The sequence below is a fragment of the Alkalispirochaeta alkalica DSM 8900 genome, from assembly GCF_000373545.1.
Taxonomy (GTDB): domain Bacteria; phylum Spirochaetota; class Spirochaetia; order DSM-27196; family Alkalispirochaetaceae; genus Alkalispirochaeta; species Alkalispirochaeta alkalica.
Genome location: NZ_KB891760.1, coordinates 76832 through 134502, shown reverse-complemented (window position 1 = coordinate 134502; position 57671 = coordinate 76832). Strand labels below are relative to the sequence as shown.

General features: G+C 60.9%; 44 protein-coding genes and 1 tRNA gene (1 of these 45 cut by a window edge). 28 read left to right on the top strand and 17 right to left on the bottom strand.

The annotated features are described in order from the left end of the window. The 7 genes from B071_RS0114230 to B071_RS0114200 form a co-directional block, all read right to left on the bottom strand. Window positions 1-1220, bottom strand: the 5' portion of a protein-coding gene (locus B071_RS0114230) for a glycosyltransferase (protein WP_018527741.1). 1156 nt of this gene lie to the left of the window's left edge; 1220 of the gene's 2376 nt are visible here — the first part of the coding sequence; it begins with the start codon at window positions 1218-1220; its stop codon lies beyond the left edge, outside the window. 136 nt (window positions 1221-1356) lie between these two features. Beyond that, window positions 1357-2385 carry a galactose/methyl galactoside ABC transporter permease MglC gene (gene mglC, locus B071_RS0114225; protein ID WP_051075320.1) on the bottom strand — a complete coding sequence of 343 codons (1029 nt, stop codon included), beginning with the start codon at window positions 2383-2385 and terminating at the stop codon, window positions 1357-1359. Continuing rightward, the gene (locus tag B071_RS0114220; RefSeq protein ID WP_438829747.1) at window positions 2382-3851 is read right to left on the bottom strand and encodes a sugar ABC transporter ATP-binding protein; all 1470 of its coding nucleotides are present in this window, start codon (window positions 3849-3851) and stop codon (window positions 2382-2384) included. The genes mglC and B071_RS0114220 overlap by 4 nt, the downstream gene beginning before the upstream one ends. A gap of 116 nt (window positions 3852-3967) precedes the next feature. After that, window positions 3968-4984 carry a substrate-binding domain-containing protein gene (locus B071_RS0114215; protein WP_018527738.1) on the bottom strand — a complete coding sequence of 339 codons (1017 nt, stop codon included), beginning with the start codon at window positions 4982-4984 and terminating at the stop codon, window positions 3968-3970. A gap of 181 nt (window positions 4985-5165) precedes the next feature. After that, a complete protein-coding gene (locus B071_RS17905; protein WP_018527737.1) occupies window positions 5166-6152 on the bottom strand; it encodes a galactose ABC transporter substrate-binding protein in 987 nt (328 codons plus the stop codon). Then, a complete protein-coding gene (locus B071_RS20680) occupies window positions 6152-7834 on the bottom strand; it encodes a cache domain-containing sensor histidine kinase (RefSeq protein WP_498365812.1) in 1683 nt (560 codons plus the stop codon). The genes B071_RS17905 and B071_RS20680 overlap by 1 nt, the downstream gene beginning before the upstream one ends. Window positions 7835-7913: 79 nt before the next feature. After that, on the bottom strand, window positions 7914-9548 hold the full coding sequence (locus B071_RS0114200) for a response regulator (RefSeq protein WP_438829745.1): 1635 nt from the start codon (window positions 9546-9548) through the stop codon (window positions 7914-7916). Between the two features lie 167 nt (window positions 9549-9715). On the opposite strand from B071_RS0114200, the gene B071_RS0114195 reads away from it, so the two are divergent. The 5 genes from B071_RS0114195 to B071_RS0114175 all read left to right on the top strand — a co-directional run bounded on the left by B071_RS0114195 (window position 9716) and on the right by B071_RS0114175 (window position 16397). Then, window positions 9716-10822: a lipid II:glycine glycyltransferase FemX gene (locus B071_RS0114195; RefSeq protein WP_018527734.1), complete on the top strand. Its 1107-nt coding sequence runs from the start codon at window positions 9716-9718 to the stop codon at window positions 10820-10822. A 106-nt stretch (window positions 10823-10928) separates the two neighbouring features. Next, window positions 10929-12254 (top strand): D-arabinono-1,4-lactone oxidase, encoded by a 1326-nt coding sequence (locus B071_RS0114190; RefSeq protein ID WP_018527733.1) that lies wholly within the window; start codon window positions 10929-10931, stop codon window positions 12252-12254. Window positions 12255-12415: 161 nt separating this feature from the next. After that, complete coding sequence (locus B071_RS0114185) at window positions 12416-14812, top strand: xanthine dehydrogenase family protein molybdopterin-binding subunit (RefSeq protein ID WP_018527732.1); 2397 nt, start codon at window positions 12416-12418, stop codon at window positions 14810-14812. After that, window positions 14796-15851 (top strand): FAD binding domain-containing protein, encoded by a 1056-nt coding sequence (locus B071_RS0114180; RefSeq protein WP_018527731.1) that lies wholly within the window; start codon window positions 14796-14798, stop codon window positions 15849-15851. Before B071_RS0114185 ends, B071_RS0114180 begins: the two co-directional genes overlap by 17 nt. Window positions 15852-15890: 39 nt before the next feature. After that, window positions 15891-16397, top strand: a complete 507-nt coding sequence (locus tag B071_RS0114175) for a (2Fe-2S)-binding protein (protein WP_018527730.1) — start codon at window positions 15891-15893, stop codon at window positions 16395-16397. Between the two features lie 41 nt (window positions 16398-16438). Here B071_RS0114175 and B071_RS18765 read toward each other — a convergent pair whose 3' ends face one another. The 3 genes from B071_RS18765 to B071_RS0114160 all read right to left on the bottom strand — a co-directional run bounded on the left by B071_RS18765 (window position 16439) and on the right by B071_RS0114160 (window position 20657). Then, window positions 16439-19603, bottom strand: a complete 3165-nt coding sequence (locus B071_RS18765; protein WP_157703270.1) for a cyclic nucleotide-binding domain-containing protein — start codon at window positions 19601-19603, stop codon at window positions 16439-16441. A gap of 118 nt (window positions 19604-19721) precedes the next feature. After that, window positions 19722-19805: transfer RNA gene (locus B071_RS0114165), tRNA-Leu, on the bottom strand. 39 nt (window positions 19806-19844) lie between these two features. Then, the gene (locus B071_RS0114160) at window positions 19845-20657 is read right to left on the bottom strand and encodes a Cof-type HAD-IIB family hydrolase (protein ID WP_018527728.1); all 813 of its coding nucleotides are present in this window, start codon (window positions 20655-20657) and stop codon (window positions 19845-19847) included. Between the two features lie 45 nt (window positions 20658-20702). Between B071_RS0114160 and B071_RS0114155 the strand changes: the two genes are divergently transcribed. Next, on the top strand, window positions 20703-21566 hold the full coding sequence (locus B071_RS0114155) for a DUF2797 domain-containing protein (RefSeq protein ID WP_018527727.1): 864 nt from the start codon (window positions 20703-20705) through the stop codon (window positions 21564-21566). On the opposite strand, the gene B071_RS20535 is transcribed toward B071_RS0114155, so the two are convergent. Beyond that, on the bottom strand, window positions 21563-21874 hold the full coding sequence (locus tag B071_RS20535) for an Hsp20 family protein (RefSeq protein ID WP_438829744.1): 312 nt from the start codon (window positions 21872-21874) through the stop codon (window positions 21563-21565). The two genes, B071_RS0114155 and B071_RS20535, sit on opposite strands and share 4 nt — an antisense overlap. Window positions 21875-22186: 312 nt before the next feature. On the opposite strand from B071_RS20535, the gene ilvD reads away from it, so the two are divergent. From ilvD to B071_RS18760, 6 genes are all read left to right on the top strand, one after another. Further along, window positions 22187-23962 (top strand): dihydroxy-acid dehydratase, encoded by a 1776-nt coding sequence (ilvD, locus tag B071_RS0114145; RefSeq protein WP_438829737.1) that lies wholly within the window; start codon window positions 22187-22189, stop codon window positions 23960-23962. A gap of 90 nt (window positions 23963-24052) precedes the next feature. Next, window positions 24053-24886, top strand: a complete 834-nt coding sequence (locus tag B071_RS0114140; RefSeq protein WP_157703268.1) for a tetratricopeptide repeat protein — start codon at window positions 24053-24055, stop codon at window positions 24884-24886. Next, complete coding sequence (locus B071_RS0114135; protein ID WP_018527723.1) at window positions 24883-25815, top strand: phytoene/squalene synthase family protein; 933 nt, start codon at window positions 24883-24885, stop codon at window positions 25813-25815. Before B071_RS0114140 ends, B071_RS0114135 begins: the two co-directional genes overlap by 4 nt. A 6-nt stretch (window positions 25816-25821) precedes the next feature. Beyond that, window positions 25822-26511, top strand: coding sequence for a lycopene cyclase domain-containing protein (locus B071_RS0114130; RefSeq protein WP_322785988.1), 690 nt, complete (start codon window positions 25822-25824; stop codon window positions 26509-26511). Beyond that, window positions 26499-27995, top strand: a complete 1497-nt coding sequence (locus B071_RS0114125; protein WP_018527721.1) for a phytoene desaturase family protein — start codon at window positions 26499-26501, stop codon at window positions 27993-27995. Before B071_RS0114130 ends, B071_RS0114125 begins: the two co-directional genes overlap by 13 nt. A gap of 67 nt (window positions 27996-28062) precedes the next feature. Continuing rightward, entirely contained in the window at window positions 28063-28737 is a 675-nt protein-coding gene (locus tag B071_RS18760; protein WP_018527720.1) for a carotenoid biosynthesis protein, read from the top strand. Here B071_RS18760 and B071_RS18755 read toward each other — a convergent pair. Next, window positions 28734-29789 (bottom strand): GGDEF domain-containing protein, encoded by a 1056-nt coding sequence (locus tag B071_RS18755; RefSeq protein ID WP_018527719.1) that lies wholly within the window; start codon window positions 29787-29789, stop codon window positions 28734-28736. The two genes, B071_RS18760 and B071_RS18755, sit on opposite strands and share 4 nt — an antisense overlap. Before the next feature lie 193 nt (window positions 29790-29982). Here B071_RS18755 and B071_RS0114110 point away from each other — a divergent pair, with 193 nt between their 5' ends. The 4 genes from B071_RS0114110 to B071_RS0114095 all read left to right on the top strand — a co-directional run bounded on the left by B071_RS0114110 (window position 29983) and on the right by B071_RS0114095 (window position 34854). Further along, on the top strand, window positions 29983-31443 hold the full coding sequence (locus tag B071_RS0114110) for an ABC transporter substrate-binding protein (RefSeq protein ID WP_083915012.1): 1461 nt from the start codon (window positions 29983-29985) through the stop codon (window positions 31441-31443). Window positions 31444-31561: 118 nt separating this feature from the next. Next, a complete protein-coding gene (locus tag B071_RS0114105) occupies window positions 31562-32452 on the top strand; it encodes a carbohydrate ABC transporter permease (RefSeq protein ID WP_018527717.1) in 891 nt (296 codons plus the stop codon). Window positions 32453-32455: 3 nt separating this feature from the next. Next, complete coding sequence (locus B071_RS0114100; RefSeq protein ID WP_103680044.1) at window positions 32456-33325, top strand: carbohydrate ABC transporter permease; 870 nt, start codon at window positions 32456-32458, stop codon at window positions 33323-33325. A gap of 8 nt (window positions 33326-33333) precedes the next feature. After that, the gene (locus B071_RS0114095; protein ID WP_018527715.1) at window positions 33334-34854 is read left to right on the top strand and encodes a xylulokinase; all 1521 of its coding nucleotides are present in this window, start codon (window positions 33334-33336) and stop codon (window positions 34852-34854) included. Between the two features lie 52 nt (window positions 34855-34906). Here B071_RS0114095 and B071_RS0114090 read toward each other — a convergent pair whose 3' ends face one another. Continuing rightward, on the bottom strand, window positions 34907-36022 hold the full coding sequence (locus B071_RS0114090; RefSeq protein WP_026245258.1) for a GntR family transcriptional regulator: 1116 nt from the start codon (window positions 36020-36022) through the stop codon (window positions 34907-34909). A 120-nt stretch (window positions 36023-36142) separates the two neighbouring features. On the opposite strand from B071_RS0114090, the gene B071_RS0114085 reads away from it, so the two are divergent. Next, window positions 36143-36988 (top strand): TIGR00282 family metallophosphoesterase, encoded by an 846-nt coding sequence (locus tag B071_RS0114085; RefSeq protein ID WP_018527713.1) that lies wholly within the window; start codon window positions 36143-36145, stop codon window positions 36986-36988. Between the two features lie 347 nt (window positions 36989-37335). Here B071_RS0114085 and lipB read toward each other — a convergent pair whose 3' ends face one another. From lipB to B071_RS0114070, 3 genes are all read right to left on the bottom strand, one after another. After that, window positions 37336-38028 (bottom strand): lipoyl(octanoyl) transferase LipB, encoded by a 693-nt coding sequence (gene lipB, locus B071_RS17890; protein WP_438829743.1) that lies wholly within the window; start codon window positions 38026-38028, stop codon window positions 37336-37338. Between the two features lie 38 nt (window positions 38029-38066). Further along, window positions 38067-39200: a protein-glutamate methylesterase/protein-glutamine glutaminase gene (locus B071_RS0114075; protein ID WP_438829742.1), complete on the bottom strand. Its 1134-nt coding sequence runs from the start codon at window positions 39198-39200 to the stop codon at window positions 38067-38069. A 57-nt stretch (window positions 39201-39257) separates the two neighbouring features. Further along, entirely contained in the window at window positions 39258-40073 is an 816-nt protein-coding gene (locus tag B071_RS0114070; RefSeq protein ID WP_018527710.1) for a CheR family methyltransferase, read from the bottom strand. A 350-nt stretch (window positions 40074-40423) separates the two neighbouring features. Here B071_RS0114070 and pyrG point away from each other — a divergent pair, with 350 nt between their 5' ends. The 10 genes from pyrG to holA all read left to right on the top strand — a co-directional run bounded on the left by pyrG (window position 40424) and on the right by holA (window position 52098). Further along, the gene (gene pyrG, locus B071_RS0114065) at window positions 40424-42088 is read left to right on the top strand and encodes a CTP synthase (RefSeq protein ID WP_018527709.1); all 1665 of its coding nucleotides are present in this window, start codon (window positions 40424-40426) and stop codon (window positions 42086-42088) included. Between the two features lie 1309 nt (window positions 42089-43397). Further along, window positions 43398-44129 carry an LPS export ABC transporter ATP-binding protein gene (gene lptB, locus B071_RS0114050; RefSeq protein WP_018527706.1) on the top strand — a complete coding sequence of 244 codons (732 nt, stop codon included), beginning with the start codon at window positions 43398-43400 and terminating at the stop codon, window positions 44127-44129. A gap of 124 nt (window positions 44130-44253) precedes the next feature. Further along, window positions 44254-45627 (top strand): RNA polymerase factor sigma-54, encoded by a 1374-nt coding sequence (gene rpoN / locus B071_RS0114045; RefSeq protein WP_322785987.1) that lies wholly within the window; start codon window positions 44254-44256, stop codon window positions 45625-45627. 22 nt (window positions 45628-45649) lie between these two features. Next, on the top strand, window positions 45650-45949 hold the full coding sequence (locus B071_RS0114040; RefSeq protein ID WP_018527704.1) for an HPF/RaiA family ribosome-associated protein: 300 nt from the start codon (window positions 45650-45652) through the stop codon (window positions 45947-45949). Between the two features lie 10 nt (window positions 45950-45959). Continuing rightward, complete coding sequence (hprK, locus tag B071_RS0114035) at window positions 45960-46940, top strand: HPr(Ser) kinase/phosphatase (protein WP_018527703.1); 981 nt, start codon at window positions 45960-45962, stop codon at window positions 46938-46940. 14 nt (window positions 46941-46954) lie between these two features. After that, on the top strand, window positions 46955-47218 hold the full coding sequence (locus B071_RS0114030; protein WP_018527702.1) for an HPr family phosphocarrier protein: 264 nt from the start codon (window positions 46955-46957) through the stop codon (window positions 47216-47218). Then, on the top strand, window positions 47160-49040 hold the full coding sequence (locus tag B071_RS18750; RefSeq protein WP_094354967.1) for a sensor histidine kinase: 1881 nt from the start codon (window positions 47160-47162) through the stop codon (window positions 49038-49040). The genes B071_RS0114030 and B071_RS18750 overlap by 59 nt, the downstream gene beginning before the upstream one ends. Then, window positions 49040-50431: a sigma-54-dependent transcriptional regulator gene (locus B071_RS0114020; protein WP_018527700.1), complete on the top strand. Its 1392-nt coding sequence runs from the start codon at window positions 49040-49042 to the stop codon at window positions 50429-50431. Before B071_RS18750 ends, B071_RS0114020 begins: the two co-directional genes overlap by 1 nt. Beyond that, window positions 50428-51036, top strand: coding sequence for a transcriptional repressor LexA (lexA, locus tag B071_RS0114015; RefSeq protein ID WP_018527699.1), 609 nt, complete (start codon window positions 50428-50430; stop codon window positions 51034-51036). Before B071_RS0114020 ends, lexA begins: the two co-directional genes overlap by 4 nt. A 6-nt stretch (window positions 51037-51042) precedes the next feature. Further along, entirely contained in the window at window positions 51043-52098 is a 1056-nt protein-coding gene (holA, locus tag B071_RS0114010) for a DNA polymerase III subunit delta (protein ID WP_018527698.1), read from the top strand. Window positions 52099-52127: 29 nt separating this feature from the next. Here holA and uvrC read toward each other — a convergent pair whose 3' ends face one another. After that, entirely contained in the window at window positions 52128-53924 is a 1797-nt protein-coding gene (uvrC, locus tag B071_RS0114005; protein ID WP_040588665.1) for an excinuclease ABC subunit UvrC, read from the bottom strand. A 1653-nt stretch (window positions 53925-55577) separates the two neighbouring features. On the opposite strand from uvrC, the gene B071_RS0113995 reads away from it, so the two are divergent. After that, window positions 55578-57671, top strand: a 2094-nt coding sequence (locus B071_RS0113995) for a tetratricopeptide repeat protein (protein ID WP_018527695.1), incomplete at its 3' end; no start/stop codon positions are given.

Genomic DNA, 57671 nt, shown 5'->3' with positions numbered 1-57671 from the left:
TCTTCGGGAGGAACTCCCCACCGTTCTTTGAGCTGTGGCAGAAGATCCCTTTTCTTGTACATATGCAGAAAGGTTGAAACAAAGGGGGCCGAGAGAAAGAATCCGGGCAGGGAAGCGGAGATACTCCGCACCAGACTCCAGAGATTTCCCGTTGCCAGGTGCGTCGTGACCGATCGGGAAAATTCCTTCAGAAACTCGTCGGATATGGCGGTGATTTTTTCGTAGATCGTATCAATCCGGCTCTCGATTCCACTGGACTCGTCCAGGGTTGCAATGGTATCGACCAGATCGGCCAGGCGGTTCATGACGGGCCCGGCTTTCCGGCTGCGCAGACGTCCCAGCTTGAGGGCGCTTGTCAGCGAGAGCTTCTGGTTGTTGAAGAGAAACCCCTGTATCTGCTCTGCAAAGGACAGGGACACCGTTACCGGCTTTGTGCGACTGAACTCCATGGCGATTTTGTAGAAGCCGAAGGACATGGTCCGGAAATCGTTATGCACCCCCCCGGCGCGGGTCTTTTTCTCCCTGATCGCCTCAAGAAAGTCCCGGGGAGTCCCTGCCGGAGCGTCCGTCTCTGTCCAGGTCCGGCCAATGAGAAGCCCGGCATGATCGTCGCTGCCACCGGTGATCCCCTTTATCCAGGGATCAGTGCCCGCAGGATCGATGCCGTGTTTTTTCGAGAGCTGTTCCAGTCGCTCCTCTTCCAGCGTGTCCAGGAAGTGTATCCATCCCTGATTGAAGGAACGGTTTCGTGCACCGTTTATTCCTTCAAAATGGTTGAAGAGCAGAAGAAATTTCTCCAGGTGATCCGGGGAGAGCGTGTCGTTCACCGCGTGGGTGGCGTGGGCCAGAGAATGGACCAGGTCTTGCTCCAGGAGATAATCCCTGAGCGCGTAGATGCTCTTTCTAAGGGACTGTATCTTTCGGAACTGCGAGGAGTCGAGTCCATAGATCAGGAGGTGGGCCTTGCAGCCATCCTCGGGGAAATAGGTAGTGCTCTCCACGCCGGGTATAACCCGATTTGGGTAGCGGTCCTGGAGTTCCTGGGCTCCCCTGATATCGTTGTGGTCGGTGATTGTGACAAAGTCCATTCCCTCCGCCAGGGCCCGACGGTATATCGCTTCCGGTTCCGTGTAGGATTCGGAGGCGCCCAGTCGCTGAAGAAACCACTCCGTGGGATGGTCGGAGTATCTGGAATGTACGTGCAGGTCTGCTTTTGCCATAGTCTTCTCCCGGGGTCACGGTATGGGTTCTACTATGGCGCTGGTTTGTTAGGGTTGTGTCAGCTCCTGCTTTCGGGATCTTTCATCCCGGCAGGGGCGGGCCGACTGACCCCGGTGCTCCCCTGCCGCAGAAGGATCATGTCTTTTTCAGATATTTCTTGTTGTCCAGGGCAACGGCAACCACGATGATTACACCCTTGATGATGTACTGGTAGTACTGGTCCAGCCCCATAAAGGTCATGCCGTAGCTGATGATGGTGAACATGAAGACACCGGCGATAGCCCCCGAGACCTTCCCGATACCGCCGGAGAAGGAGATGCCTCCCACCACACAGGCGGCGATCGCGTCCAGTTCGTAGCCGAAGCCGGTGCCGTTATTGGCAGACCCGATTCGGGCCGCCTCCAGAAAACCGCCGATCCCGTAGAGGATTCCGGCAAAGACATACACCATGATGACGGTTCGGGTCACGTTGACGCCCGATACCTCGGCCGCCTCGGGATTCCCCCCCACGGCGAAGAGGTTTTTCCCGAAGGTGGTCTTGTTCCAGAGAATCCAGACCACCACGCTGGTCATGGCAGCGTAGATTACCAGTTTGGGAATTCCCAGGAAGGTGCCCACCACGGCCTGGGTGTAGCGGGTGTCAAATCCTCCGATCGGTTGTGGTCCCGGAGCTCCCGAGGCGAAGTAGATGGAGAGTATCCCGTAGGCCGTTATCATCATTCCCAGGGTCGCCAGAAAGGGATGAATTTTGAATTTTGCCACAACCCAGCCGTTGATGCCGCTCAGGAACCCGATAACGATACAGGCGATGATCAGCGGGACGATCAGGGGGAGGGCCGGCAGGTCCGGGTAGAAGCGGCTCGCGTAGTCTGCTCGCTGAAGCATGGAGCCCGATATGACAGCGGCGAACCCCACAAGCCGCCCCAGGGAGAGGTCGGTCCCCTGAAGGATGATGATGCCGGCAACCCCGAAGGCCAGGATAAGCCGCACCGAGCTCTGGGTGAGGATATTTCGAAAGACCGGGATCGAGATGAACCGGGGCTCGTGAATAACGATGATCCCGATGATAAGGGCAATCACGATGTAGATCCCGTTATTGATCAAAAAGTCCTTCCAGTTTTGCGATCGCACTGTCAGGAGCTTCGAGAGCACTGGAGTTTTCATACTTCTGCCTCTTTGGTGTTGTTGATATGCTTTGTCGCCAGGTGAAAGATCTCTTCCTGGCTGGTTTTGTCGGTGTCGACGATTCCCGCGACCCGGCCGTTGCTCATCACCATGATGCGGTCGGTAATCCCCAGAAGTTCGGGCATCTCCGAGGAGATCATGATCACCGATTTGTCTTTCATGGCGAGTTTTATGATGAGCTGGTAGATCTCGTACTTTGCGCCCACGTCTATGCCACGGGTTGGTTCATCCATGATAAGGATGTCCGGGTCGGTCAGGAGCCAGCGTCCGATAATGACCTTTTGCTGGTTTCCCCCGCTCAGGGTCCGGATGAGGTCTCTCCTGGAGTTTGTCTTGATCCGCATGGCCCGGATTTTCTCATCGGTGTCGCGCTTCATGGCGGTTTCGTCCAGGAGACCGATTCCGGTACGGTAGGAGGTAATATTTGCGATGGTCGAGTTGAAGGTAATGTCACCCACGGGGTAGATGCCGGTCTGGCGGCGCTCCTCCGTGAGGAAGGCAAAGCGGTTTCTCTTGGCCTGGCCGGGGGAATCGAGACTGACCGGTTTCCCGTCGATAAAGAAACTGCCGCTCTCGCGGGTTCTGATGCCAAAGATCGCTTCGGCCATCTCCGTTCGGCCTGCTCCAACGAGTCCTGCCACGCCCAGAATCTCCCCCCGCCGCACCGAGAAGTTCACCTCCCGCACGCGGGGTTCGTACCGGGTAGAGAGATCCTTCACCTCGAAATGGACCGCTCCGGGGTTGTTGGTTCTTTCGGGAAAGCGGTTTTCCAGTTGTCTGCCCACCATCATTTTTACCAGCTTGTCCATGGTGAGGTTGGATGTTTTCTNGGTTCCCACGTAGGAGCCGTCGCGCAAGACCGAGACCTCGTCGGAGATGCGGAAGATTTCGTCCATCTTGTGGGAGATGTAGATGATGCTCACCCCCTGTTTTCGCAGTTCGCCGATTATGGAGAAGAGCAGTTCGGTCTCCTTCTCGGTGAGCGACGAGGTGGGTTCGTCCAGAACGATCACCTTGGCGTCGTAGGAGATGGCTTTGGCTATCTCCACCATCTGGCGCTGGGAAACCGAGAGGCGGCTCAGGATCGTATCGGGGTCCAGATGGATCGAGAGTCGCTCAAAAAGAGCCAGTGTGGCCTGGCGCATCTTCTTCTCGTTGATCAGCGGTCCTGTCTTGGGATACCTGCCGAGCCAGATATTGTCGGAGATGCTCCGCTGGGTGACCTGGTTCAGTTCCTGGTGGACCATGGAGACTCCCTGTTCCAGGGCGTCCTTGGGATCGGCGAAGTTGACTTCCTGCCCGTTCAGAAAAAATTGGCCCTTATCCTCCCGGTATATTCCGAAGAGGCACTTCATGAGGGTCGATTTCCCGGCGCCGTTTTCGCCCATCAGGGCGTGGACCGTTCCGGGTTTGACCGAGAGAGAGACGTTCCTGAGAACCGCCACACCGGAGAAGGTCTTTGTTACATCCTTGATATACAGTAATTCCTGCACCACCTGCGCCCCTTTCAGAACAGAACAGGGAAGCCTCGCGGCTTCCCTGTTCGAAGGTTCCCCTCGTGTCAGCGGAAACTCTGATAGTTGTCGATCGTTACGGGCACGTAGGGAACCCGAACTGCCTTCGACCCGTCCTGCTCCAGAACCCAGTCGGTGCCCTGGGTGACGGGGTTCCCCCGGGCTGCGTTAATGGCCAGGTCCAGTGATGCCCGGGCCTGGTTCACGCCGTCGTTCAGAACGGTTCCGTTCATCTCGCCGTCGGCGATGTGGGTCAGGGCCTGATCCAGGGCGTCGACACCGTAGATCGGGATAGACACACCGGCTGCTTTCATGGCGGTGATTGCGCCGAAGGCCATGCCGTCGTTGTTGGCAATGACCATCTCGATCTGGTCTCCGAACTGTGAGGTGAGCCAGGCTGCCATGCTGTCGGCGCCGTGCTGGGTGGACCAGAAGGGATCGGCCTCCAGGGCAAGCTGCTGAACCTGGATTCCCCGGTCGGTGAAGGCCTTGACCGAGTGAAGGGTCCGGGCTTCGGCGTCGGGATGGCCGGGTTCACCCTTGAGCATCACGTACTGGAGGATGCCGTCGCCGTTCTTGTCCCATTCGGGGTTGGCGAGCCAGTCTTCCACCATCATCTGGCCCTGGATAATTCCCGATTCGGCCGAGTCGGTTCCTACGTACCAGACCTTGTCGTAGAGGTCCATAACACCCGCCTCGGTGGCTTCCTTGTTGAAGAGGATGAGGGGGATGTTCGCCTGTTTTGCCTTTTCGATGACGTTCCGCGCTGCGGCGGGATCCACCAGGTTGATCACCAGCACGTCCACCCCGCGGGTGATGAAGACGTCGATCTGATCGTTCAGGCGCGCCTGCTGTCCCTCGGAGTCCACGATGTCGATCCGGACACCCCGTACCTGGGCGTAGCGCTCCAGTTCGGGTTTCATGACTCCGTTCATGAAGTTGTCAGCGAAACTGTAGATATTTGCCCCGATCCTGATCTGGTCCGATTCCTGGCGGCCTCCGGCGAAGAGGGCAGGGGCCATCATTGCGGCGGCAAGCAGGATCAAAACGATTCGTTTTGTCATACATACTCCTTTGTTTGTGTGTGATGAGTTGTATGCTACCCTCCCCTGGCCAGTTCGCAATGGACGATCCGCTACAAACATTGCAAAATCCTGCACACTGCTTGCGTCTGCGTCTGCGTCTGCGTCTGCGTCTGTGTCTGTGTCTGTGGTCCGGCGGGCCGACTGGCGGGTCGGCCCGTGGCTAGTGAATGAAGGGCTGGTAATCGACCCAGATGTAGCGCCCCTCTTCCGGAGGGGGGGCGTGGGGGTCCTCGGGACCCGCCGAGAGGATATCCCCGGTCAGCTCGGCAATCGCCCGGGCCATGGTGGCCGAGTCGTTCAGGACTGTGCCGTAGAGGTGGCCCTGTCTGATTGCCTGGACCGCCTCGTCTATTCCGTCGATCCCCACCAGGGGTATCCAGCGGGGGCTCNCCGGCGAGGGAGCGCGTCCCATGTCGTGAAGACGCTGGATGACGCCCAGGGCCATGGCATCGTTGTTGGAGATCACCAGCTCAACCGTCTCCCCGTAGGTCTCCAGCAGGGGCAGGCTCTTCTCGTAGGCCTCGGTGAAGCTCCAGTTGGCAACCTCGATCGCCAGAATGTCCACGGGAAAGTTCCGNTTCTCGAAGGCCGAGAGAACTCCCGTGGTCCGTATNTCTGCATCCTGGTGGCCCTGTTCGCCCTTGAAGATGATCGTCTGCACGCGGCCGTCGCCGTTCCTGTCCAGGTGGTTCAGGTCGGGAGGGGTTCCGCCAAAGAGATCGACCACCAGATCGGCCTGGAGTTCTGCCGACTGNGCCGGCTTGGCGCCAACGTAGTAGACCCGGTCCCAGAGGTCCATGTCCGACCGCAGGGGTTCCCGGTTGAAGAAGATCACGGGGATGTTGTGCTCCCGGGCGTGGAGAATGATCGTATAGGCGCTGAGCCGGTCCACGGGGTTGATTATGAGCAGGTCAGCCCCCTCGGCTATGGCGCGCTCGATCCCCTCGTTTTGCATCACCTGGGAGTTCTGGGCGTCCCAGAGGGTGATGCGAAAGGACTCCCGGGTCTCGTCCTTGATGTGTTCCACCAGAGAGCGGATGTAGGGGTCCTCCATGGTATAGGGAAAGAGGGTGATCTTTGGCGTCGAGGGCTGGCACCCCGCGAGGAGGAGGAGCGCCACCGGGATGGCCAAGGCCTTCGCGAACATCACGGCNCNCCNCCCGCCAGGGGATCCGGTGAGGGAGGGGGAGGAATCACCAGGGTCACGGTGGTGCTCTCGTCGGCGATGCTCGATATCCGGAGATCCGCCGAGTCACCGTAGTAGAGCGTGAGCCGCTGGTAGACGTTCCTGAGCCCCACGCTGGATTGGGCGTCGGGGCTCCGGATCATGCGGTGAATCTGGTCAATCTTCTCCTCCGTGAGGCCGTAGCCGCTGTTGGTGACGCGAAAGATCATCTGTTCCCCCTTCGTGTCGTCCCGGATCAGTTCTCCCCGGATCGACAGGATGTTCTCGTCGTCGCCCATGCCGTGGTAGAGGGCGTTCTCCACCAGGGGTTGCAGCAGGAGTTTCATGATCAGGTGTTCCTGCATCTCCTCCTCCACAGAGATGGTATAGCTGAACTTCCGGGCGTAACGGATCTGCTGAATGGTGAGGTAGCTGTTGATGTGCTCCACCTCGTCTCGGACGGGGATGAAGGTGGCGCCCCGGGAGATGCTGAGCCGGAAGAACCGCGCCAGGGCCGCCACGGTTATCACCACGTCGTTGTTTCTTCCCTCTTCTGCCAGTCCGATGATGGAGTCCAGGGTGTTGTACAGGAAATGGGGGTTGATCTGGTTTTGCAGCGCCCGCAGGGCCGTCTTCCGTTTTTCCCTCTGTTCCTCTACCAGTCTGTCCATGAGTGTTCTGATCTGTTCCACCATTCGCCTGAAGGACCGGGAGAGCTCCACAATTTCCCGCTGGCCTTCCACGTCGATGGGGGTCGAGAGATCGCCCCCTTCGATCCTGGCCATGATGTGTTTGAGCTCGTGGATGGGTTTGGATATCCTGAAGGAGAGAAACCCGGCGATCATGGCTGTTATGCCCAGGGAGCCGAGAAAGATCAGAACAATTGCCACCACCAGGTGATGCTGGGTCTGGGTGACCACGTCCACGTTCAGGACGGTCACGATGCGCCACCGGGTCTGATAAAGGCTGTTTACGTTAATGTAGAAATCGATTCCCCTGATTCGCTTCCGGTATACCCCCAGGTAGCGGTCCCGGCTGTAGCGGTAGCTCCCCTCGGCGTGGATGCCCCAGGAGGAGGTGTACACCAGCGATCCCCGGGGGTCCAGGATGAGCAGGTGTCCGAACTCTCCCAGATTGGTTTTCCGGGCCAGGTCCTTGATGACGTTTGTATTGAGTTCCAGTACCAGGAGCCCCTCGGCCAGGCCGCCCTGATACTGATACTGGACCCGTTGTACCACGGTTATCACCTCTTCGGCCCGGGGTGTCGCAGCGTTCAGGCTCTGGCCCAGAGAGAAGTGAAAGATGTCGGGGTAGGTGCGGGCCTGATCGAACCAGGGGGTCTGGCGGATCGCCTGGGGTTCCAGGGTGGACGCATCGCCGGCCAGGTGATTTCCCTGGTTGTCGAAGAGAAAGATCGATGTCAGGTCTCTCTTGATCTGGGAGTTCAGGGAGAATATCTCCTGTATCTGGGGCAGTTCCCGTCCCACGTCCCGATTTGTAACGGTCAGGTGAAGAAAGTTCGCCGTTTCGATGACGCTGCTGATGTAGCGGTCGTAGTTGAAGACGATTTGCTTGGTGATTTCCCGGGATTGCCGGTCGATGAGTTTTTCCGTGGTCCGGGCAAAATAGAAGAAGTAGGCGGCGCTGGAGAAGCAGAGTACCACCGTGACGATCAGGACCGTGGCGGCCAGGATTTTCTGTCCGATGCTCCAGGGATTTTTCCAGGGATGCTTCCGGGGCAGGCTAGAGGTGTTTTTCACGGTACGCCTTGGGCGGAAGCCCGGTATGCCGCTTGAAGCAGTGGCTGAAGTAATAGACGTCGCGGTACCCGCAGGCTTCGGCGACCTCCACCACCCTGCTTCCCGAGAGCAGCAGGTGTTCCCGGGCGTGCTCCATGCGGAGTTTCGTCAGATACCGNACAAAGGTGGTGGCCTGGTATTTCCGGAAGAGCTGGCTCAGGTAGGACATNCTGATGCCGCAGGTGTCGCAGACGGTCTGCATGGTCAGCTGGTTGTCGGAGAAGTTCTGTTTCAGAAAGGTGATTACCTGGGCCAGGAGTTCTTCCCCGCTGTCGCGGCGGTTCTCCTGGCTCTCCCGGCGGATCGCTTCGCCGGTTTTCCGGGCCCACTGAAGGTATTCTGTAAAGCTTCGCATGCGCAGGAGGGTTTCGAGGATGTCGTCGGGTGCCACTGTCCGGATGTCCACGCCGACGGTCCGGGCGTAGTTCACCAGGCTCTGGGTGATGCCCAGCATGAGAAACCGTGCCAGGGGTATCTCCCCGGGAGGGGCGTGAAAGGGCTCCCCCAGCCGCCGGGGGCTCAGGCTCTGGCGAAGGCTCTCGAGGCGATCGCCAAACCCGGCCAGGGCCGCGTCGATCTCCTGGGGGTCGCCAAAGCGAAGAAGCTGCTGAAGCTCCGCCTCTTCTTCCCCGGTGAGCANGAGCGGCTGGGTCCGGGTCGGGGAGGTCTGGTCCGNTGAGTACATCACCAGGCTCAGATTCTGCATCTGTCCGGAGCGGGAGGCCTGGGACGCCTCGTTGAACGCTCCCCGGAGCTGGCTGCATCCGCTGGTGAGGCGGCTCAGGCCCAGAAAGATGCGGAGCGAGAGAAAGTGCTCCACCGTGCGGATCGCCTGGTAGAGAAGCGCGTCGATCTCCCGCAGAAAGGTGGAGCGGGTCTCCTTGAGGACAAAGACCAGGTCATCCTGGAAGGAACAGGAGTAGTGCTCGATCTCCTGGGCGTGCAGGGCGTGGCTGATGTTGTTCCGGACTCCCAGTTTGGCCGTTTCGAACTCCAGGATGTCCCAGTGCTTTTCCGATCGTTCGATCCCGATCAGGGCAACTACGTAGTTTGCGTCGTCCAGGCGGAGGCCGTATTCCCGAAGGCGTTGCACGATGGGGGGCTGTTCCGCCGGGGGTGACGTGAGGAGGTCCGAGAGGGCCTTTTCTGTCAGGACGGGAAGGCTCTCCTGGTACTGGCGCANCATGGTTTCCTGGCTGTAGCGGCTTGCGAACTCCTGGTCCAGTTCGGNTTTGAGGTCCGCCAGGAAGGAGCGGATGTCCTCCTGCGTGAGGGGTTTCATGAGATAGCTGCGGACCTGGAGCTGTACGGCCTGGCGGGCGTAATCAAAGTCGTTGTAGCCCGAGATAAAGCCCACNCTGATNGCGGGGTAGTCCCGGCGCAGGATTGTGGCCAGTTCGATGCCGTCGATGTAGGGCATCTTGATGTCCGTGAGGACCACGTCCGGGGCGAGTTGTTCCACCAGTTCCAGGGCGTCGTAGCCGTTCCCTGCTGTTCCTGCCACGGTAAAACCGCTTTCGGGCGAGATGTGTGAGGCGATCCTGCTCCGGATCTCGTCCTCGTCGTCGACCAGAACCATTCTGTAGGGAGTTTCCATGGCTTCTTCCTCTGTTCCGGCTCCGCTGTGATCCGGTTCCTCTGCGCCCCGGTCCCGTGGTGTCCTGGAAAACCCGGAGGTTCCTGCCGGGGCTGATCCAGGGACTTGCCTTCAGGTGAAGAGTCTACTATGATCCCTGAGCTTTAGCCATGGTTACAGATCTTCGATCCAAGTCTCCCGATGAACTCTTTTCCACCCCCATCGTACAGCAGACCGCTTTCTGGTCTTCCCTGAAGAGCTCCCTGGGTGTGCGCTCCCTCGCGCTCGATTTCCGCGTGGGCGGATGGGACGGGGTCGCCACGGATGTGCTGGTTGTGTTGCAGCGGGTAGACCGCTTTTCTTCCCTTGCCTACGTGCCCTACGGCCCCGAGGTTGAGCCCTCCGAGAGCAGTCAAGGGGCGTTTCTGGAAGAGCTCTCGGAGTGTCTTCGCGAGGTGCTGCCGTCGGACTGCTTTTGTCTGCGCTACGATCTCTGCTGGGAGTCCTTCTGGGCGAAGGATCCCGATTATTACGACGACCAGGGCCACTGGATGGGTCCGCCCCAGGTGAAGATGCAGGAGTTGAGGTTCAATTATAATACGGTTCGATGGAACCTGAAGAAGGCTCCGTCCAATATCCTGCCCTCAAATACGGTGTATCTGGATTTGCGTCCCCGGCGGGAGCAGATTCTGGCGCAGATGAAGCCCAAGACGCGCTATAATATCGGGTTGTCCCGGCGGAAGGGTGTGGAGGTGAGGTGCCTGGGGCTGGAGTTTCTGGATACCTGGTACCGTCTCTACGCCGAGACGGCCCGACGGAACGGGCTCTTTCTTCACGATATCGAGTATTTTCGGGCGGTTCTTCTGGCCAGGGTCCGGGCGGAGGCCGCTGCGGGGCAGGATGCCCGGGTGTTGCTCCTGGTGGCTGAGTCCCAGGGTGTTCCTCTGGCTGCGATGTTCCTGGTTCTTTCGGGGAACCGGGCGTCCTATTTGTACGGAGCTTCGGCGGGGGACCACCGCAAGGTTATGGCAACCTACGCGCTTCAGTGGGAGGCCATGAATATAGCCAGGGATCGGGGGTGTTGCCAGTACGATATGTTCGGCGTGGCACCCCGCCCCGATCCGGACCATCCCATGCACGGGCTCTACCGCTTCAAGACAGGTTTTGGCGGTACGCTCTATCATTCCCTGGGGTGCTGGGATTACCCGCTGGATCAGGAGCGGTACGCCCGGTTCGTGTCGCAGGAGTTTCATCAGCAGNGGTTTCACCTCCGGTAGGTGCTTCACCTCCGGTGATGGCCGGGAGATAGCCTCCCGGGCGCGGGGGCAGTATCTTTCGGGGGTGCTGCTGCACCACGATCATCATCGGAAGGAGCGGTTTTCCATGAACAGCCGGGACACGAACAGCCGGGACACGAACAGCCGGGAATGGATCAGCTGGAACGGCAATATACGCCACAGATATAATACGCTTCACGAGCCTTCCACGGAGGAGGAGCTCGCCAGGGTTGTAGGCGCGGCCCGGAGTATCCGACCCCTCGGGAACGGNCAGTCTTCTGCCGATATTGCGGGAGGGTCGGAGGAGCTCATCTCCTTTGATCGCTACCAGGGANTTCTGAAGGTCGATCAGGAGAAGCGGGAGGTAACTGCCCGGGCCGGGACCCCCCTGGGGGTCCTGCTGGCCGAGATCGACCGCCAGGGATGGAGTCTCTCGGCTTTGCCCGATATCGACACGGTGACCCTGGCCGGAGCGATCGCCACGGGGACCCACGGCACGGCCGGAGCGGGACGTCTCCTGGGGAACCATATGGTGGCGTGCCGGCTTGTTACTGCCCGGGGCGAGGTTCGGGAGTTCCGTGAAGACGACCCCGAGATGCCCGCTCTGCGTCTCTCCCTGGGAGTGCTGGGGGTCTTCTCTACCATCACCCTGCGGTGCGATCCCGGGTTCCGGCTGGCCGTGACGGAGCGGCCCGTGAAGGACGAGGTCTGGCAGAAGGGCTGGCCGGAGCTGCTCCAGACGCACCCCTTTCTCCGCATCCTGTACCTGCCCCATACCGGGTACGGCTATGTTATTACCGGGGATTACGCCACCGAACCGCAGGGCCAGGGAACCCGACCCTGGTGGATCACGCACCGCCGGGCCGTGTCGGCCCGGCTCTACCAGCGCACGGTGCGACATCCCTCCTTTACAGTGACGGCCAACAAAATTCTGAAGAAGCTCTTTTTCAGCCACACCCAGCGGGCCTTTGGTACACTTTACGAGGCCACGGTAACAAAATCCCGGGGCTCCACCCTGGAGCTTGCCGAGTGGACCGTGGCGCAGGATCGCTTTCCCGAGCTCTTCGCCGAGCTCGGTTCTGCGCTGCGGGACCGCACAAACCCCGCCTTTGTACACATTCCCATGGACGTCCGTTTCCTCAAGGCCGACAATACCTGGTTGAGTTACGCCTGTGAGAGGGATTGTGTCACCCTGGGGTGCGTGTGCCGCGTCCCCGAGGCTGCCGACAGCTACGCCGCCTTCGGAGTGGTGGAAGAGATCTTCCGTCGCTACGGGGGGCGTCCGCACTGGGCCAAGCGACACGCCATGAGGGGGGACGATTTTGCAGATCTTTACCCCCGGTGGCAGGATTTCCTCGATCTTCGCCAGCGGATGGACCCGCAGGGAACCTTTCTGACCCCCTCCCTGAAGGAGCTCCTGGGTATCGACTGAGGCACAATCGCCGGGGCTCCCCTCTCCTCCGGTGCCGGAAGGCACTGATATTACGGGGAACCGCAGAACCGGGCGTTCGCCGCCGGGAATTTCGCCGCCGGGAATTTCGTTGCGGGGAACAAGGAGAGGGTTGTATAATTCTGTGACCGGGGAGGTGCGCGATGGATGGAACCAGGCCGAAGGGGCCCCTGGGAAGGGCCGTTCCCCGCAGGGACGGTCGCGACAAAACCACGGGCAGGACCCGGTATACCGACGACCACCGCCTGCCGGGGCTGCTCTACGCATCGGTGGTGAACAGCACCACAGCCCACGCCAGGATCGTATCGATCGATGCGGCCCGGGCAGAGGCGCTTCCCGGGGTGCGGGGGGTCTTTACGGGGCGCGATTTTCCCCAGCGTCTGGGGCTCTATCTGGGGGACAAGCCCGCCCTGGCCGTGGACCGGGTCCGCTACTCCGGGGAACCCCTGGCAGCGGTCGTCGCAGACGACGAGGTGACGGCCCGGCAGGCGGCCTCGCTGATCAAGGTAACCTGGGAGGAACTTCCCGTTATTGCCAGCCCGACCGAGGCCCTTCTGCCCGAGGCCCCGCTGCTCCATCCCGATCTGGCAGAGTATGTTCACATTCCCGCGATCTTTCCCGAGCCGGGAACCAACATCGCTCACCATTCCCGAATACGAAAGGGTGATGCCGCCAGCGCGCTGGCCACGGCAGATCTGGTTATTCAGGGGTCTTTCGGGTTTCCCCCCCGCGATCACGCTGCCCTGGAGCCTCGGGTGGCCATTGCACGCATCACCAGCGATGGAACGGTGGTGATCCGCACGGCGAGCCAGAGTCCCTACGGTGTTCGGGGGATCATGAGCAGGGTCTTCGGCATTCCCCCGGGGAAGCTGGTGGTGGAAGTAGCCGAGGTTGGGGGAGGCTTTGGCGGGAAGGCGGGGATTCAGCTCGAGCCNCTGGCTTATCTCCTCTCCCGGGAGATGGGTGGTCGGCCCGTACGGGTGATGAACTCCCGGGAGCAGGATATGACGGCCTCTCCCGGCGGGCCCGGCCTGGAGGCCCGGGTAAAACTGGGTGCCCGGAAAGAGGGGGAGCTCCTGGCAGCGGAGATCGAGTTTTTCTTCGATTCCGGGGGCTACGCCGACTACGCCGTAAACGTGAGCCGTGCCGCAGCCTACGCCTCTACCGGCCCCTACGCGATCCCCCACGTGACAACCGACAGTTACTGCGTGTACACGAACCATCCCTTCGCCACGGCCTTCCGCGGCTTTGGTCATATCGAGTTGAGCTTCGCCGTGGAACGGGCCATGGATCTGCTCGCTCAGGGGCTCGGGATGGACCCTGTGGAGATACGGCGCAAAAATGCGATTCGCCAGGGGGATACCACCCCTTCCCGGGACGAGCTGGACGCGAACACGGGGAATCTCCGGGAGTGCCTGGACCGGGTGGTTCGGCATATCGGGTGGCAACGTCAGGACTCGCCGCCCCCGGAGCAGCCCGTGAACAGTCCCGGCCCCAACCGGGAGATGATCAGGGACCATCTGGTTCGGGCCCGGGGAGTCTCCTGCTACTGGAAGGCGCCGGCTATCCCCACCTTTACCGATGCCGGGGCGATGGTTACGTTCAACGACGACGGGTCGGTAAACGTGATAACCGGAGCCGTGGAGATGGGCCAGGGAATCCATACCGGGCTGGCCCAGATTACCGCCGAGGCTTTGGGAATCGATCTTTCCATGGTTCACGTGGTCCGGGAGGTTATGACCGACCGCGCTCCCCACGACTGGACCAGCGCAGCGAGCCGCACCCTCTTCATGGTGGGTCGTGCCGTTCTGGCGGCGGTGGGCGATGCCGTGGACCAGATCAAGCGCGTGGCCTCGGCCCCCCTGCGGGCTCCCGAGGAGGATCTCGAGGTCAGCCAGGGGCGTGTGTTCCTTCGCGACGATCCCTCCTGGGGATTGCCTCTTGCCGAGGTTGTTCTGGGCTACGTCTACCCCAACGGAAACGCCATCGGCGGGCCCGTGATCGGCCGGGGCAAGTATATCGCCCGTCACCTGAGCCATATCGACCCGGAAACGGGCGAGGGCCGTCCCGGACTGGAATGGACCCTGGGCGCACTGGGGGTAGAGGTGGAGCTGGACCTTCGCGACGGGACCTTCCGGGTTCTCAAGAGCGTCTGTTCCATGGACGTGGGCAGGGTGATCAATCCCGTCATAGCCCGGGGACAGGTGGTTGGTGCCATGGCCATGGGGATAGGCTACGCCACCCGGGAATCCTTCCTCTTCGACCAGCGNGGAAGGGTGATAAACGGCAAACTGAGAGACTACAAGCTTCTGCGTTATGGCGAGCACCCCCGGTACGTGGTGGATTTTGTGGAGACACCCCAGGGGGACGGACCTTTCGGAGCCCGGGGGTTGGGAGAGCAGGGCATCATCGGTGTGCCCGGTGCGCTCTCGTCGGCCCTCTCCCGGGCCGCGGGGTATCAGCTGGATCGGTTGCCCCTGACCCCGGAGTATCTTTGGACGATCCTGAAAGGCGGCGAAGCAGATGATACCCTCCCGTGATATTACCTTTCTCAAGCCCGACTCGGCCCGGGAAGCGGTTCTGGCCTGGCAGGATTCCCGTCAGGAGGGGGCCGGGCCTCTCTATTTCGGGGGAGGGACGGAAATCGTTACCCTGGCCCGGGAGAACAAGCTCCGGGCTGACCGGTTTATTGCCTGCAGGACCCTTCCCGAGGTCGGCCTTCATTCTCCGGGGTATCCCTCGGGTGTGCCGGGGGAGGAGGGCCGGGAAGAGGGGGGCCTGCTTGTCTGGGGAAGCGGGTTGCGCCTGAACGAAGTGGCCGACCGGGGAATGTCTCTACTCCTGGGGCTGTGCTGCAACGGTGTGGCCGACCGGACGGTGAGAAACTCTATCACCCTGGGGGGGAATATCTGCGGCATGCTTCCTTACCGGGAGGCGGTGCTTCCCTTTCTGCTTCTGCAGGGGCAGGTGGAGAGCCTCTCCGGGCCTGACACCCGGGAGATGTATCCTCTGCCGGAGCGCTTTTCCAAGCGTCTGGGGCTGGCAGAGGGGGAGCTGGTCCTCTCGTTCTGTCTGGAGCAGGCGCTGGTTGCAGCGGTAGAGTCCCGGGGGGTGATCCGCCAGGAAGAGGAACCCTGCCGCATCAGCGCCCTCGCCCGGGGAGGACGGGGCGGGTGGTTCTACGAACGCCGGACCGCAGGTGGCCCTGTGGACTATCCGCTCTCGACCCTGGTGCTGGTGCAGATCGACGGTGAGTATCGTCTTGCCCTGACGGGGGTCTTCGGGTATCCCCTGAGAGCGCTCCGGGCGGAGGCCCTTCTGAACGGACCTCGGCCCGAGGGGCTCCCCGCTCCGGAGACCACCCCTGCACAGGCCGTCTCTCCGGAAAGCGATGGGTGGGAGGCACTCGCCGGGGCTGCCCTGGACGCAGAGGGGCTGAAATACAAGACCGACCTTCGCGGTTCGGGCCCCTACCGGCGGGCCGTGGCTGTGCAGAGTCTGGCCAGGGGGCTGGCCGAGCTGGACTCGCTGACCGGCTCCCCAGGGCCGGTTGGTCCCGGTATCGGCCGGGACTCCTGAGGGTTCGAACATAAACAGCTGGCGAAAGGAGCGCGCCCGATGAAGGTTTTTCGGGGATTAACGGAGATAGTTCTCCAGGTGAACGGAGAGGATCGCAGGGTCGGAGTGCGGCCCGGAGAGACGCTCCTTCATACTGTGCGCGATGGTCTGGGGCTCACCGGAACAAAACGGGGGTGCGAGAACGGCGATTGCGGAGCCTGTACCGTCCAGATTGAGGGGGTCCCCGTCAAGTCCTGCTACACCCTGACGGTGGATGTGGAGGGACGGGCGATCACCACGATCGAGGGCCTCCAGGGGTCTGTGGCCCGGGAAGCCTTCGAGCAGGAGGAGGGGTTTCAGTGCGGCTACTGCACCTCGGGGTTTATCGTCAATGCCGACGCCTTTCTCCGCAGGCCGGAGGGGAGGGCAGCCACCCGGGGTGACCGGGGCGGTGTCGGGGATCTGCGGGAGCGGCACATCTGGCTCCAGTCGAACATCTGCCGGTGCACCGGTTACGAGACGATAGAGAGAGCCCTGGACCGGTGTGAAGGCGGGGAGAAAACCTGAAGGAGCTCCCGGGCACCGACTGAGGCAGGATACCCGGGTGGCTACTTCTTCAGGCTGTTTCGCAGCCTGTTGCACAGGACGTGGATCACGCCCCGGGCAATACCGGGGTGGTCTGCCATGACCGAATCGAAGGCGTCTTTCCCGATTTTGAGCAGGCTCGTCTCCTCCAGGGCCGTTACCGATGCGGACCGGGGTTCCGGGTCGAGGACGGCCATCTCTCCCACGACCTGACCGGGGCCGAGTTCAGCGAACGTTCTGGTCTCATCGTGAACGGAAACTCTCCCCTCCCGGATGATGTACATGCAGTCCCCCATCTCGCCCTTGCGAATAACGGTCTCCCTGGGCGCTGCGTCCACGTCCTCACCGATCGAGGCGATATGAGCCAGCACCGCGTCGGGGATGGTGGAGAATATATCGGCGGCCTTCAGGGTCATGACCCGTTCTATTGTGGTGAGCATCTCGTCCTCCAGGGGGTGATCGGTTATACCCGTCACGACGGCAGCGTGATCAGCGCAGGTCCGAAGCCATTCCTCGGGCCAGAGGTCTTTCTCGGTCAGAATCTCCGCGATCTGCCCCGGGCCGTCCAGGACGGGCAGGCCGAAGAGCTCCCGCAGCACCGGAACATCACCGGATTCGGTATGCTCGATCACGGTAATCACGTGGCGCCGGATCTCGGGCTCGAGAATCACGTCGAGCATCTCGCTCGCCAGGGCCTTCTGTTTGGCCGTGCCCTCCATGATCTTTCCCCGGGCACCCATAATCTCGTCGGGATTGTAGAGCAGGGTACAGAGTGTAAAGATCCGGTCCTCCTGGCGCCGGTACTGGTCCCGGAGGGTCGATATCAGGGGCCTGATCTCCTGGTTCATGGCCTCCAGGAGGTGGATAGCCACCAGAATGCGGGCAGCTTTCCCGGAATTGGCGAGGACCTCCCCGATCACCTTCTTTCTCGATTCCGGTGACACGGCCCGGTATCCCCGTTGCGAGAGCGCGCTCTGAACCGTTGCCGCCAGCATCCCCCTCGTTCCGGCCATGAGTGCTTCTTCGAGAAGCGCTCCAATCGGGGGATCGGCGATACGGGCAGAGAGGCGAATCATTCTGATCGATCGCGAAGGAGGAATTTCGGGGTCTCCCCGGAGCGACTTGCTCAGCCAGGGCGCGAGATCCCCGCCAAAGCGGGTCAGGGCAGAGATCGCCTCGGCCCGGGTGTTCACCGGATCGATCCAGGGGAGTATCTCGGGGATCAGCGCCGGATGGCGGACGCTGCCGGCAGCCCTGAGGGCAGCCGAGACCACCTTCTCGACGGGGTCTTTCAGAAGGGGTATCAGGGGATGGTAGAAGGTTCTGATCCCTGCCCGCTCCAGGATCCCCGCCGCTTCGACCCGTTCCCGGGGATCCGGACTGGCCAGCATGGAGTTGAAGACGTTTCCCGCCTGAAGGATGCCATTGATTCCCCCGTAGAGGAAGAGACCGCTCACGGCGGCGCTCCTGATCTCCCGGGAGGGGCTCTCCAGATGGTGCGCCACCGCCCGGGACGGTTCATCCAGGAGGGCGCAGAGCGTCCTGATTCCCGTGGCGCAGAGCGAGGTGTCCTCCGACTGCAGGATCGCCTGTTCTGCGGCCTCTCGTCCCCAGGGGGGGCGTTCCCGCTCTATCCGCTCCAGAAGGTCTTTCCGGACCTCCGGAGGCAGGGGGCGTTCCAGGAGACTGCGGATCTTTCCGGCGTAGGAGGGGTGGGCGGCCTTCTCCAGAATGTCCAGGCCGCTTCGCAGGAGCCAGGGGTCGTCTGCCTCCAGAAGACGGTTCACCACCTGCATTGTGGAAGCGTCTTCCAGATTCAGTTCCATCTCCCCGATGTTCCTCCTGCTAAGGCTTCTGCGGAGCTGCGCGCTGTAGGCCCGGTAGAGAAAAAATCCCGTCACTCCGCACAGGAGCGTGACCATCAGCGTGAGATAGGCTGCCATCCCGGGGGTGTAGCGCGGCATGCGTGCAAAGGAGACGAGGAGCAGACCCGCCAGGCCATAACTGGCGGGGATTCCGATCCCCTGGGCGAAGGTATGAACCACGTCGCGCTCTTTTGCAGAGAGAGGCTGAAAGGCGCTCTGGATCGAGGTCTTGGCGAACCCCGAATACATGGCGTAGTCCACAAACTGGGCCAGTACGACCAGGGCAAAGAACCACGTGCCGGGAGTCCCCTCGATCATCCCGGCCAGGAGTGCCGCCACAAGGACCAGGGCGACCCCCCCAGGGCTCCCGGCCAGCCCCAGGGGCATGCCGAAACGTATCAGAAGCCGTCCCGCCGCGAGGCTGAGGAAGAGAAAGCTCACAGCGGTTGTCCCCGATTTCGCCAGACCGATAAAGTGGCTCATCTCCGACTGGGTGGGAAAGAAGAGCTGAGCCTGGGAGTACACGATATACTGCACCAGAAGCGAGATGGTGGAGGTCACCATCTGGTAGCTGAAGACCAGCAGGGTGTAGGGTTTTCCCAGAATTGTCAGGAACGCCCGGACCCCCTGGTCGTTTCTGTTCCGGCTCTGCTCGTGGCGGTGTGCCCGGTGATGGGCCTCTGCCGGACAGATGTACTCGGCGGTCACCACGGTTACCAGTACCAGGGCCCCCGCCATGGAGAGGCCTCCCACAATCAGGAGCCGCTCCAGGGAACCCGTGAGGGCTGTCAGGGGGCGTACCAGGAGGCCTGCCAGGACCACGGCCAGCATCTCCCCTCCCGTGATCTTGGGGTAGCGGTTTTTTATCGTCCTGGCATCGTAGATCTCTACCGCCTGGGACCCCCGGAGCATCATCAGATAGAGCGTTCCCATGGTGTTCATCACCATCAGGGCGTAGATGATCCAGGAAAGATCCGCCAGGAGGAGCGCCCCGTAGGCAAGGAAGAAGAGTCCCGTGAAGAGAGCCGTCACGAGGGTGGAGGTTCTGGCCAGATGGAGCCGCGCCTCCAGTGCGTTGAAGCCGATCGTGAAGACCGGAACGGTGACCCCCACCAGGACGTAGACGGTTCTCAGGCCGGCCGAACCGAACTCCACCACCAGCAGGGTATAGGCCACGTTGAAGAGCAGCCCGAAGGAGAGACCGGTGAAAAACGCCTGACCTGTAAGTAAGAGCAACGCCCGGTCCCGGAGGAAGGAGGTGCTGACCGTTACCTTTGGCCCCTGTAGTGTCGTGGTGTCCACGGTACAGAAAGAGTAGTTCACGAAAGGTGGCGATTCAAGCCGGAGGAGGGGATGAAGAGATCCAGGGCGAACCTGCAGGGCACAGAGGGGCCACGGAAACAGAAAAGGCCGCCGGTCTGTTATAACCGACGGCCTCTTGTGCCCGAGAGAGGACTTGAACCTCCACGTCCGTAAGGACACTAGACCCTGAACCTAGCGCGTCTACCAGTTCCGCCACTCGGGCAACAACCGTGGACCATGGTAGCGACAGGGGCCTCTTGTGTCAAGCGGTGATGCCCCAAAAACGGCGCGCTACCTCCGCTACGGCCCCCTGGGCTGCGGTCTGGTTCAGCACCAGATCGGCCACACCTTTGAGCTCCTCCCGGGCGTTGGCCACGGCGATACCCACCCCCGCTGTGGCGATCATCTCCAGATCGTTCAGACTGTCTCCCAGGGCTATGGTTTCCTCCAGGGGGATTTCCAGATGGCGGGCCAGCTCGCCCAGGGCAGCGCCCTTGCTTACCCCGGGAGCCATGATCTCCAGGTACTCGGGCTTGGAGAAGACCCCCTCGAAGAGTCCTCCGGCGCGTTTCATCAACTCGTCCCTGTGGTGGGGGAGCTCCCGGGGGTCGCCGATGACGAGCAGCTTGGGCGTTCCCCGGGGAAGGTCTGCCACCATGTCCGGCGTAGGCAGGCACTCCATTCCCGTGTCCCGGGCGTAGCGGGCGCTGCGGGGGTGGTCCTGTTCCGTCAGAAAGGCCTCGTCCCGGTAGCCGTGAACCAGAAGATCTTCACGCCGGGCGTAGTCCATGACGATTTCTACCGCCTCGCGGGAGATCAGGTGTTCAAAGAGGAGGGTATCGGATTGTACGGTGCTTACCCTGGCGCCGTTGAAGGAGATGAGATACTCCGTGTCATCGGCGGGCCCGATCTGCCTGGCGAAGGGGCGCATGCTCACGGTGGCCCTGCCCGAGCTCAGCACAACCGCCACACCCTGACGGTGAAGTAGGGCCAAAGCGCGCCGGTTCACCTCGGGAAAGGAGCCGTCCGGTGCCAGAAGGGTGTCATCAATATCTGTTGCAATCAGTCTGTACATGGCCCGTACTGTACGCTCCCCCGCCGGTCGGTGCAAGATAGGGGCATGGAAGCAACGGGAATAGCGGTAAAAATGCCTGCCCGCATCGAGAATGGGCAGGTAGTGTACGAGATGCGCCTCGAGGACCCCCGGTCAGGGCCGGGAACCTCTCCGGCGGCGGTCCGGACCCTGCCAATCAGCACGTTTCTGGGCAGGCCCCTGCGGCTGGAACACCGGGGTGAGTACGCCTGTGTTCGCTGCGGGACCCCGCTCAAAAGAGTTTTTGGCGAGGGCTTCTGCTATCCCTGCTTCCGGGACGCCCCCGAGGCGGCGGAGTGTATCGTGAGGCCGGAATTGTGCGAGGCCCACCTGGGACGCGGCCGGGATGTTCAGTGGGAAGAGGATCACCATAACCAGCCCCACGCGGTCTACTTTGCCCGGTCCAGCGCGCTCAAGGTGGGGGTTACCAGGCTGACCCAGGTTCCTGTCCGCTGGATAGACCAGGGCGCCTCCTGGGCGGTGGTGATCGCCCGCGTTCCCTACCGTCAGCTTGCGGGCCGGATCGAGGTGGCCATGAAAGAGCTCTACACGGACAGGACCGCCTGGCAACGGATGCTGAAGGACGAGACCCCCGCCGATCCCGTGGATCTGGCCAGGGAGCTTGGGCGGGTTCGGGATCTTCTGAACGGCTCCGATCCAGCCCTGGCGGAGTATCTGGTCCGGCCCGGTGAGGCCGAACCCCTGACGATCTCCTATCCCGTGATCGCTCCGCCCGGCAAGGTCAAGTCAGTGAATCTGGCAAAAACGCCGCTGGTGGAGAGCGTTCTCCAGGGAATCCGGGGGCAGTATCTGATTTTTGAGGGCGGTGCCGTGCTGAACGTGCGCCGGCACAGCGGCTTCCGCCTCCGGATATCCCTGCCCGGGGTCTAGTCGTCGTCGCTGACGATCTCGATCTTCATTCCTCCGGGGTTCCTGACCTCTTCGCGGGAGGGGACTGTGACCTTCAGGATCCCGTTGCGGAAGACCGCCCTGGCCTGTTCCCGGTCAAATTTGTCCTCGGGGACGTAGTATTTCTGGGGAGGAATCGCCTTGAGNTTGAGCCGTCGGTGAAAGAAGATCACCTCTTCTCCGCCGGGGCACGTCTCGGGTTCGGCGGCGCTGAGGACCATGTAGTCGCCGGAAAACTCCAGCGANACCTGGCTGTCCCGGTAGCCCGCCAGGGCAAACTCGAAGACCATGGTCTTGTCGGGGAGCATGTAAATATTNGCCGGGGGAAAGGAGTAGAGCGAATAGTAATTGCGATGCTCCGCTGTTTTCCGGAAATCGAAGCCCAAGTCTCCAAACGTGCTGGTGAGTTCTTCCGTGGCTTCGAAGATGTAATCAAAAAGCTGGCCCAGATCGAGATAATCCTTGTTGTGCATGGTNACACCTCCCTGGTGGTTTGATGCGCTGCGCTCCTGCGGACCCGCAGCAACGGTCCCTTCGGCACCGTCTTTCCTGAATCATTGTACCCCTGAAATATAGCAAAAAACACTGTCCCCGGGGCAGATATGGCAGTACCTTTTCAGAACAGGGGATTTTTTGAGTCTGACCCTGGGGGTGCGCCCCGGGGGGGTGGGAGGAACGAAGGAACAGCGATGGACAAAAATATGACAAAAATACTAAACAAGAGGTCCAGGGCCATGACCCAGGGGATAGAGCGTACGGCGAACCGGGCGATGCTGCGGGCCGTGGGTTTTGGGGACGATGATTTCACCAAGCCCATCGTGGGAATCGCCAGCGCCGACAGCGACGTTAGCCCCTGTAACATGCATCTGGACCAGATCGCCCGGTATTCCCGGTCCCGTCTCAGGGAATCGGGGGCGATGCCTCTCACCTTTCATACCTTCGTGGTGACCGACGGTGAGGCCATGGGCCACGAGGGGATGAAATCATCTCTGGTTTCCCGGGAGGTGATCGCCGATGTGATAGAGCTCTCTGCCCGGGGACACCAGATGGATGGGCTCCTGGGTGTGGGCGGGTGCGACAAGACGATTCCGGGTACGGTCATGGGAATGGCCCGCATGAACGTTCCCTCGGTTTTTGTCTACGGTGGATCTATCGCACCGGGGGTTCACCGGGGAGAGCCCGTGGACATTGTGAGNGCCTTCGAGGCCGTGGGAGCCTGCACGGCGGGAACGATCACCGAGGAGGAGCGCCTTCTTATCGAACGGGCAGCGTGCCCCGGTGCAGGAGCCTGCGGAGGCATGTACACGGCCAATACCATGGCCTCGGCCATGGAGGCTCTGGGCATGAGCATTCCCGGCAGTGCCTCCGTTCCCGCCGTGAGCGAGCACCGGCGGTGGGTCATGGAGGCCAGCGCCGACGCGCTCATGCAATGCCTCAGGGAAGAGATTCTTCCCCGGGATGTCATGACGCGCCGGGCCTTCGAGAACGCCCTGCGCCTGGTTATGGCTCTGGGGGGATCCACCAACGCCGTACTCCATTTTCTGGCGCTGGCCCGGGAGGTAGATGTGGAGCTCTCGATTGACGATTTCAACCACTTCTACGATTCAACTCCCATCGTGACGAACATGAAGCCCGCAGGGCGCTACGTCATGACGGATCTCTACAAGGTTGGCGGGGTCCAGATGGTGATGCGCATGCTCCTGGACGAGGGGCTCCTCCACGGCGATTGCCTCACCGTCACGGGAAAGACCCTGGCGGAAAATCTCGCCAGGGTGCAGGTCCGGCTGGAGGGGCAGGAGGTGGTGCGGAGCTTTGCCGAACCCGAGCAGCCCCGGGGACCCGTGGCCATTCTCAAGGGAAATCTGGCCCCCCAGGGTGCTGTAGTGAAGACCTGCGGTCTGAACGAGTTCAGCCATACCGGTCCTGCCCGGGTCTTTGACAACGAGGAGGAGGCCCTGGAAGCGATTCTCCAGGACCGGATCGTGGCGGGCGACGTGGTGGTGATCCGTTACGAGGGTCCCAAGGGGGGGCCGGGAATGAGGGAAATGCTCTCTCCCACGGCAGCCATAGCCGGGGCGGGGCTCACCAGAGAGGTCGCCCTCGTTACGGACGGGCGGTTTTCCGGCGGGAGTCACGGCATGGTGGTGGGTCACGTTTCTCCCGAAGCCCAGGAGGGAGGCCCTATCGGCCTTATCAGGGACGGCGACATCATCACCATCAGCACCTCCACGAAGGAGCTCACGGTCCATCTGGGAGAGGATGAGCTGGCGCGACGGAGGGCTGACTGGAAGCCCCGAGAAACGGGATACCTCCGGGGAGCGCTCGCCAAGTTTGCCCGTCTGTGCAGCAGCGCTGCCACGGGGGCCGTCACCAGTTGAGAGCCGCGCCTGTTGACAGGGACCGTCGTGCATTATGATCTTCAGGGGAGGTTTTCAGGCCCCTTTCAGAACCCCTCAGGAGCGCTCGATGTGACAAAGGCTGTGTACCTGTTCTGGTCGGTCTTTCTCTGCTGGCTTGTTCCGTTCGGGGTCTTTCTGCCTCCCGGACTGCCGGCGCGGGAACTGTTGGCACGGGAACTGCCGGCGCGGGGTGTGCCGCCACGGGAGATCCCGGCGGATCTGCATCACCGGGTATACCGGGCTTACCTGGAGGGGGATCTCGGCCTCTGGGCCACAGCGATCGAGCGCTTCGAAGCAGCGTCTACCGCCGGCGCCGGGGGGAATGACCTCTTCCCCCTCGTGCTGGCGCGGTACGGTTATATCGGGGCCCTTCTGGGGGAGGGGGAGCAGGATCTGGCCCGGGAGCACCTCGCCAGGGCCCGGCAGGAGATGGCGACCCTGATGGACCAGAGCCCGGACGATCCGCGTCTCTGGGCTCTTCGGGGGGCTTTCAGCGGATTCCGCATCCTTCTGCGGCCCCTCTCGGCGCTTCGTTTCGGTCCGGAGGCCTCCAGATCCCTCGATCGCGCGATGGAACTGGACCCTCGGGAGCCTCTGGTGTGGCTGGAGCGGGCCAACGCGCTTTTTCACAGGCCCGCCGCCTTTGGAGGGAGCAAGGAGGGTGCCCGCGAGTCCTACGGGGAAGCGGTGCGGTTGTTCGAGGAAAACCTGGAACCTGGTCAGGAGTGGCTCTATCTGAATAGTCTGATCGGGCTTGCCAGGAGTCTCTGTCATATTGGTGATAACGAGTCGGCTCTTGCTGCCCTCGAAAGAGCCCTCGCCTTTGAGCCGGACCTGGGGTGGGTCCGGGAGAAACTGCTGCCCGCTCTTGCCGGGGGGTACTGCCAGGGAGATACACCATGAGTTGCAAAGGGAGTGACCTTCACGACCGGATCTTCCGGGAAGGGAGCAAGACCTACTACACGGCGAGCCTCTTTTTCCCCGAATCGGTCAAGCGCGATGTTTTTCTCCTCTACGGCTTCGTACGGGTAGCGGACAACTTTGTGGACCAGCTTCCCCAGGACGCCGAGGGGTTCTTCTCTTTTTGCAGACGCTACCGCCAGGCCTGGGCGCTCGGGCCGGGAGCCTCGACGGAAGACCCCGTTATCGACGGATTTATCGACCTGGCCCGGCGAAAGAACTTCGATCCCGCCTGGATTGATGCCTTCCTCCGGTCCATGGAGTGGGACCTGACCCGCCGCGAATACGACCGGATCGAGGATACCCTGGAGTATATCTATGGCTCCGCCGAGGTGATCGGCCTGTGCATGGCTGCCATACTGGAACTTCCCGAGTCGGCACACCAGAGCGCCCGGGCTCTGGGGCGTTCCATGCAGTACATCAACTTTATCCGGGATATCAACGAGGACCTCGGCCTGGGGCGGCGGTATCTTCCGCTGGAGGGGACTTCCCTGAAGAGCCTCACCGCGGAGGAGGCCCGGGCGCGGCCCGGGGAGTTTGCTGCTTTCCTTCGCGCCCAGTCCCGTCTGTATCGGGTTTGGCAGCGGGAAGGGGAAGCGGGGTATCCTTATCTTCCCAGGCGGGTGCTGATCGCCGTCAAGACAGCTTCGGACATGTACAACTGGACAGCCTCCCGGATCATGAAAGATCCCTTCCTGGTGTATCGTCGCACGATAAAACCCTCGAGACTCCGAATACTCGCCAGGGCTTTCCTGAACACCTGGATCGTACTCTTTCACCGACCCCACCGAAGGGGAGCCGCAGGGCGCTCCGGCGCGGCCGCCAGCGCAGCAGCCGATACCACAGCAGGTGCACCGGCGAGAAGCACCTGAAAGGAGATCGTTCTGGACCCCTATACCCTGATTTCCCTGATCATTTTGGCGGGCCCCCTGGCCCTGAGCTTCGACAGCAGAGTTGCCTTCTACCAGTACTGGCCGGGGGTGGCGGCGGCCTCTCTCCTTGTGGGAGGGCTCTATATCATCTGGGATGTCGGGGTCACCCGCCGGGGCCACTGGAGTTTCAACCCGCGCTACACCGGCACGGCCCGGCTCCTGGGGTTGCCCCGGGGGGAGATCCTCTTCTTTTTCACCGTGCCCTACGCCTGTCTTTTCATCTACGAGGTGGTGGTAGCCTATTTCGGGGACGCGCTCTGGTTTCACTGGTCTCCCTGGTTCAGTGGCCTGCTCCTGCTGGCCTCGGGCCTCGCCGCCTGGCGCTACCGGGGGCAGGGTTACACCCGGCTGGTGATGCTCTCGCTGATCCTCTTTTTTCTGGTGCAGTTCCTGCTGGTGCCCGATCTGCTCGCCACCCGGGCGTTCTGGGTATTTCTTGGCCTGAGTTTCCTCGCCTTCCTGGTCTTTAACGGTCTTTATACGGCCCTGCCCACGATCTGGTATAACCCCCGGGAGATCTGGGGAATCAGGGCGGGGACGATCCCCCTGGAGGATTTCTTCTACAATTTTTCCCTTCTGGGGCTCAGCCTGGTGGTTCATCTCACCCTGCGGGGCGGTCTGCCGTGGCTGCAGTGAAAAAAGCCGGAAATGCTCTGATCATCGGAGCAGGGCTTGGGGGACTTGCGGCGGCCCTGGAGCTTGCCAGCCGGGGCTGGCGCGTTCAGGTTCTTGACCAGAGATCCGGTCCCGGAGGAAAGGCCTTCACGGAGCACCTGGGGCCGTACCGCTTCGACACAGGGCCCAGCCTGCTGACGCTCCTGCCCGTCTTTGATGAGCTCTTTGCCCTGACCGGGGTAGATCGGGAGGCGTATTTTGGCGCACGCCCCCTGGAGGAGATCGCCCGGTACTTCTGGCCCGACGGAACGGCCCTGCGCTCCTTCTCGTCACCCCGAACCCTGGCGGACTCTTTTTCCCGGGCCGGTATTGCCCGGACCAGGGAGGTTCTGGCCTACCTGGAACACTCCCGGAAGCTCTACGAACGGAGCACCCCCCTCTTCCTCTACGATACGATCGACCCCCGCTCGCTCTGGCGCAGACCAGCCCTCTGGCCCCGGCTCCTGGGGATCCTGGGGCTGGATACGGGCCGGACACTCCACGAAGTGCATCGATCCTTCTTTCGGGATAGCCGGGCCCGGCAATTTTTCGACCGCTACGCCACCTACAACGGATCGAACCCCTACGAGGCACCGGGAACACTGGCCCTGATTCCCCACGTGGAATACGGTCTGGGGGCCTGGGCCCCCGAGGGGGGGATCTACACGATTCCCCTGGCCATGGAGCGTCGGGCCCGCGAGATGGGGGTGGAGTTTTGCTACGCCTGCACCGTGGAGGGCCTCGCGCCCCCCGCCGGAGAGGGGGGCGGCTGGATCGCCGAGACCTCCCGGGGGTCTTTCGAGGCCGATGTGCTCTTTTCGAACATCGATCCCCGCGGGTTCTACGGGCTTTTGGGGGATCCTCCCCGGACCAGGCGGTACCAGGTCGAAGACTCCAGACTCAGTTCATCGGCGCTGGTCTTCTATTGGGGCCTGGGGAATACCTATCCACAAACGGGGCTGCACAACATTTTCTTCGGGAGCGATTATCCCGGCGAGTTCCGCAGTATTTTCCAGGACCGTCAGGTCCCGGAGGATCCCACAATCTATGTAAACATCACCGCAAAGTACGTGCCGGGTGATGCTCCCGAGGGATCGGAGAACTGGTTCGTCCTGGTCAATGCGCCTCCCCGGGGTGAGCAGAACTGGGACGAGGTTGTCCCTGCTGTGCGNGAGCGTGTTATCGCCTCGCTGGAAAAGCGTCTGGATCGGGACATCGGCCGGTACATTCAGGAAGAATCCTGGCTCGCTCCTCCCGGAATAGAGGAGCTCACCGGAAGTTGCCGGGGCTCCCTCTACGGCCCCAGTTCAAACCACTGGAAATCAGCCTTTCTGCGACACCCCAACAAGAGTTCCCTCTATCGTCACCTCTATTTCTGCGGAGGATCGGCTCATCCCGGGGGGGGCATGCCCCTGGTTGTCCTTTCGGGGAGGCTGGCCGTGAGAGAGCTCTTGCGGAGCTGGTAAGAACATCCGGGCGGGGATTACCCCGGGTCGGAATCGCCCCGGGCTGGAATTTTGAAGGGAGTGCTTCATGGAGAAAAAGGGTCTGTATACAATTGCGGAGACGCTGGACACAGGCTGGCGCATAGCGGGGGCGCTCTTTTTTGTGCTCTACACCGTGGGCGCCCTGGGACACATCTACGACCCCACCCGGGCTCTTATGCTGGCCATGACCCCCTGGTTTCTGCTGACGCTGGGCGTGGTAACGCTCGTGCCGCTCCTGGTTCAACGGGAGATTACCCTCTGGGTCTGGATCGTCGGAACCTTTCTGGTGACCTACCTGCTGGAAGTTCTGGGGGTCTACACAGGGCTGGTCTTCGGGGGCTACCGCTACGGTCGGGGCATGGGATTCCCCGTCTTTGGGGTTCCTCCCCTGATCGGGTTCAATTGGGTTCTGGTCTGTCTGGGGGCNGCCAGGCTCGTTCAGGGCTGGCGGATTCCGCGCGGAGCAAAGGCGCTGGCTGCGGCTGTTCTGGCCACGGCCTTTGATTATCTCATGGAGCCCGTGGCGATCGCCCTGGGCTACTGGTCCTGGGTTGGTGGCGAGATACCCCTGCAGAATTATGCTGCCTGGTTTCTGATCGCCCTGGGGGCCGGGGTCTGTTACTTTTTTGCTCTTCCCGGGGTCAAGACCAGGCTTCCTCCGGTTCATCTGGGGGCCCAGATGCTCTTTTTCCTGATTCTCCGGATCTTCGGGGGCGTTTAGGTCCGGCCCGCCTCCTGGGACTCCTTCTTGGGCTTTCTCTTGTACAGGTGTTCGTCCGCCTTCTGTATGACCTCCTCTATGGAGCCCTCGAGGTGCGTGGCGTAGCCGAAGGCGATAGACAGCTCCTCCCGGGAATAGCGCTCCTCCAGCTCCCGGAAGTCCCTTCTGATGCGTCTTTCCAGCGTCCGGGCCTGGGTGAGGGTGGTGTCGTGGAGAAGCAGGATAAACTCGTCTCCCCCGTAGCGAATGGCCAGGTCCTCTCTCCGGCAGGAGGATTGAAGAATTCGGGAAAAGGAAAGAAGCACCGAATCGCCCGCAGGGTGTCCCCAGGTGTCGTTGATTCTCTTGAAATTATTCAGATCCATCAGGACAAGGCAAAAGGAACGGGGGGAGTAATGGCTGAGGACCTCGTAAAAATATCGCCGGTTATAGAGCCCGGTGTGGGGGTCGGTGATGGAGAGAGTGTAGATCCGCCGGTTCTCGTGGCTGAAATAGCGGTTAATCATGTGGAGGGCGACAACTATGATCGAGGTCGCGACAAGAAAGTGCAGAGCCAGATCGAGGGAGCGCTCCCCCGGCGCTGCGTAGGGAGCAAACTGCAGCGGCCGCAGGGGCTCGTAGAGAACGAGCAGGAGGGTGATGGCCAGCGACGAGAGGGGGAAGAGGTAGTCCCGGGGGTCCAGGGCCAGGCAAACCATAATCACGATGAAGGCCAGGGCATAGAAGGGCATGGCGCTGTGCGATCCCGGAGATGTTAGCCACGCCAGGGGAAGGTAGACCCAGGCAAGGCCTGCCATGTAGAGCCTCCTTGTCCAGGCGGCCTGGATCAGCCCCGTGTATCGTGAGTGGCTCAGAAAAAAACGTGACAGAAAGGGGAGGGCGTGGAAGCAGGCCGCCACCAGGGGCAGCCAGATATTAACGGCAGGCCGCTTGTTCAGGGCGTTCACCAGGGCAGCAAGAGCAAAGGCCGTGCCGGTAAAAGTCAGAACGATTCTGAAAATCCGTGTTTTTATCTCTCGGGAATACCTGTTCTGCAGGTGACGCCAGTCCACAGGATCCTTGCCTTTCTCTGTTTTCTCCGGAACAGGGTTCGCTGGAAATTCTCTGCGAAAGAAAATAATAGGGTGATCTCTACCGTGCTGGCAAGAAGATTTCCTCTCGGGGCGTGCAATTAATCAGGAATCATTCCGGTTCTTTTTTTAAAAAAGCCCAAATGTAAATACCAAAAGCTGAGAAAGTTGGTAAATGAATCTTTTATGCATTGACAGCATTTNCGTCGGTAGTATCATAAAGCAAAGACCTTTCAAGAGGAGGAGCGTTTTGATCGCAAAAAATTCAGGATCAAGATTAATGGGTATTGCAGGAGTGATCGCTTTTTTAGTGGCACCATCGGTTCTCTTTGCCGGTGGGTCGGGAGAAAAAGGGACCGATCAAGTTACACTCAGGATTGGAGAGCATCCGGGGCCTCACGTAGCACCCATGGAAGACTACTTCATTCCTCGCTATGAAGAGGAGACGGGGATTCGCATAGAGATGGAGGTTCTCCCTCCTGACCAGGTCTGGCAGCGGTTCCAGATGGACGCTCCCGATGGTGAGTGGGATATTGGCTACCACAGCCCCGGCTGGTTCGGATACTTTTACGAACATGTTGCAGACCTGACCCCTCATATGGCCCGNCACGGTTTTGATCCCTACCAGAACTATTCCGAGGCTGTTATCCAGTCTCATATGGTAAACGAGATGTTGCGCCCTGGTGAGATCATCGCGCTGGCCCGGAATCCCCAGTCGCCTATCATGGCGTATCGAACTGACTGGTTCGAGCACCCCCAGGAGCGGGATGCCTTCCGCCAGAAATACGGTCGCGATCTGGAGCCGCCCACCACCTGGGAAGAGCTCTATCAGGTAGCATCCTTTTTCACCAGGTCCGCAGGGGAAACTGTGGCAGGGACAACCCTTCGGAATGATCTCTACGGGTACTCCGCCTCGATCAGCGAGCCGGGAGGAATGGCGAGAGCCTTTCTGGCAATCGTAAAATCCATGGGGCTCGACGGGTTCGATGAAGAGTTTCAAACCGATCTTGACGATCCGCTTCTGCTGGAAGGGGTCGAATATTGGACCCGGCTTGTTCGCGATACCTTTCCAGAGGACGCCCTGGCGTGGAACTTCCTGGAACACCTTGATTTCTTTGCCAGTGGGCGCCTTGCCATGGCAGAACTCTGGCCCGAGGGAGTAATGACAGTCGAGAGTGGCGCTTCCGAGGGGAATGTGGGGTACGCAGTATTGCCCCAGTGGCCAGGAAACCGGAAAAACCTCCCTGTGGGGCGCTCTTTTCTGGGTGGTGGGGGTGTGCTCGTCTTTGATACTCCCAATCAGGACCACGCCTACGATTTTCTGCACTGGCTTCTGGTTGAGAATGCCGTGGAGTTCACCATGATGACGGCCATGTTCGCCCTGAACGAGCAGTTCGAGAATCGGGAGATTCTTGAATCCCGTCCCTTCTATGCCGAGTTTCTGCCGGTTTTTCAGCAGCAGATGAAGCATGCCTTTCCCCGGCAGCCTATTGCAGAGTGGGGTGAGGTTATGTATACCCCGGTAGGTCAGTTTGCATCGGACGTTTTCTTCGGCGTTGAAACACCTCAGGCTGCGCAGCAGCGATTGGTCCGGAATATGAATAGCGTGTTTCGTCGGGAAGGCTACCTGAAGTAGGACAAAACAAAGAGTTCAGGGTTCTGCCGACTGTGCGCGGTCGGCAGAATTTTCTCAGATGATTTACTGGCCTTTTCCGAGGCGCGCGCATCCGGAAAGATTGGTGCAGGAGCTGCGAATGGCAACACAAAGATATTTCCGTCCCTGGTATTTCATATTTCCCGGGGCGATGCTGGGCCTGATCACTCTGGGGTATCCCATCGTTCAGGCGATCTACCACAGTTTCCATGCCGTAACCATGCGAAGACTTGGGGATGGGGTCTTCGTCGGAATGGATAACTTCGTGCAACTTTTTGGGGATCACCTTTTTTTGAGGTCGATTATGGCAACCATCTCCTTCACCCTGGGGAGCACAGTTCTGGCAGTAGCTTTTGGACTTTTTATCGCGAGTGTCATGAGCAGCCAGGGTATTCGGGGTACTGCTCTGGCCAGATTTTTTATGGCCTTCTTTCTTGTTCCCTTTGTTACCACCCAAGTTGTGACGGGCATTCTGGGTCGTCTGTACGTGTGGCAGAGCAGTTACGGTCTGGTTAACTTTCTGCTCGAGACGATTGGTCTGGAACGGGTAAGATGGCTTACCAGTATGGATCACGCCATGACCGCTACAGTGGTAACCAATGGCTGGCGCATGGCCCCTTTGGCCCTGCTCATCTTTTATGCGGCTCTGGCCACGATTCCCGATGAGATCGTCGAATCAGCTGAGGTCGATGGGGCGTCTTTTCTCACGCTCTGGTTTCGCATCAAGTATCCCATGATCCGCTTTCACCTGGGCTTTGTCTCTCTGATCATTCTGACCTCGGCGTTCAGGGAGTTTGATGTAATTTATGGACTCACTGGTGGTGGTCCTGGGCGCTCTACCGAGGTGTTGAGTATTCTGGTGTACCGACTGGGTGTTACGCAGGGGAATATGGGTATGGCCAACGCTGTGTCAGTGACGATGCTGGTAATCGTCTCGGTTATTACTATTGCAGCAGTAAAGATCGGAAAACTTGGAGCAATGAGCGAGTAAACTATGGGTGAAGCACAAAGGAAAATAAAGAATTATCGCTTGCGTCGACGCCTTTCCTACGGAGGGCGACTGGCTATTCTTCTTGGCTGGCTTGCTGTCTGCGTAGTCCCCATCCTGATTCTCGTGATGGCCTCGCTGAAGCCGACAAATCTCTTTCAGACGATTCCCGAGATTCTTTCGTTTCAGGGAATGACTCTGGAGAATTACAGCCGGGCTCTGCGGGGAGGGAACTTCTTCCTGTATCTGCGTAATAGTATGATAATTTCCCTGAGCGCTTTAGTGGTGGTCCTGGTAGTTTGCACACCCATGGCCTACGGAATTACCCGGCTCCCTTCAATTCGGCAAAAAAATATTGTGGTTTTCTCTGTGCTGAGTACGCGGTTTCTTCCCTATGTTGTTCTGGCCATGCCCATGTTCATGCTCTTCCGGCAACTGGGAATCTCGGGAACGCTTACGGGGGTTATTCTGGCGCATCTGGCAATGCAGATGCCCATGATCGTATGGCTCATGCTGGGGTTCTTTTCGGGAATACCCCTGGAGGTGGAAGAAGCTGCCGTCATCGATGGGTGCTCGCCCTTCCAGACGTTCTGGCGAATCTCTCTTCCCATGGTTTTGCCGGGATTGAATGCATCGGCCATTCTGGCGCTTATCATTTCATATAACGAGTTTCTCTTTGCCTTTTTTCTGGCGGGCAGGAACACGCAACCTCTGACGGTAGGGATCACCCGTTTTGTCGGCGGGGTCGATGTGGGAGCACAGTACGGAGTTGTTGCTGCCTACGGCAGCCTGATCATTATTCCCATCATTCTCTTTGCGCTTGTGGCAAACCGGTATATTGTGAGCGGCCTTACCCAGGGTGCTGTGAAAGGGTAACAGGGGACATGACAGATCGTATTCTCGTTGGTATCGATATAGGTACATCCAGTGTAAAAGTTTGTCTTCTCCAGGAGAAGAAAGGAGGCGTTCTGGGAGAGGGGCGCGGTTCCTATCCCACCTGTTCTCCCCGACCGGGGTGGGCTGAACAGGACCCCGAGGCCTGGTGGCAGGCCACGNTGGATGCCCTTNNTCAGGCGCTTCAGGAGGCTCGAAGTGCCCCGGAAAGCCGGGANGTGATCCTGGAAATAGAAGGGATCGGCGTTACCGGGCAGATGCATTCGTTTGTTCTTCTTGACCGCCATCACCGGATTATTCGGCCCGCCGTGACCTGGATGGATTCCCGGGCAAAGGGNTTGATTCCGGAGTTTCATCAGATGATCAACGGGGGCAAGCTGAAAGGAAGCCTGNTCAACCATCCCTCGCCGGGGCTTACGGCGCTACCTCTTCTGTGGCTTTCAAGATACGAACCGGATGCACTGGCTCGGGCGTCGGNCCTGCTCTCGGCCAAGGATTTCATCCGTTTTCGCCTTACCGGTGGGATCGCTGCTGATCCAACCGATGGATCGGCCACGCTGTTATTCGATCTTCCCCGTCGGGGATGGCTCGAAGATGTGGATCGTCTTCTTGGTCTTCCCGGGGATATCCTTCCGTCTCTTCAGGATTCCTGGACCCAGGGCGGGGTGTTGCGGAAGGAGCTTTTCCCCGTTTTTGGAGTCACCCGGGCAGTTCCTGTTGCTCTGGGATGTGGGGATCAGCAAGCGGCTGCCGTTGCCACTGGAATGATCACTCCCGGGGTGGTGCAGATGATGCTGGGAACGGGTGGCCAGATTTCCTCCCCCCTGGATAGGTGCCCCCGGGCGATTCCTTCGGGGCTTAATCTCTTTTGCCACCATCAGAACTGGCTGGTCCAGGGGAGTGTGCAGAATGCGGGCTCTGCTCTGACCTGGGTGCAACAGGTGATGAAAGCCTCCTGGCAGGAAATCGAACAGGCGGTGGCGCAAATACGAACCGGACGGAGGAGAAGGGGCGACTCATCGCCACCCTTTTTTGTCCCCTATCTGACAGGAGAGCGTTCTCCCGTGACGGATCCTTCAGCGACGGGGAGTTGGATGCTCCTTCGCCAGAGTACCTCCAGGGAAGAGTTACTCTATGCGGCTCTGGAGGGTGTCGTTTTCAGTCTCACCGAGGCCCTCGGCAAGGTGCGCGGGGTTCTTCCTTCATCGGTTGCGACCGGTTCCGGTGGCGATTATGTGCGTCTGGGGGGCGGGGGGACCCGTTCCGAGGCCTACGTGCAGCTTCTGTGTGATTCTGTGGGGGAACCTCTGGCGATTCTGCCCGAGNTGAACTCCACAGCACGAGGTGCCGCGCTGTTGGGAGGTGTTGCGGCGGGATGTTACGCCTCTCTTGANGAGGGAGTTCGGGCGCTTGCTATCGAGCCTGAACGTATTGTANACCCCGAGACCGGTGAGACGGACTGGTTGCGGGAGCGGCGCGAGATCGGGAAGGGGAATCCTCCGAGNTCGTAAACCCGGAGAAAAATTCCCCCNGAATTCATTGCTCCGGGGGACTATTAGCTCATCATGAGGGTATGATCGAGGAATCCCGCACCAGAAATTCCGGCTCTGCGCAGATTTTTGCTGGTGCTCGCCGGGGGTTCTGGAGTCGCAGGAGCATGGTCTCCACGGCGAGTTCACCCAGGGTTGCACAGGGCTGGCGCAGGGTGGTGAGGGGAATGCGGGCGTATTCGGAATATTTCACGTTGTCAAATCCGATAATCCGCAGGTCCCGGGGAATCTCCAGTTTCAGCCGGTAGGCTGTGTGCATCAGGGCGATCGCCGTGGCATCGTTGGCACAGATAATGTTCCGGGCACCGTCGTCTACCAGGGCCTGTGTAAAGGAGTCTTCCTGGGGCTCCCCGATGTGGACCCACTGGCTGTCCATGGAGATGCCCCGTTCGGCCAGGGCAAGCCGGACTCCCTGGAGGCGTTCACCTACGGTATAGGCGGACTTCTCGCGGTAGAGGAAGTCGATCCGTTGGGCTCCCTGGTCAAGATAGTGGAGGGCTGCCAGATAGCCTGCCCGGGTATTGTCGATCCCCACCAGATCGAAGGAGCTCCGCCGGGGAAAGGGGAGGTAGTCGCTGTCGAGCATCACCACCGGTATTCCTGACTTCTCCAGNTGTTGGACGATCCGGGCGTTGGTCTCTTCCCGGGTGGGTACCAGCTCCAGAGGCACAAAGAAGAGGCCGTCCACGCCTTGGGCGATGTAGCGCAGGCAGACCTCCTCGAAATCCGAGGCGATCGTCTCGGTCCCGTGGGCCGAGGAGTCTCCCCAGAGNAGATGGAAGTCGTGGAGGCGTGAGAGCTGGGCGATCCGTCCNCAGATGGGTTCNAAAATTTCCGTTACTCCCAGTTTGGGGATCAGCAGGCCGAAGTACCTGGCGGTGCTGCTTTTCTCNGTGTCCATCCGCGAGAGGGGACTCACGAAACTNCCTGACCCCGCCCGTCGGCTGATAAACCCTTCCTGCTGAAGCCGCGTCAGGGCCTTTGCAACGGTTGGGCGCGATACCTGGTAGCGCTCCACCAGTTCCCGCTCGGTGGGCAGTTGTGCGCCCGGCGGAAAGACGCCCCGGGTGATCTCTTCCAGGAGGTTGTCGTAGATTTGCTGATGTTTTGGCTTATTTTGTGTATACATAATGATCGATTTGAGTATACCACAGAAGGTCTGTTTTCGCACCATCGTCGTGCATCCAGGATGCCCGGGGTGTTGCCTCAGGGTGGACGAGGTCTCTGCGGGCCAGTAGGATAGCGCCCTATGAAGATACTCTACGTGGCGGAGATTGTGGGAAAACCCGGGCTCCATTGCCTGAAATCCATCGTCCCGGCGATGNGGGAAGACCGGAAGATAGACCTGGTAATCGCCAACGGCGATAGCGTTACCGGCGGGTTCGGCCTCGGAAAAAACCACTCGATCATGTTGAAGAAGATGGGGGTCGATGTGATNACCGGCGGGGATCAGCTCTTTTTCAAGAAAGACATGACCGAACACATCGATCAGGCCCCCTGGATTCTGCGCCCGGCGAATCTCTGTCCCGATACGCCCGGACGGGGCTGGCGCCACTACACCGTCACCCCCGGAAAGGGGGATCCGCCCGAAGAAGAGACCCCGGAAACGGAGGTGGTCCCGGAACGCGTGGCCGTCATCAGCCTTTTGGGTCAATCGGGGTTCGACCGAATCCACGGGAGCAATCCCTACGATACCCTCTCTTCCCTGGTTGATCGGTTGAAGAAGAGAGCCTGCGCGATCATTCTGGACTTTCACGCCACCACGACGGCCGAGAAGTACACCATGTTTCACCACGCCGACGGGATGGTTACCGCCGTAATAGGCAGCGGTCAGCGGGTTCAGACGGCCGACGCCCAGGTGATGCCCTCGGGTACGGCTGTTATCTGCGATGCCGGGCGCACGGGGAGCAGGAGTAGTGTTGGAGGCTTTGCCCCGGGGCCGGAGATCAAGAAGTATCTTTCCCGGTTGTCGGCGAAGTCCGAGGAGTCCTGGGAGGATCTNCATCTCCAGGGTGTCCTGCTGGAGGTCGATTCGGCCACGGGATATCTTCTGAGCTTTGAGGCGATCAGTCTGCCGTGTCAGCCTCCGGCGTGAAATACCACGCGGGCCGGGTGATGCGCTGGAACCCGGACCAGCGGGACCTGCTGGTGCTGCCCCGAAAAGAGGGGTGCCGCGCCTGCGGGGGGGATCGGTGCAACAGACGACACCGGCTCCTGCGAGTCGCCGTNCCGNCGGGGATCCCCGCTCCCCGGCCGGGGGAGATGGTTCGATTTTATACGCCCCCCGGGGCGTTTTTGCGCGGGCTTGTGCGCTTTCCCGGGGCACCACTGGCAGCGGGGGTGTTCTGGCGGGTCTTTCTGCCCGGAGGTACCGCGCTCGCTCTTCTGGCTGGTGCTGNCGTTNTGGGGGTGGTCCTCGTCCGGGGTTCCTCCTGGCAGGACCTACCGGTGCTCCATACCGCTTCCGGGGGCAGCCCCGCTCCCGCAGAGAGGGCATCCTCCGNGGACCCTCTCAAACCCGAAGATCTCCGCCAGGATGTGTGAGACCTCGTCCTTGACGTTGTCCATATCGGCCGGTGCTCCCCGCAGCTTCTGAAGAGATGTCTGCCCCCTGTCGGTGATCCCGCAGGGTATAATCCAGGAAAAATGGGAGAGATCGGTGTTTACGTTACAGGCAAAGCCGTGAAAGGTAACTCGTTGCCGCAGGGCAACCCCCAGGGCGGTGATCTTCTCGTTGCCCACCCATACCCCCCGGTGCAGGGGATCCCGNTGTGCCTGGATGGCGTAGTGCCGGTCCAGNAGGAGGATAAAGGCCTCCTCCAGAAGGTGAACATAGAGCTTGAGGCTCCGTAGATGCTGGCGGAGGTCCACGATCAGGTACCCCACCAGTTGTCCCGGACCGTGGTACGTGGCTTCCCCGCCCCGCTCGATGCGTTCGATCGTTGCTCCCGCCTTGTGGAGCACCTCTGGGGGCGCCAGGACATCGCCTTCGTCGGCGCTCCGGCCCAGGGTGATCACGGGAGGATGTTCCAGAAGCAACAGCGTATCGGGGATATCCCCCTGCTGGCGTTTGCTCACCAGCTCGTGTTGGAGCGNCAGAGCCTCCCNGTAGGGAACCATGCCAAGATCGTGCACCGCCAGGGGAGCCCCCTGTCCAAGAGAACCCCGCACCGTTAGCGCAGGCTCCTGGCCATGGCGTTGATCGTCTCGGCCATNTTGTCCAGGGAAGCCTGGCGATGGATGTAGCCGTTCTCCCAGGCCACGCGGGGCATGCCGTAGACGATGCTGGACTGTTCATCCTGGCCGATTGTCATGCCCCCGGCCTCGTAGATNTCTCCTATCTCCCAGGCCCCGTCGCGGCCCATGCCGGTCATCAGGATGGCCATGGCCTGGTTTCCGTAGGCNCGTGCTACCGACTTGAAGAGGACCCCCGCCGAGGGGCGGTGGCCGTTGCAGGGATCGCCCTGGTTGAGGGTGANGGTNGCNCCCAGGGGCCGNCGGTTTACCTCCATNTGGTAGTTCCCCGGAGCGATCAGAACCCGGCCGGGTTTTATCAGATCCCCGTCGGAGGCCTCCAGTACTTCCAGGGGNCAGATCCTGTTGAGGCTGGCCGCAAACTCCGTGGTAAAGCCCGGNGGCATATGCTGGACCACCANGATGGGGACACCGATGTCTCCGTCCAGGTCGGCAAAGACCCGGCGCAGGGCGTTGGGGCCACCCGTGGAGATCCCCAAAGCGATTATTTCCAGTGTGCCCGGCCGTGCCTGGGGTGATTTTTTCACGGGTTTCTGGGGAGGCTGGTATGCCTCGGCNGGCGCCGCGCCGGGGATCTCCCGGGGAGGCGCTTCCTCGTGACGGGGCACCCTGGTGGCGTAGTCCCGGGGTGGTTCGGGAGGCGTCTCGCCACGACTGCGGAGGTACTCTCCTCCGTAGGCACGGATCATGGTGACCAGCTGATCGCCCACAACGTGAAGNTCGTGGGACACCGCGCCCGAGGGTTTGGAGATGAAGTCGCTGGCCCCCAGGGAGAGGGCCTCCATGGTGATGCGGGCTCCCTTCTGGGCGATCGAGGAGAGGATTATCACGGGGATATCGATCCCCTGGTCCCGCCGGGCCTGGAGGAACTCGATCCCGTTCATCTTCGGCATCTCCAGGTCCAGGACGATTATATCGGGATTCAGGCGGGGGATTTTTTGCAGGGCGAACTCCCCGTTCATCGCCGTTCCGGCTACGGCCAGTTCCGGTGCGCTCTCGATGATTCTGCTCACGAGGTTTCGCATGAGGGCCGAGTCGTCGACAACCAGCACATTGATNTTTTTTTCTTTACTCACCTGATTCTCCTGGAAGTACTACCCGGGGTGTGGTTACACGTCTTTTGCATAGATACAGGCCCAATCAGTCTTGAGAAAGGAAAACTGGGTTTTCATTCCGAAGAGAGATTCGCTGTGGCCAATGAAAAGGAAGGAGTGATTCGCCATGGCGTTCCAGAAGCGATCTACCACAACTTTTTGGGCGGGTTCATCGAAATAGATCAGGACATTCCGGCAAAATATTACATCGAGGTTGCGCTTTCCGCTGTCGTGTTTCAGGTTGTGGTAGTCGAAGGTAACCAGTTTTTTGATGGAATCCTTTACCTGATAGCCCCCGTCCTTTTTGTCGAAGTACTTGGCCAGGGGTTTTTCGGGAATACCCGTGACGCGGCTGTCGGGGTAGAAGCCCTGCTGACCCGTGAGAACCGATTTAAGGCTCAGGTCGGATGCGAGGATTTCTATGTTGAACCCCGGAGGCAGGAAGTCCAGAAGTTCCATGGCGATGGTATAGGGCTCCTCGCCGGTGGAACACCCGGCGCTCCAGACCCGGAAGGTNCGGTCACCCCGGTCGCGCTTGTACTTGACCAGGTCGGGNANAACGTAGTTTTCGAAGGTCTGCCAGTGGGCGGCGTTGCGGTAGAACCGGGTAAGGTTTGTTGTGACCGCATCGAGGAGCACCTTCAGCTCTTCCTGGTCAGATCGGACGTGGGAGAAATATTGCCCCACGGTCTCGATCTTCTCTGCCTTGAGCCGCTCCTTGAGGCGACTCTCCAGAATCGTGCGATTCGATTCCGAGAAGTGAATTCCGCTTTCATCGTAAATCAGGTTCCGAAAGCGCGTAAAATCGGCATCGCTTAAAAATTCAGACATTTTTTCTCCACCGCCTCGTATGCTAGTCAAGAATAATTCTTGCACATAACGGCTGTCAAATCCAGTTGTTTTTTGACTTACTTCATGTTCAGAACCTCGCGCTGCAGGNGGGGATGATTGCAGGATTACCGTTTACGAGCCGGGTTTCCCTGTAATCATCCCGGCGTGACCTGGACCGGACGCTCCGTCGTGGCCTGGTTCCGTTCTGCCGAACCTTCTGTCTCTGGTCCCGCTGCTTCGGGGAGATCGGGCGAAGAGAACCAGAACGTGAGGGGATTGCGAGGGGATTGCGAAAAGCCGGGCCTGCGGGGTTGCTATTCACCCCGCCGAAGGTAATAATGTGAACCCCGATGAACAAGTATATTTTCGTGACCGGTGGTGTCTGTTCGAGTTTGGGAAAGGGCGTTGCCGCAGCGTCTCTGGGGAGCCTTCTGGAAAGCCGCGGCCTCACAATCCGGATGATCAAGGTTGATCCCTACATCAACGTTGACGCCGGGACCATGAGTCCCTATCAGCACGGCGAGGTCTACGTNACCGACGACGGGGCCGAGACCGATCTGGATCTCGGCAACTACGCCCGCTTTACCAAGTCTACCCTCTCCCGGGCAAACTCCATTACCACGGGGCAGATTTACCAGGAGGTCATCCAGCGCGAGCGCGAGGGCCGGTATCTGGGTCGGACGGTTCAGGTGATTCCCCATATCACGGACAGGATCAAGCAGCGCATTCGCCAGGTAGGCGACGAGGCCGGCGTGGATCTGACCATTGTCGAGGTGGGTGGAACGGTGGGGGATATCGAATCCTTTCCCTTCCTGGAGGCGGTTCGCCAGATGATGCACGAGCTGGGCAAAACGAACGTCCTCTCGGTTCATCTGACCCTGATTCCCGTGGTCGCCAACGGTGAGCTCAAGACAAAACCAACCCAGCACTCCGTGAAGGAGCTTCGGGAGATCGGCATTCAGCCCGATATTCTCCTCTGCCGGGCTCCCCTGGAACTGCCCGACGACGAGCGNCGGAAGATCGCACTCTTTACCAACGTTGAGCACGACAGCGTCATCTCTGCCTGCGATGTGAAGCGGTCTCTCTACGAGATTCCCCTGATGTATCACCGCCAGGGGCTGGACCGGGTCTGTCTGGAACGGCTGGGCCTGGAGGTTCCTCCCGAAGATCTCTCGGAATGGGAGCACGTGGTTTCTGTTGTGACCGGCGCCGAGCGACAGGTACGGATCGCCGTGGTGGGCAAGTATATCGAGCTGAGCGACACCTACAAATCCGTTGATGAGGCGATCATTCACGGTGCGGTAGCGCAGGATCTGCGGGTGGAGCTCGTAAAGGTCGATTCGGAGCGACTCGACCGTTCTCCCCGGGGGCTCGAGGAGGCCTTCGCCGGGGTCGACGGGATNCTCGTTCCCGGAGGATTTGGCGGGCGCGGCGTGGAGGGCATGGTGGCTGTGGCGCGCTTCGCCCGGGAACGGAAGATTCCCTATTTCGGAATCTGCCTGGGCATGCAGATCATGGTGATCGAGTACGCCCGATCCGTTCTGGGGTACGAGAGTGCCGACAGCACCGAGTTTGCCCCCGATTGCGAACACCCCGTGGTGAGCCTTCTGGAAGAGCAGGTGGATGTAAAGAACTACGGGGGAACCATGCGGCTTGGCCTCAGNGTATCCCGCCTGCTGCCCGACACCCTGATCCGCAGTATTTACGGCAGGGATGTCATCCACGAACGGCACCGCCACCGCTACGAGGTCTCCAACCTCTATCGGCAGCGGCTGGACGAGGCGGGCCTGGTAACGGGATCGGTGACGGAAGACTTCTCCCTGGTGGAATCGGTGGAGTGGCGGGATCACCCCTGGGGGCTGGGCGTCCAGTTCCACCCGGAGTTTGTATCCAAGCCCGTCGAGGCTCACCCCCTGTTCAGGAGCTTTCTCGGTGCGGCCGGGGCCTTTCAGGCGCAGCGGTCCCCCGGGGCNGACCGGTCTGCGCCCCCGGACCGGCCGGAAGATTCCGACTGATTCCGGGACTATCGATGGTTCTGCGGGCCCTTCTGCTGGCGGTCCTTCTTCCTGTCGCGGGTGGTTGTGCCCCCGATAATGCCCTTCCGGAAGGGGCCGACGGGGAGGGAGCGATCCCCCAGGTGGAGGTCCTGCAGGCCCGAATGGTAGTTGACCGGGATTATCGGGTGGAGATGAGGGTGGATCGGATCGCTACCTACCGGGACANGAACCTCCAGGTCTTTGAGGGGATATCCTTCCGGGAGTACGGCCCCGACGGGGCTCTGCGCCTGGAAGGCGAGGCCGACCGGGGAATCTTCTTTTTCGATTCCGAGAATATCGAACTCACCGGAACGGTCTGGTTCCATTCCTTTCAGGAAGAGGCCCGACTGGAGAGTTCCCATCTCTCCTGGGACCAGGCGGATCGCCTTCTGGCGGGCCCCCCCGACGGAAGGGTTTCCCTGCTTCGCGACGACGGGTCTGNCGTGGAGGGGACTGGCTTTCGCCTGAAGGGGCGCGAGAACAAAATCATCTTCTCCCGGGGAGTGGCGGGGCGTTTTTCGGCAGAGGAGTCTCCTCGGTGATTCCCTCACCCGGTACGGGTGCCGATACCGGTGCCCGGGGGCGNCGNGTCCCGGGTCTCCCCGTGGTTCTCTTTCTGGTGCTTTTTTCTTCGGGTATCGGGCCCTGGCTTCCCGGCTTTCGGGCTCCCGGTCTCCTGCCGCTTGGGGCCGAATCCTTCCGTTTTTCCGGCGATGAGACGGAAATCATTCTTGCCCGGGGACGGGAGCGCACGGTTCTGCGGGGCAANGCCCGCCTGGAAAGTTCCGATATCACCCTCCTGGCCGATGAGATCGAATTGTACGGTCCCGACTTCCGCTACGCCGAACCNCGAAAAAATGTGCGCCTCCTCGACGGAAAACGGGGGTTTTCCATCACCGCCGACACGGTCTGGTTCGACCGGGAAACGGAAAACTCCCGTGCCTCGGGGCAGGTCGTCGTGGATGACGAGGCAAACGGTCTCGTTGTGAAGGGCGGGTTTCTGGAAACCCGCCTGGGCGGGGACCTGCTCATTCTCCAGATGTCGGTACGGGTCCTGCGGGAGGATCTCACCGCCCGGGCCCAGTTTCTCCGGTATCGACGTCAGGAGGAGATTCTGGAACTTTCGGGGTTCCCCCGGGTCTTCTGGAAGGGCGATGAGTATCGAGCCACGCGGATCATCATGAACCTCGCCACCGACGAGATCGAGCTCCAGGGGCAGGTGGAAGGATCGATCTTCCTGGAAGAATCTGCCTCCCGGGAGGAGGAATAATGTCCGGGAGGAAGAACGATGAGTGAAACCACCCTGACCGTGGCGGGNGTAAAGAAACGCTTTGGCCGTAAGGAAGTGGTCCGGGGAGTGGATTTTTCCATGACCACAGGACAGGTTGTGAGCCTTCTGGGGCCCAACGGAGCGGGCAAAACCACACTTTTTTATATGGTGGTGGGGTTTATCTCGGTCACCGAGGGCCAGGTCTATCTGGGGTCCCGGGAGATTACGCGGTTGCCCATGTTTCGCCGCGCTCTGGCGGGAATATCCTACCTGCCCCAGGAACCATCGATCTTCAGAAAACTCACGGTTGAGGAAAACATCCTGGCTGTGCTGGAGCTCCGGAGNGATCTCTCCCGCAAGGAGCGGCTTTTTCGTGCAGACCAGCTTCTGGACGAACTGGGGGTCAGGGCCCTCCGGAAGCAAAAGGCCTTCACCCTCTCGGGGGGGGAGCGGCGCCGGACCGAGATCGCCCGGGCTCTGGCCATCGAACCGAAGTTCCTCCTCCTGGACGAACCCTTTGCCGGGATAGACCCCAGAGCGCGCTACGAGATCAAAAGCATCTGTCTCCACCTGGCAAACCAGGGAATCGGCATTCTCATCACCGATCACAACGAACGGGATACCCTGGAGATCTCGAGCTACTCCTACCTGATTAACTGCGGCGAGATCGTGGTGGCCGGGACACGGGAAGAGATCGAGGCCGACGAGACGGCGCGGCGGATTTACCTGGGCGACGATTACCAGCGATAATAGGCTGGCCGATGGGCCAGGCCGATGGGCCAGGCCGACGGGCCGGGCCGATAAAGGATGAGCTCCACCGATAAGCCGGCGGGGAACCCCGAAAAAATTGACAAAGGAGGCGGCCTCTCGCATTATGGATAGTATGCAGTTCCAGAAACCTGCGCTGGTGCAGCGCCAGGAGATGCGGCTCACCCCGCAGCTTCTGCAGAGTATACAGCTGATGACCCTCCCCCTGCAGGATCTGCAGCTTCGCATTCAGGAAGAGCTGGAGGCGAATCCCGCTCTGGAGCTGGTCTCGGAGACCCCTTCGCTCTCCCTGAACGACCGCGACGATTCCGGTGATGATTACGATTATTTCGAGAACTCCTCCGATCCGGGTTACGCTTCGGGAGAGTCCTTCCACGGCGATGAAGAGAGCAAGAGAAACTTTCTGGAGGGGGCCCTCTCCAGGCCCGAGTCGCTCCACGAGCATCTCCTGTGGCAGTTGCGGTTGCAGCCCATTTCTGCGCGGGAGTTCCGGGTGGGGGAGCTGCTGATCCTCAACCTGGACGACAACGGCTTTCACCAGGAGCCGCCGGACCTGCTCGTCTCCGACGACGACCGGCCCTTGTTGGGTCCGCTCATGGAGATTATCAGGACCTTCGAGCCCGTGGGATGTTGCACCGCCGGTTTCCGGGAATCCCTGCTTGTTCAGGCCGGGCTGGTGGTGGATCCCCCGCCGGGGTTGCAGGAGATCATCGCCGATCATCTGGACAAACTCGAACGGGGTCATCACCAGGAGGTATCCCGGCTGCTGGGCCTCTCTCCGGAGGAGGTTCAGGAGGCGCTGGAGGTGCTTCGTTCGCTCACACCCTATCCGGGGCGGATGTTTTCCTCCGATGCTTCCGGGTACGTGATTCCCGATCTCCTCCTGAAGCGTGAGGAGGGGCAGTTCATCCTGGTTCTGAACGACGAGCAGATTCCCGTTCTGGGCGTGAACCCCTTCTTTTCCCGGGTTGCCGCCGGGGACAACCGCGAGGCCCGGACCTTTGCCGGCCGCGGCGTGCGTGAGGCCCAGTGGTTCATTCACGGGATACAGCAGCGCAACGAGACCCTGCTTCGGGTTGCCCGGGCGATTCTGGAGTTTCAGCGGGACTTCTTCCTGAAGGGCAAGAAGTATCTGGTGCCCCTGGCGCTCAAGGATATCGCTCAGGAGCTGAATTTGAGTGAATCCACCGTTTCCCGGGTTACAAACGGTAAGTATATTCAGACCGAGTGGGGAATTTTCGAGTTGAAGCACTTCTTCTCGAATCGTGTAGCCGGTGCGGGCCCTGGTGGCGCGCAGTACAGCAAGGAGGGTGTAAAGGAGATCATACGGGAAATTCTGGAAGAGCAGGATTCGCAGGGAAAACGGTTTTCCGACCAGAAACTTGCGGATCTTCTGGCTCAGCGGGGGATAAAGATCGCCCGCAGGACCGTTGCAAAGTATCGCAGCGAACTGAAAATCAGCTCGTCCTACGAGCGTTGACACACGAACCGGAGGTTTATTGATGAACGTTACGATTAAATCGGTACATTTCGATGCGAGTGAATCTACGCGAGAGTTTCTGGAAGAACGCTTACAGAAGATCGATTTTGCCACCGACAAGATCGTGGATCTGGACTTTACCCTCACCCGGGAAAAGGATCACCAGTTCGAGATAGAAGCGAAGCTTCACTTCCGGTGGGGGCTGCGGGCCGTGGTGAAAACGAAGTCCTATGATCTCAACCAGGGCATACACGAACTTGTGGACAAGGTCGATATGAAAGTGCGAAAGGAAGTGGAAAAGGTTCAGGAGCACAAGGCCTGATCCTCCTGTTATGGAACAGTTTACCGTTTTAGATCTGCTCGATCTCGATCTGAAGGAAAACAACGATCTCGGGCTCGTCTGCATTGGCGGGCGGAGCGGTCTTTTGCGCCGCATCGAGACACCCGAGCTGAATCGGCCCGGCCTTGCCCTGAGCGGCTTTTTTGATCTCTTCGGGGCACAGCGGATACAGATTTTCGGACGGGGAGAGCAGGCCTATCTGGAGCGGCTTGAGCAGCAGGGAACCCTCGAATCGGTGGAGCAGCTCTTCCAGAGCAGCATTCCCTGCTGCCTCTTTACCCACGGGCTGGAGCCGACCNCTTCCTTTGCGCGGCTCGCCGAGATCAGCGGGTGCCCCCTGCTCCAGACGCAGCTCGATACCAGCGAGTTCACCATGCGTCTGATCCGGGCCCTGGGGAACGTCTTCGCTGCACGAAAGACGATCCACGCTACCCTGGTGGAGGTCTTCGGGATCGGCATGCTCCTGCTCGGGGAGAGCGGGGTCGGCAAGAGCGAGGCCGCGCTGGAGCTGATCGAGCGGGGACACCGGCTNGTCGCGGACGATGCCGTGGAGATCCGCCGTGTGGCGGGGAACATTCTCATGGGGCAGGGGGCAAATCCCGCCCTGGGTCATCACATGGAGATCCGGGGGCTGGGAATTATCAACATCGCGCACCTCTCCGGGGTGGGATCGATCAGGGACAAGAAGCAGGTCCAGCTGATCTGTCGCCTCGAGGCCTGGGACTCCACCAAGGAGTACGACCGCATCGGCGCCGACGAGCAGACCTACGAGATCCTGGGGGTGGCGACTCCCTACATAGAAGTCCCGGTCAAGCCGGGACGAAACATTCCTATTATTATAGAAACGGCGGCAATGAATGAACGTCTCAAGAAAATGGGGTATTATTCTGCCCGCGAGTTTAACCAGAATGTGATGCGTTGGCTCGATAGCGAAAACGCGCGCAAGGCATACTTGCAAAAAAAAGGTATTTAGCGAGGTAACGCACTATGACGGAGAAGGATGTGGTGGTACGAAACCGTGCGGGAATCCACGCACGACCCGCCGCAATGATTGTGCAGGCAGCTGCCAGGTTTTCATCGCATATCGAGTTTTCCACAGAGCACGAGACGATAAACGCCAAGTCTATCATGGGAATTATAACGCTGGGGGCCGGGTATCAGGCCATGATCCGGATCAAGGCCGACGGNGACGATGAGGAGGAGGCCGTGGAACAGCTGGTTCAGCTCTTTGAGAGCGGATTTGAGGAGTAGCAGGNGGAGATCTCCCTCGCGACGTGTCCAGCGGACCACCTCGGCATCGCTCACGGCGGTGCTGAGCCTGGGTACACTGTATCTTACGGTGGTGGTCCTGGCGGTTCTTCTCTCCCGTGAGCTCGGGCGGGGGCCTGAGCGCTTTCAGGTCAGGCTCGCCGTCTTCTTCGCTCTCCTGGGAATGGTCGTCTCGGCGGTNCTTCTGGGGATCGTGGCGCTGAATCTGGTGCGGCTCTTTCGCGACAGGCGGCGGGGTGTGGCGGGAAGCATGCTGAAGAGCAAGCTCTCCGTCTTCTTCCTCGTTGTTGTGGGGCTCTCGGCGATTCCCCAGGGGGTGCTGTCGGTCAACTTCCTCTCCTCTGCCAAGGAACTCCTCTTTCACGTCGGCACGGAGGAGGCCCTTTCACAGGGCCTTACCCTGGCCCTGGCCTATCATGACCGGCACGTCCGGGACCTGCGCCACCTCGCGGCAGAGACGGACCTGGAGCAGCTTCTGGTGCCGGAGCGATCTCCTCCCGAGGGGGCCCGACTCTGGGCGAACCTGCAGGGCCGGCTTCCCTCGCTGGCGGCGGTGCAGATCTTCGACAGGTTAGGNCGGGACTGGTTNTTCGCGGGACGGCAGGATCTTCGCCTGGAGCGGTTGTATTCTCCCGCTCTTCCCGGCGAGACGGGCCCGAAGGAGGAGCCCCAGGTCCGCAGCCTGTCGCAGGGAGACGGGGAGTTTCTGCGACTCGATCTTCCCCTGGACCATCCCTCGGCAGGGCACGTTATTATCACCACGGCGCTNCCCGAGGGGTTCGAGANGGCATCTCTCGACATGGCCCGGGCCATGGGGTTCTTTCAGCGATTGCAGGAGATCAGGCCCCTTTTTGGTATCTTCGCGGGGCTTGTCTACGGTTCCTTTTTCATTCCGATCATGCTCATGGCGGTACTCACCAGTTTTTTTCTGGCCGATCGTATCATCCGGCCGATCGAATCCCTGGAAGAGGCCACCCGGCGCGTGGCCGAGGGTGACTATTCGGTGCGCATCCTGGGGCGGCCCTCGGACGACCTGGGGTTGCTGGTGATCTCCTTCAATAATATGGTAACCGATCTTGACCGGGCCCGGCGGCGGATGGCGCAGGCCGAGAAGGTTCAGGCCTGGCAGGAAATCGCACAACGTCTGGCCCACGAGGTCAAGAACCCCCTTACCCCGATCCGGCTCGCCACGGAACGCCTGCGGCGGAAGTATCAGACGGGAGCTCCCGATTTTCCCGAGGTTCTGGAGCGCACGGTCGATACCATCCTGAGGGAGGTGGATACGCTCTCGTCGCTTCTGAACGAGTTCCGGTCCTTTGCCCGTCTGCCCCTGCCCTCCTTCGCGCCCGTGCTGCTGAAGGATCTCGTCCGGGAGGCCGTCAGCGTCTTTCAGGCCGACCACCGCATAACGATCGACACCGCCGGGCTCGATCCGGGGCAGATGCTGTTGCTCGATGCGGGGCTGATGCGGCAGGTCATTGTGAATCTGGTAACCAACGCCGCCGAAGCCTCTCCCCGGGGGGTGATCGTGCGGTTTCACAGCGATCTGGTCCGGAAATCGGGGAAGGAGTATTGCCGTCTGCGGGTCGAGGATAACGGACCGGGGGTTGCCCCCGATCTGGAGGAGTCGATNTTTCTTCCCTACGTGACGGGAAAGCGCGACGGTACCGGCCTGGGGCTGGCGATTGTGGAGCGGATTATTTTTGATCACCGGGGCCGGATCTCCTGCGAGACCACCCCCGGCTCCGGTACGGTATTTGTCATTGATCTTCCCCTGGAGGAGTGTCAGGAGACGAGGGTGTAATGAAGACNGTTCTTGTTATTGATGACGAGGAGGGGATTCGCCAGATCCTGGCGGATATTCTCTCCGACGAGGGCTACCGGGTTATCACGGCCGGGGACGGTATCGCCGGCCTGGGAATGCTGAACGAGGAATCCGTGGACTGTGTGGTTCTCGATGTATGGCTTCCTGGCCGGGGAGGGCTGGACCTGCTCGACGATATCCTGTCCGATGACGCCCATATGCCCGTGGTGATTATCAGCGGCCACGGATCGATCGACATGGCGGTGAAGGCTGTGAAACGGGGAGCCTTCGACTTCATCGAGAAGCCCCTCAGTCTGGACCGGATCACCAGGGTTGTCCGGCTGGCGCTGGAGATGAAGGATCTGCGCCGGGAGAACGAGGTTCTCCGCAGATGCGCCGCCCCGGCGGGCCGTTCGCGTCTGGAAGGGACAAGCCCTTCCCTGAGCAAGGTCAGGGAGATCATCGACCAGATCGGCGAGAGCGATGCCCGCGTTCTGATCACCGGAGAGAACGGTACCGGCAAGGAGCTGGCTGCCCGGGAGATTCATAACGCCAGTACCCGCCGGGACCAACCCTTTGTGGCGGTGAATTGCGCGGCNCTCCCCGAGACACTGATCGAGACGGAGCTCTTCGGCCACGAAAAGGGAGCCTTCACGGGAGCCCACGCGGTGCGACGGGGGAAGTTCGAGCACGCCCAGGGGGGGACGCTCTTTCTGGATGAGGTGGCCGATATGTCTGTCGGTGCNCAGGCCAAGGTGCTTCGGGTTATCCAGGACATGCGCGTGCAGCGGGTGGGCGGCGAGGAGACGATCGCCGTGGACGTCAGGATTATCGCCGCGACAAACAGGGATCTNGCCCGGGAAATCCGCAGGGGAACCTTCCGGGAGGATCTCTTTTTCCGGCTGAACGTGGTCCCGCTCCACATGCCACCCCTGCGGGAGCGCAGGGAGGATATCCCCCTTCTTCTGGATCTCTTTCTCCAGGAAGCTGCCCGGGCACGGGGTGCCGAGAAGCCCCTGGTGTGCGANCCCCTGGCTCTGGAGGAGCTCTGTGCCCACCCCTGGCCGGGGAACGTCCGAGAGTTGAAGAACTTTGCCGAACGGGTTAGCATCATGTCTGCCGGAAACGTNCTGACNCGGGAGGAGGCCCTGCGTTTTCTGGGAGGTCCGTCCCGGAGCACACCCCGGGATGAGGGCGGGAAGGGGCCGTGCCTGGCCGATTATCTCGATCTGGGGCTTCACGAGGCCCGCGATCGCTTTGAGAGGGATTTCTTGAAGGCCACATTGCGTGCCCACGACAATAATATTTCCCGTACCGCCCGGGCCCTGGGAATGTACCCCAGCAGTTTGCACGGCAAAATCAGGAAGCTTGGTATCGAGGTAGAACGATGAGATCCATTACGCCACGACAGCAGGAGGTCCTTGAGGCGATCCAGGATTTTATCCGGGAAAAAAAGTATCCTCCTGCCATCCGGGACCTCTCGGAGCACTTCGGAATCTCCGTCAAGGCAGCTCACGGGCATGTGAAGGCCCTGGAACGAAAATCCATGATCCGNTGCAATGGNAACCGCTCCCGGGCTATCGAGATTCTGCACCACCAGGACGCCAGGGATGAGCCNGCGCTCCGGAAGGTGCCCCTTCTGGGAACGGTCGTGGCGGGAACGCCCGTTCTTGCCGAGGAGAACTGCGAAGGNACCGTGGATGTTCCCGAATCGCTCCTCCGGGAGCGCGAATACTTCGCCCTGGAGGTCCGNGGCGACAGCATGACCGGCGCGGGAATCCTCGAGGGAGACATCGCCATTATTGCCAGCACCCCCGTGGCAGAAAACGGCCAGATCGTGGTGGCCCTGGTGGACGAGGCGGTCACGCTGAAGCGGTTCTATCGCGAGCAGAGCAGGGTNCACCTCAAGGCGGAAAACCCCGCCTATTCGTCGATCTACACGCGGGAGGTCCGGATTCTGGGAACTCTGGCGCACCTCCTGCGGAGTTACGGGTAACCCCCCATGGCCCGAACCGTTCCCGCTCTGCTTCTTCATCTGGGGCCCGAGGAGGGGGAGAAGCAGGCCGCCTTTCTGGAGATTCGCGGCGCCCTGCGGAACACCTTCGGGGAGGATCTGGAAGAGCACTCGTTCTACGCCTTCGAGACGCCCCCCGATCAGGTGGTGGATCTTCTTCAGAANGGTTCGCTCTTCGGTTCGGCCTCTCTGGTGAGATACCGGGCGGTGGAGCAGCTGAAGCGGAAAGAGGATCTGCTCCCGCTGGTGCGCTACGCCAGGAGCCCCTCGGAACAGTCGGTGCTCCTTCTGGAGAGTTCCGAGGTCTCCCTTCACAAGGACCTGAAGGATGCTGTGGGAAGCCGGCATACCAAAATCTTCTGGGAGATGTTCGAGAGTCAGAAGAAGGGCTGGCTCTCGGGGTATTTTCGTCGCCACGACGCGCGGATAGACCCCGAGGCGCTGGAGCTTCTTCTGGAGCTGGTGGAGAACAATACCCTGGATCTCCGGCAGGAAGCGGACCGGCTCATGGCCTTCTTCGGGAGGCAGATCACCCTGGAGCACGTGGATCGGTACATTTATCATGCCAAGGAAGAGAATATCTTCACCCTCTTCGACGCGGTCCTGGCGGGGGATCTGGAGCACTCCCTGGATATCGCCGTGAAGCTGCTGGTTACCATGGAGGCCGTTCAGGTCCTGATGGGGCTCTCCTGGCAGGTGGAGCGCCTCTTTTCCCTCCAGACCCTGAGTGCTGCCGGGGTTCCCCGGGCCGAGCTGTTTCAGGAGCAGGCCCGGCGGTCGGGGCAGCGGATCGCGGGAAAACGGCTCCAGAAGACCCTCCTGGAGGGGCTCTCCCGCTATTCTCTNGAGGAGTGCAGGGCCATACGGGTTCTCACGGGTGACACCGACGGGCTGCTNCGTTCCGTCCCCGCTGCACTCCACGGGGGGATACTGCAGCAGTATCTCTACAGCGTGATCACCCGGAAGGGGCAGTGGAACGTGGCGGCGCCCTTCGCATCGCGACCCTGGGAATTTCCCGGTACAGCCGGTTTCAGGGGCGTCTAGCCCGGGGGGTGCTGCAGGAGCGGTCTGTTTCAGGAGTTCCGCGCGTTGCGAAGGTGATCCTGAACGGTTCGGGCCAGCTCCTCCGATATGCCCGTGCTCTTGGCGATAATGTCCAGGGGGGTTTCCAGGAGGCTCTCTTCCCGGGGAAAGGCTTTCATGATCCGCGCGGCCCGACGGGGACCGATCCCCGGCACGGCCTGGAGCAGGGAGGTGAGCGCTCCCGTTTTCTGGAGNGATCCCCGGTAGGTGGTGGCAAAACGGTGCGCCTCGTCGCGGACGTATTGAAGGAGGCGCAGAGCCGGGGTTCCCTCGGGAAGGCGCAGGGACTCCTTCTGGCCGGGAAGGAAGAGCTCCTCCTCCCGCTTTGCCAGCCCCACGATGGGGATGGGCAGTTCCAGGGCCGAAAGAATCCCCTGGGCAGCGCTGACCTGACCCTTTCCTCCGTCGATCAGGATCAGGTCAGGTCTGGGAAGCTTCTCGTTCTTCACGCGGCTGTAGCGCCGCGCCAGGACCTCCCTCATGGCTCCGAAGTCGTCCACNACCCCATCGGGGAGTGATTTGATGCGGAACCGCTTGTACTGCTCCTTGTCGGGAACTCCCCGGGAGAAACTCACCAGAGAGGCCACGGTGTGGTGCCCTCCCACCTGGGCGATATCGAACCCCTCGATCCGAAGGGGAGGGGTCGGGAGCTTCAGGAGGCGGGCCAGCTCTTCCAGGGCGGGCAGGTCACCGCGGGAGCGCTGGAGCCGCTCCAGTTCCTGCCGTGCATTTTCCGTGCAGAGTCGCAGGATGGCTGCGTCCCGGGTGGACTGGGGCGGGCTGATCAGTACCTCCCGGGAGAGCTCTTCCCGAAAGAAGCGTTCCAGGGGNGACACGTCCCCCAGCGATGCCGATGTGTAGAGCTTCTGCGGGGCCCGGCTGGTGGAGCTGTAAAACCGGAGCACAAACTCCACCAGGTTTTCCTCCTCCGATCCGGGGAGCTCGCCGTGGAAGGTGTTGCTGCCCAGGAGGTTTCCCTGGCGCATCTGAAAGACCACGAAGGCCGAAAAGGTCTCTCCCGTGGCGTAGCCAATGTAGTCGCGAACCTCCGGATCAAAATCCACGATCCGCTGCTCCGTTTCCATCTGATCCAGAGCTTTCAGGATGTCCCGGTATTCTGCGGCCTCCTCGAAGCGCAGGGCTTCGCCGGCGGCGGTCATCTTTCCGGTGATCTCCCTGCGGAGCTCCCCGGTTTTGCCCGAGAGGAGGGATTCGATCTTTTCCACGCGGCGCAGATACTCCTCGCGGGAGGTTTTNCCCGCACAGACGGCGGCGCACCGTCCGATATGATGGTACAGGCAGGGGTGNCTTCTCTTCTTGAGCGATGCCGAGCGNCATTTCCTCAGGGGATAGAGCTTTTCTATCAGCTCCAGGTAGTTTTCCAGACGGCTCATTCCGGGGTAGGGGCCGAAGTAGCGCGACCCGTCCTGAACGATGGTGCGGGTCTGAAAGACCCGGGGAAAGGGGTCGGCCGTGATCCGGATTACGGGATAGCTCTTTCCGTCTTTCAGGTCGATGTTGTACCGGGGGGCGTGGCGCTTTATCAGGTTGTTTTCCAGGAGAAGCGCCTCGTACTCGTTGCCCGTCACCAGATATTCGATCTCCCTCACGTGGGACATGAGGACCTTCGTCTTGAGGGGATTGTCTTTCAGAAAATAGGAGCGGACCCGGGCGCGGAGATTTTTGGCCTTTCCCACGTAGAGGATTCTCTCCTCGAGGTCCTTCATNAGGTATACTCCCGGTGAGGCNGGAAAGTTCTTCACCCTGCTTTTCAGATCGTCCTTCATAATGCCGATAAGATAGTACGGAATTATGGGTGCTCGTGTCATGTTGCCCGGGGCAACACATGCAAAACCTGGAGGTCTCCCGCGTTCTCTTCTTCGGGGGGCTTNCCTCGGGAGTTCTCTCCTTCGGGGCCTGGTCTGCCTGGTCGGTCTGGTTCTGATCGCCCCGGGGCTCCAGGCCAGTCCGGGAGTCGGGACGGTTCGCCTGGGTGGTCGCGACGGCTGGGACCGGGCGGCCTCCTTCACCAATCTTCGTCTTGTCCCGGGTTGGGAGGGCGGAGAGGATATCGCCCTCGATGAGGGGGCGCTGCCCGTGGCGGGACGGGTGGATCTTCTGGCAGATTTTGACGGCACCCTGGAAGATCAGACCGGAAACTATCGGGCCTCNCCCNAAGGGGTTCGCCTGGTNGGGACACCCCGCCGNAGGGGGAGCGCCGCCGCAGGGTTTGACGGCACGGGGGAGCTTGTCTTCTATCCCCGGCCGGGGGCTCTGTTTGCTCCCCGGCAGCAACCGGGAAGCTTTTCGATCGATTTCTGGCTCTATCCGAACCGCGTAACCCAGGGGGCAACGCTCTTCCGGTGGAAGGGGGCTCTTCTGGAGGGGCAGGATCCCGTGCTCCAGACGATCCGCCTGGAGATCTCCGACCGGAGACTTCACTGGGTATTTTCGCACGTCCTGGTCCGGGCCGATCGGGGCGGACTGGAACCTCTGGAAGAGGTGAGGCTCTCGGCGCGACGCGGTCTTGTCCCCCGGGTCTGGCAGCATCACCAGCTCCGCTACGATGCAACAACGGGGCAGCTCGCCTATCTGGTAGATCAGATTCCCGAAGACGTCATCTATATGAGTGAGAGCGGGCGCGAGGAGCCGGGAGTCTTTTCGCTGTATTTTGGCCACGACACGGGCGACGGGATCCTTCTCGGGCGAGGGTTTGAGGGGGCGCTGGACGAGTTCCGCATCTCCCGCTCCCCGGGTGAATCCTTCGGGAGATCTTCGGGCCACGTCGCCGGAGCGGAACCGCAGCTTTCGCGGTACAGCGGTTCTCCCGGGCGCATGATTACCGCTCCCCTGGACCTGGGAGGGAGTGGCGCGCGTCTTCTCTCGGTGGAATCCAGAGTTCAGACCCCCGGAAACACCGATGTTCGCGGATACTATCGTCTGGCCGACCTGGTGGTGAGCAGAGATGCTCCGGAGGCGCTTCCTGCGGAGTGGAATCCTCTGCCCTCATCGGGTATGATCAAGGGTGACGAACGGGGGCGTTATCTGCAGCTTCGCTACGATTTCCTCGCCGATGCGACCAGGGAAGAGAGTCCTCGCCTTCAGGAGGTGCGGATCGGCTTCGATCCCGTGGCTCCTCCGGCCCCTCCCCGCATCGTCCGGGGGACTCCCGTGCCGGGGGGNGTTCGTCTGGAATGGAGCGCCGTTCAGCATCCGGATCTGGCTGGGTACCGGGTGTACTTCGGTGAGCGGCCCCGTTCCTACACGGGATCGGCGGGGGTGGTGAGTCCCCTCCAGGCGGGAACGGAGCAGACGATCACAGTCCGTGGCCTGGAGCCGGATGTTCCCTACGTCTTTGCTCTGGAGAGCTACGATCGCCACGGCCAGGCTGGCCCGCTTTCGCGGGAAATTGAGGTGCGCGCAGGAAGAGAGGGGGAGCAATGAACCACACCGAGCTGCTCGACCGGGCGGTCAGCGCCTTCCGTGTGAACGACTACGAGATCGCCGAACGCCTCACCCTCGAGTTGCTCGAACGCTTTCCCGACCTTGTGGCCGGCCAGGTTCTGCTGGGCACGATCTACGGCAGGCAGCGGCGNATCGCTCCGGCCATCGAGCGTTACGAGCAGGCGATCATGCTGGACCCTCACAACGCCGAAGCCCTGAACAATCTTGCCGTGGTCTACCGCCAGATTGGTGATACCGATCGCGCCCTGGAGATGGTCCGGCGAGCCATCAAAATAGCCCCCGACAACGGAGAGATCCGGTACAATCTGGGAAACATCCTGAAGGACACGGGAAATCACGCCGAGGCGATTCAGGCCTACGAGCAGGCCCTGCGGATCGACCCCACCATCGCCGTGGCCTACAACAATCTGGGAACCCTCTACGATTCCAGGGGAGAAAAGGAACGGGCCGTCCAGGCCTTTCAGCGGGGGATCAGGGAAGACCCCAACCATCCCACCCTGAACTATAACCTGGGGAACTCCCTTTCGGCTCTGGGGCGCCTCGACGAGGCCGCCGAGAGCTACCGCACCGCCCTCAAGAGCCGTTCCGGCTGGCCCGATGCGTTGAATAACCTCGGGATCGTTCTGGACCGGCAGGATCGGACCGATGAAGCGCAGGAAGTTTTCCGGGAACTGATCGAGCTTCAGCCCGAAAATAGCACCGCCCATAACAATCTTGGCGCCGTTCTTGCCCGAACAGGGCGCGTGGATGATGCGATCCAGGCCTTCCAGACGGCTCTGGAGCACGCCCCCCGGTATCGCCGGGCCGCAGCGAACCTGGGCCAGGCGGCCACCCAGTCCGCCGATCCCGTCGTGGCGAAACGGGTTTTGCAGCAAATGCTGACCCAGGACCCCGATAATGTGGACCTGCGGAAAGGACTCGCCGGAGTTTTGACCCGGGCAGGCATGCACGGCGAAGCTTGCAGCGCCTGGCAGCGGGTTGTGGAGGATGATCCCCAGGACATTACAGCGATCAGGGAACTCGGGCTGGCCCAGTATCGGTCGGGGCGTCCCGAGGCGGGGCGCCAGACCCTCGATGCCTACGCCGAGGCAAACCCCGAGGACAAGACCTATCTGACGGAGCTTTCGGGAATTCTCAACGAGGGGGGGCTCCCGCAGGAAGCTCTGGAGCTGGCCGAGCAGGCCACCGCCCGGGATCCCGGCGATCCCGAAGCCCACCTTCGCCGGGCCGAAGCGCTGGCCAGTCTGGGGCAGGAAGAGGAAGCGAGGGCGGCCATAGAGCACGCCTCGGAGCTGAGCCCCCAGAACGGCCGGGTACTGGCCGCCCGGGCAAACGTCAATCGTGCCCTGGGAGATCGTGATGCGGCCCTGGCGGCAGCAGACGAACTCATCTCTCTCCAGGGCAAGCGCGCCTCCTCGGAGGATCTTTCAGACCTGAACGACAGTCTGGAACTCTACGAGCAGCTCGTGGAGGCCTACGAAGGTGAGAACGTCGAGCGGTGGCAGCGGAATCTGGACAAACTCGGGCGTCTTGCCGAACGAGGCAAGGCCGGGGTTGTGGAGCCCCTGGCCACGGAGGAGACGGCCGATCTGGACGAGGAGTCGATCCCGATTCTGGACTTTTCCGGTGCCGAGGCGGGAGAAGATCTCGAGGATGACCTGCTTCCCGAGGATGAATCTCTGGAAGAGGCGCTGCCGGAGGACCACCCTGCTCTTGAGGATATCCCTGCAGGGTTCAGCGAAGCGCTTCAGGAGGGAATGGAGGCCGACGAAGACGGGTCTTCCGGTGAAGAAACCTCCGATTCTCCCGAAGCGCAGTCGGACCAGGCCGATGCCGGGTCAGATCTCGACGAGGAACCGTCCGATGATGTTGATTCCCTGCCCGAGCCCGAGCCCGAGCCCGAGCCCGAGCCCGAGCCCGAGCCCGAGAGTTCCTTGAGGGATCTGGTCGAACCCGAGGATTTTCGTGACCCCGAGGAGATGCTTCCCGAACCGGAGACGGCCCCCCTTCCTCCCGAGGAAGAGGCCCCGCCGGAGCCCGCAGAAGAACCTCCCGAACCGGAGACGGCC

Bases quoted from the DNA above. Each gene is read 5' to 3' on its own strand.
- B071_RS0114215 (WP_018527738.1), bottom strand. From the start codon at position 4,984: ATGACAAAACGAATCGTTTTGATCCTGCTTGCCGCCGCAATGATGGCC.
- mglC (WP_051075320.1), bottom strand. From the start codon at position 2,385: ATGAAAACTCCAGTGCTCTCGAAGCTCCTGACAGTGCGATCGCAAAAC.
- B071_RS0114100 (WP_103680044.1), top strand. From the start codon at position 32,456: ATGGGTGAAGCACAAAGGAAAATAAAGAATTATCGCTTGCGTCGACGC.
- rpoN (WP_322785987.1), top strand. From the start codon at position 44,254: ATGGATAGTATGCAGTTCCAGAAACCTGCGCTGGTGCAGCGCCAGGAG.
- B071_RS0114180 (WP_018527731.1), top strand. From the start codon at position 14,796: ATGATACCCTCCCGTGATATTACCTTTCTCAAGCCCGACTCGGCCCGG.
- B071_RS0114155 (WP_018527727.1), top strand. From the start codon at position 20,703: ATGGAAGCAACGGGAATAGCGGTAAAAATGCCTGCCCGCATCGAGAAT.
- B071_RS0114135 (WP_018527723.1), top strand. From the start codon at position 24,883: ATGAGTTGCAAAGGGAGTGACCTTCACGACCGGATCTTCCGGGAAGGG.
- B071_RS0114160 (WP_018527728.1), bottom strand. From the start codon at position 20,657: ATGTACAGACTGATTGCAACAGATATTGATGACACCCTTCTGGCACCG.
- B071_RS0114105 (WP_018527717.1), top strand. From the start codon at position 31,562: ATGGCAACACAAAGATATTTCCGTCCCTGGTATTTCATATTTCCCGGG.
- B071_RS0114175 (WP_018527730.1), top strand. From the start codon at position 15,891: ATGAAGGTTTTTCGGGGATTAACGGAGATAGTTCTCCAGGTGAACGGA.
- B071_RS0114040 (WP_018527704.1), top strand. From the start codon at position 45,650: ATGAACGTTACGATTAAATCGGTACATTTCGATGCGAGTGAATCTACG.